At 60.4% G+C, this 55,358-nt stretch carries 58 protein-coding genes (2 of these 58 cut by a window edge); 25 read left to right on the top strand and 33 right to left on the bottom strand.

Going from position 1 to position 55,358, the window contains the following annotated elements:
• The 3 genes in view from GOX63_RS16635 to GOX63_RS16625 are tightly spaced (each overlapping or abutting the next) and all read left to right on the top strand, a layout consistent with a single transcriptional unit that may run on beyond the window.
• A protein-coding gene (locus tag GOX63_RS16635; protein ID WP_170327812.1) for a flagellar biosynthetic protein FliR crosses the window boundary here: on the top strand, positions 1 to 689 show its 3' portion. The gene continues 85 nt to the left of window position 1, outside the view; 689 of the gene's 774 nt are visible here — the last part of the coding sequence; the start codon falls outside the window, past its left edge; its stop codon occupies positions 687 to 689.
• Positions 686 to 1,774, top strand: a complete 1,089-nt coding sequence (gene flhB, locus GOX63_RS16630) for a flagellar type III secretion system protein FlhB (protein WP_170327813.1) — start codon at positions 686 to 688, stop codon at positions 1,772 to 1,774. The genes GOX63_RS16635 and flhB overlap by 4 nt, the downstream gene beginning before the upstream one ends.
• Complete coding sequence (locus GOX63_RS16625) at positions 1,771 to 2,154, top strand: hypothetical protein (protein WP_170327814.1); 384 nt, start codon at positions 1,771 to 1,773, stop codon at positions 2,152 to 2,154. Before flhB ends, GOX63_RS16625 begins: the two co-directional genes overlap by 4 nt.
• A gap of 24 nt (positions 2,155 to 2,178) precedes the next feature.
• On the opposite strand, the gene GOX63_RS16620 is transcribed toward GOX63_RS16625, so the two are convergent.
• The 9 genes from GOX63_RS16620 to GOX63_RS16580 are packed head-to-tail and all read right to left on the bottom strand — an operon-like array spanning position 2,179 to position 6,737.
• Positions 2,179 to 2,694, bottom strand: coding sequence for a flagellar basal body-associated protein FliL (locus tag GOX63_RS16620; RefSeq protein ID WP_170327815.1), 516 nt, complete (start codon positions 2,692 to 2,694; stop codon positions 2,179 to 2,181).
• A gap of 12 nt (positions 2,695 to 2,706) precedes the next feature.
• On the bottom strand, positions 2,707 to 3,438 hold the full coding sequence (gene flgH / locus GOX63_RS16615; protein WP_170327816.1) for a flagellar basal body L-ring protein FlgH: 732 nt from the start codon (positions 3,436 to 3,438) through the stop codon (positions 2,707 to 2,709).
• On the bottom strand, positions 3,438 to 3,854 hold the full coding sequence (gene flgA, locus GOX63_RS16610) for a flagellar basal body P-ring formation chaperone FlgA (RefSeq protein ID WP_170327817.1): 417 nt from the start codon (positions 3,852 to 3,854) through the stop codon (positions 3,438 to 3,440). Before flgA ends, flgH begins: the two co-directional genes overlap by 1 nt.
• Positions 3,854 to 4,639, bottom strand: coding sequence for a flagellar basal-body rod protein FlgG (flgG, locus tag GOX63_RS16605; protein WP_170327818.1), 786 nt, complete (start codon positions 4,637 to 4,639; stop codon positions 3,854 to 3,856). Before flgG ends, flgA begins: the two co-directional genes overlap by 1 nt.
• A gap of 22 nt (positions 4,640 to 4,661) precedes the next feature.
• Positions 4,662 to 5,372 carry a flagellar hook-basal body complex protein gene (locus GOX63_RS16600; RefSeq protein ID WP_170327819.1) on the bottom strand — a complete coding sequence of 237 codons (711 nt, stop codon included), beginning with the start codon at positions 5,370 to 5,372 and terminating at the stop codon, positions 4,662 to 4,664.
• Positions 5,372 to 5,644, bottom strand: a complete 273-nt coding sequence (locus GOX63_RS16595) for a flagellar biosynthetic protein FliQ (RefSeq protein ID WP_058282142.1) — start codon at positions 5,642 to 5,644, stop codon at positions 5,372 to 5,374. Before GOX63_RS16595 ends, GOX63_RS16600 begins: the two co-directional genes overlap by 1 nt.
• Positions 5,645 to 5,648: 4 nt before the next feature.
• On the bottom strand, positions 5,649 to 5,939 hold the full coding sequence (fliE, locus tag GOX63_RS16590) for a flagellar hook-basal body complex protein FliE (protein ID WP_170327820.1): 291 nt from the start codon (positions 5,937 to 5,939) through the stop codon (positions 5,649 to 5,651).
• 12 nt (positions 5,940 to 5,951) lie between these two features.
• A complete protein-coding gene (gene flgC, locus GOX63_RS16585; protein WP_170327821.1) occupies positions 5,952 to 6,338 on the bottom strand; it encodes a flagellar basal body rod protein FlgC in 387 nt (128 codons plus the stop codon).
• 12 nt (positions 6,339 to 6,350) lie between these two features.
• Positions 6,351 to 6,737: a FlgB family protein gene (locus GOX63_RS16580; protein ID WP_170327822.1), complete on the bottom strand. Its 387-nt coding sequence runs from the start codon at positions 6,735 to 6,737 to the stop codon at positions 6,351 to 6,353.
• A 105-nt stretch (positions 6,738 to 6,842) separates the two neighbouring features.
• On the opposite strand from GOX63_RS16580, the gene GOX63_RS16575 reads away from it, so the two are divergent.
• The 6 genes from GOX63_RS16575 (at position 6,843) to GOX63_RS16550 (ending at position 14,064) form a co-directional block, all read left to right on the top strand.
• A complete protein-coding gene (locus GOX63_RS16575; RefSeq protein WP_437436620.1) occupies positions 6,843 to 8,162 on the top strand; it encodes a FliI/YscN family ATPase in 1,320 nt (439 codons plus the stop codon).
• A gap of 85 nt (positions 8,163 to 8,247) precedes the next feature.
• Entirely contained in the window at positions 8,248 to 9,084 is an 837-nt protein-coding gene (locus GOX63_RS16570) for a flagellar motor protein MotB (protein ID WP_170327824.1), read from the top strand.
• A gap of 98 nt (positions 9,085 to 9,182) precedes the next feature.
• Complete coding sequence (locus tag GOX63_RS16565; RefSeq protein WP_170327825.1) at positions 9,183 to 10,478, top strand: flagellar hook protein FlgE; 1,296 nt, start codon at positions 9,183 to 9,185, stop codon at positions 10,476 to 10,478.
• 33 nt (positions 10,479 to 10,511) lie between these two features.
• Positions 10,512 to 11,963: a flagellar hook-associated protein FlgK gene (gene flgK, locus GOX63_RS16560; RefSeq protein ID WP_170327826.1), complete on the top strand. Its 1,452-nt coding sequence runs from the start codon at positions 10,512 to 10,514 to the stop codon at positions 11,961 to 11,963.
• 2 nt (positions 11,964 to 11,965) lie between these two features.
• On the top strand, positions 11,966 to 12,973 hold the full coding sequence (locus GOX63_RS16555) for a flagellin (protein WP_170327827.1): 1,008 nt from the start codon (positions 11,966 to 11,968) through the stop codon (positions 12,971 to 12,973).
• Complete coding sequence (locus GOX63_RS16550) at positions 12,970 to 14,064, top strand: flagellar basal body P-ring protein FlgI (RefSeq protein ID WP_170327828.1); 1,095 nt, start codon at positions 12,970 to 12,972, stop codon at positions 14,062 to 14,064. Before GOX63_RS16555 ends, GOX63_RS16550 begins: the two co-directional genes overlap by 4 nt.
• A gap of 38 nt (positions 14,065 to 14,102) precedes the next feature.
• On the opposite strand, the gene GOX63_RS16545 is transcribed toward GOX63_RS16550, so the two are convergent.
• From GOX63_RS16545 to GOX63_RS16515, 7 genes are all read right to left on the bottom strand, one after another.
• Complete coding sequence (locus GOX63_RS16545) at positions 14,103 to 14,750, bottom strand: DUF1523 family protein (protein WP_170327829.1); 648 nt, start codon at positions 14,748 to 14,750, stop codon at positions 14,103 to 14,105.
• Positions 14,751 to 14,761: 11 nt separating this feature from the next.
• Positions 14,762 to 15,028, bottom strand: a complete 267-nt coding sequence (locus tag GOX63_RS16540; RefSeq protein WP_170327830.1) for a hypothetical protein — start codon at positions 15,026 to 15,028, stop codon at positions 14,762 to 14,764.
• Complete coding sequence (locus GOX63_RS16535) at positions 15,029 to 16,366, bottom strand: DUF6638 family protein (RefSeq protein WP_170546469.1); 1,338 nt, start codon at positions 16,364 to 16,366, stop codon at positions 15,029 to 15,031.
• 30 nt (positions 16,367 to 16,396) lie between these two features.
• Positions 16,397 to 17,317 (bottom strand): restriction endonuclease, encoded by a 921-nt coding sequence (locus tag GOX63_RS16530; protein ID WP_217356207.1) that lies wholly within the window; start codon positions 17,315 to 17,317, stop codon positions 16,397 to 16,399.
• Entirely contained in the window at positions 17,310 to 19,247 is a 1,938-nt protein-coding gene (locus GOX63_RS16525) for an AAA family ATPase (RefSeq protein WP_170546466.1), read from the bottom strand. The genes GOX63_RS16530 and GOX63_RS16525 overlap by 8 nt, the downstream gene beginning before the upstream one ends.
• Positions 19,248 to 19,269: 22 nt before the next feature.
• The gene (locus tag GOX63_RS16520) at positions 19,270 to 20,388 is read right to left on the bottom strand and encodes a hypothetical protein (protein WP_170546463.1); all 1,119 of its coding nucleotides are present in this window, start codon (positions 20,386 to 20,388) and stop codon (positions 19,270 to 19,272) included.
• A 337-nt stretch (positions 20,389 to 20,725) separates the two neighbouring features.
• Complete coding sequence (locus tag GOX63_RS16515; protein ID WP_170327834.1) at positions 20,726 to 21,805, bottom strand: hypothetical protein; 1,080 nt, start codon at positions 21,803 to 21,805, stop codon at positions 20,726 to 20,728.
• 273 nt (positions 21,806 to 22,078) lie between these two features.
• Here GOX63_RS16515 and GOX63_RS16510 point away from each other — a divergent pair, with 273 nt between their 5' ends.
• The 4 genes from GOX63_RS16510 to GOX63_RS16495 all read left to right on the top strand — a co-directional run bounded on the left by GOX63_RS16510 (position 22,079) and on the right by GOX63_RS16495 (position 26,971).
• Entirely contained in the window at positions 22,079 to 23,554 is a 1,476-nt protein-coding gene (locus GOX63_RS16510; protein WP_170327835.1) for an NAD-dependent succinate-semialdehyde dehydrogenase, read from the top strand.
• Between the two features lie 133 nt (positions 23,555 to 23,687).
• Positions 23,688 to 25,871 carry an esterase-like activity of phytase family protein gene (locus GOX63_RS16505; protein ID WP_170327836.1) on the top strand — a complete coding sequence of 728 codons (2,184 nt, stop codon included), beginning with the start codon at positions 23,688 to 23,690 and terminating at the stop codon, positions 25,869 to 25,871.
• Between the two features lie 201 nt (positions 25,872 to 26,072).
• Positions 26,073 to 26,387 (top strand): hypothetical protein, encoded by a 315-nt coding sequence (locus GOX63_RS16500; RefSeq protein WP_170327837.1) that lies wholly within the window; start codon positions 26,073 to 26,075, stop codon positions 26,385 to 26,387.
• Positions 26,384 to 26,971, top strand: coding sequence for a hypothetical protein (locus GOX63_RS16495; RefSeq protein ID WP_170327838.1), 588 nt, complete (start codon positions 26,384 to 26,386; stop codon positions 26,969 to 26,971). Before GOX63_RS16500 ends, GOX63_RS16495 begins: the two co-directional genes overlap by 4 nt.
• A 120-nt stretch (positions 26,972 to 27,091) precedes the next feature.
• Here GOX63_RS16495 and GOX63_RS16490 read toward each other — a convergent pair whose 3' ends face one another.
• The 6 genes from GOX63_RS16490 to GOX63_RS16465 form a co-directional block, all read right to left on the bottom strand.
• Positions 27,092 to 27,559, bottom strand: coding sequence for an Hsp20 family protein (locus GOX63_RS16490; protein ID WP_170327839.1), 468 nt, complete (start codon positions 27,557 to 27,559; stop codon positions 27,092 to 27,094).
• Positions 27,560 to 27,681: 122 nt separating this feature from the next.
• Positions 27,682 to 28,497: a trypsin-like serine peptidase gene (locus GOX63_RS16485; protein WP_170546461.1), complete on the bottom strand. Its 816-nt coding sequence runs from the start codon at positions 28,495 to 28,497 to the stop codon at positions 27,682 to 27,684.
• The gene (locus tag GOX63_RS16480; RefSeq protein WP_254435987.1) at positions 28,494 to 29,285 is read right to left on the bottom strand and encodes a trypsin-like serine peptidase; all 792 of its coding nucleotides are present in this window, start codon (positions 29,283 to 29,285) and stop codon (positions 28,494 to 28,496) included. The genes GOX63_RS16485 and GOX63_RS16480 overlap by 4 nt, the downstream gene beginning before the upstream one ends.
• A gap of 118 nt (positions 29,286 to 29,403) precedes the next feature.
• Positions 29,404 to 30,720, bottom strand: coding sequence for a glycolate oxidase subunit GlcF (gene glcF, locus GOX63_RS16475; protein ID WP_170546458.1), 1,317 nt, complete (start codon positions 30,718 to 30,720; stop codon positions 29,404 to 29,406).
• A 4-nt stretch (positions 30,721 to 30,724) separates the two neighbouring features.
• Positions 30,725 to 31,825: an FAD-binding protein gene (locus GOX63_RS16470; RefSeq protein ID WP_170546455.1), complete on the bottom strand. Its 1,101-nt coding sequence runs from the start codon at positions 31,823 to 31,825 to the stop codon at positions 30,725 to 30,727.
• A gap of 25 nt (positions 31,826 to 31,850) precedes the next feature.
• Positions 31,851 to 33,299: an FAD-linked oxidase C-terminal domain-containing protein gene (locus GOX63_RS16465; RefSeq protein ID WP_170327843.1), complete on the bottom strand. Its 1,449-nt coding sequence runs from the start codon at positions 33,297 to 33,299 to the stop codon at positions 31,851 to 31,853.
• Positions 33,300 to 33,380: 81 nt separating this feature from the next.
• On the opposite strand from GOX63_RS16465, the gene GOX63_RS16460 reads away from it, so the two are divergent.
• Complete coding sequence (locus GOX63_RS16460) at positions 33,381 to 34,091, top strand: DUF599 domain-containing protein (protein WP_170327844.1); 711 nt, start codon at positions 33,381 to 33,383, stop codon at positions 34,089 to 34,091.
• Between the two features lie 35 nt (positions 34,092 to 34,126).
• Positions 34,127 to 34,474 carry a hypothetical protein gene (locus tag GOX63_RS16455; RefSeq protein WP_170327886.1) on the top strand — a complete coding sequence of 116 codons (348 nt, stop codon included), beginning with the start codon at positions 34,127 to 34,129 and terminating at the stop codon, positions 34,472 to 34,474.
• Positions 34,475 to 34,477: 3 nt separating this feature from the next.
• Here GOX63_RS16455 and GOX63_RS16450 read toward each other — a convergent pair whose 3' ends face one another.
• From GOX63_RS16450 to GOX63_RS16435, 4 genes are all read right to left on the bottom strand, one after another.
• Positions 34,478 to 34,963 carry a flavodoxin family protein gene (locus GOX63_RS16450; RefSeq protein WP_170327845.1) on the bottom strand — a complete coding sequence of 162 codons (486 nt, stop codon included), beginning with the start codon at positions 34,961 to 34,963 and terminating at the stop codon, positions 34,478 to 34,480.
• A 1-nt stretch (position 34,964) separates the two neighbouring features.
• The gene (rlmH, locus tag GOX63_RS16445; RefSeq protein WP_170327846.1) at positions 34,965 to 35,435 is read right to left on the bottom strand and encodes a 23S rRNA (pseudouridine(1915)-N(3))-methyltransferase RlmH; all 471 of its coding nucleotides are present in this window, start codon (positions 35,433 to 35,435) and stop codon (positions 34,965 to 34,967) included.
• A gap of 44 nt (positions 35,436 to 35,479) precedes the next feature.
• Positions 35,480 to 35,839, bottom strand: a complete 360-nt coding sequence (gene rsfS, locus GOX63_RS16440) for a ribosome silencing factor (protein ID WP_170327847.1) — start codon at positions 35,837 to 35,839, stop codon at positions 35,480 to 35,482.
• Positions 35,840 to 36,003: 164 nt separating this feature from the next.
• Positions 36,004 to 37,356, bottom strand: a complete 1,353-nt coding sequence (locus tag GOX63_RS16435; RefSeq protein ID WP_170327848.1) for a mechanosensitive ion channel family protein — start codon at positions 37,354 to 37,356, stop codon at positions 36,004 to 36,006.
• Positions 37,357 to 37,596: 240 nt separating this feature from the next.
• Here GOX63_RS16435 and leuC point away from each other — a divergent pair, with 240 nt between their 5' ends.
• The 5 genes from leuC to GOX63_RS16410 all read left to right on the top strand — a co-directional run bounded on the left by leuC (position 37,597) and on the right by GOX63_RS16410 (position 42,455).
• Positions 37,597 to 39,000, top strand: coding sequence for a 3-isopropylmalate dehydratase large subunit (gene leuC, locus GOX63_RS16430; protein ID WP_170546452.1), 1,404 nt, complete (start codon positions 37,597 to 37,599; stop codon positions 38,998 to 39,000).
• A gap of 37 nt (positions 39,001 to 39,037) precedes the next feature.
• Positions 39,038 to 39,592 carry an HdeD family acid-resistance protein gene (locus GOX63_RS16425; protein WP_170327850.1) on the top strand — a complete coding sequence of 185 codons (555 nt, stop codon included), beginning with the start codon at positions 39,038 to 39,040 and terminating at the stop codon, positions 39,590 to 39,592.
• Positions 39,593 to 39,634: 42 nt separating this feature from the next.
• On the top strand, positions 39,635 to 40,240 hold the full coding sequence (leuD, locus tag GOX63_RS16420; protein ID WP_170327851.1) for a 3-isopropylmalate dehydratase small subunit: 606 nt from the start codon (positions 39,635 to 39,637) through the stop codon (positions 40,238 to 40,240).
• Positions 40,241 to 40,599: 359 nt separating this feature from the next.
• On the top strand, positions 40,600 to 41,430 hold the full coding sequence (locus GOX63_RS16415; protein WP_170327852.1) for a hypothetical protein: 831 nt from the start codon (positions 40,600 to 40,602) through the stop codon (positions 41,428 to 41,430).
• Entirely contained in the window at positions 41,427 to 42,455 is a 1,029-nt protein-coding gene (locus GOX63_RS16410; RefSeq protein ID WP_170327853.1) for an endonuclease/exonuclease/phosphatase family protein, read from the top strand. Before GOX63_RS16415 ends, GOX63_RS16410 begins: the two co-directional genes overlap by 4 nt.
• A 6-nt stretch (positions 42,456 to 42,461) precedes the next feature.
• Here the strand turns inward: GOX63_RS16410 and GOX63_RS16405 are convergent, their stop codons facing one another.
• Entirely contained in the window at positions 42,462 to 43,352 is an 891-nt protein-coding gene (locus tag GOX63_RS16405) for a sugar nucleotide-binding protein (protein ID WP_170327854.1), read from the bottom strand.
• Positions 43,353 to 43,435: 83 nt separating this feature from the next.
• On the opposite strand from GOX63_RS16405, the gene GOX63_RS16400 reads away from it, so the two are divergent.
• Positions 43,436 to 44,329, top strand: a complete 894-nt coding sequence (locus GOX63_RS16400; RefSeq protein ID WP_170327855.1) for a LysR family transcriptional regulator — start codon at positions 43,436 to 43,438, stop codon at positions 44,327 to 44,329.
• Between the two features lie 132 nt (positions 44,330 to 44,461).
• Entirely contained in the window at positions 44,462 to 45,565 is a 1,104-nt protein-coding gene (leuB, locus tag GOX63_RS16395; RefSeq protein WP_170327856.1) for a 3-isopropylmalate dehydrogenase, read from the top strand.
• Positions 45,566 to 45,623: 58 nt separating this feature from the next.
• Here the strand turns inward: leuB and GOX63_RS16390 are convergent, their stop codons facing one another.
• Positions 45,624 to 47,813 (bottom strand): transglycosylase domain-containing protein, encoded by a 2,190-nt coding sequence (locus tag GOX63_RS16390; RefSeq protein ID WP_170327857.1) that lies wholly within the window; start codon positions 47,811 to 47,813, stop codon positions 45,624 to 45,626.
• A 258-nt stretch (positions 47,814 to 48,071) separates the two neighbouring features.
• Between GOX63_RS16390 and GOX63_RS16385 the strand changes: the two genes are divergently transcribed.
• Both GOX63_RS16385 and GOX63_RS16380 read left to right on the top strand, forming a co-directional pair.
• Positions 48,072 to 48,410 (top strand): P-II family nitrogen regulator, encoded by a 339-nt coding sequence (locus GOX63_RS16385; protein WP_170327858.1) that lies wholly within the window; start codon positions 48,072 to 48,074, stop codon positions 48,408 to 48,410.
• Positions 48,411 to 48,444: 34 nt separating this feature from the next.
• On the top strand, positions 48,445 to 49,770 hold the full coding sequence (locus GOX63_RS16380) for an ammonium transporter (RefSeq protein WP_170327859.1): 1,326 nt from the start codon (positions 48,445 to 48,447) through the stop codon (positions 49,768 to 49,770).
• A 135-nt stretch (positions 49,771 to 49,905) separates the two neighbouring features.
• Here GOX63_RS16380 and GOX63_RS16375 read toward each other — a convergent pair whose 3' ends face one another.
• The 4 genes from GOX63_RS16375 to GOX63_RS16360 all read right to left on the bottom strand — a co-directional run bounded on the left by GOX63_RS16375 (position 49,906) and on the right by GOX63_RS16360 (position 52,888).
• Positions 49,906 to 51,090 (bottom strand): aromatic amino acid transaminase, encoded by a 1,185-nt coding sequence (locus GOX63_RS16375; RefSeq protein WP_170327860.1) that lies wholly within the window; start codon positions 51,088 to 51,090, stop codon positions 49,906 to 49,908.
• The gene (gene sseA, locus GOX63_RS16370; protein ID WP_170327861.1) at positions 51,090 to 51,944 is read right to left on the bottom strand and encodes a 3-mercaptopyruvate sulfurtransferase; all 855 of its coding nucleotides are present in this window, start codon (positions 51,942 to 51,944) and stop codon (positions 51,090 to 51,092) included. The genes GOX63_RS16375 and sseA overlap by 1 nt, the downstream gene beginning before the upstream one ends.
• 81 nt (positions 51,945 to 52,025) lie before the next feature.
• Positions 52,026 to 52,295 (bottom strand): CBU_0592 family membrane protein, encoded by a 270-nt coding sequence (locus tag GOX63_RS16365; RefSeq protein WP_170327862.1) that lies wholly within the window; start codon positions 52,293 to 52,295, stop codon positions 52,026 to 52,028.
• 29 nt (positions 52,296 to 52,324) lie between these two features.
• Entirely contained in the window at positions 52,325 to 52,888 is a 564-nt protein-coding gene (locus tag GOX63_RS16360) for a helix-turn-helix domain-containing protein (protein WP_170327863.1), read from the bottom strand.
• A gap of 107 nt (positions 52,889 to 52,995) precedes the next feature.
• On the opposite strand from GOX63_RS16360, the gene ilvD reads away from it, so the two are divergent.
• A complete protein-coding gene (gene ilvD / locus GOX63_RS16355) occupies positions 52,996 to 54,828 on the top strand; it encodes a dihydroxy-acid dehydratase (protein ID WP_170327864.1) in 1,833 nt (610 codons plus the stop codon).
• Positions 54,829 to 55,026: 198 nt separating this feature from the next.
• Here the strand turns inward: ilvD and GOX63_RS16350 are convergent, their stop codons facing one another.
• A protein-coding gene (locus tag GOX63_RS16350) for a sulfotransferase family protein (protein ID WP_170327865.1) crosses the window boundary here: on the bottom strand, positions 55,027 to 55,358 show its end. It continues 487 nt past the right edge of the window; only the last 332 of its 819 coding nucleotides appear in the window; the start codon falls outside the window, past its right edge; it ends in the stop codon at positions 55,027 to 55,029.

Genomic DNA, 55,358 nt, shown 5'->3' with positions numbered 1-55,358 from the left:
TGGTCTCGTTGCTGCCCGCCTTCGGGGAACGCAGCATCCCGACCCGCGTCAAGCTCGGGATCGCGGTGGCGTTCACCTTGATTGTGGCGCCTGCGGTGCAGGCTGCGGGGACCGCACCCGACCTGTTTCCATTGGCACGGATGATTGTGGTCGAGACCCTGATCGGAGGGGTTCTGGGCCTGGGCCTGCGCCTGTTCGTTCTGGCCCTGCAAACGGCAGGATCGATTGCGGCGCAGGCGACCTCATTGTCTCAGATTCTGGGGGGCGCGGCGGCAGACCCGGTCCCTGCGATGGGATACCTGCTGACCTTGGCGGGATTGGCCCTGGCGGTGCTGCTGGGCCTGCACATCCGCGTCGCGCAGTTCCTGATCTACAGCTATACCCTGTTTCCGATGGGTATGGCTCCGATGGCGCCCGACCTGTCGCAATGGGGCGTGCAGCAGATCGCGCGCAGCTTTGGCATGGCTTTCGCGCTGGCCATGCCGTTTGTCATCGCCTCGCTGATCTATAACCTCGCGCTCGGGGTCATCAACCGCGCGATGCCGCAGTTGATGGTAGCCTTTGTCGGTGCCCCAGCCATCACCTTCGCGGGCCTGTTCCTGCTGTTTGCGGGCACTCCTCTGATCCTGTCAGTGTGGTCCGACGCCCTGTTCGCCTTCATGGTAAACCCGCTTGAGGGCACCCGATGAGCGGATCGGATGACGACAGTGACAAGTCCTATGAGCCGACGCCGCAAAAGCTCCAGAAAGCGCGGGAAAAGGGCGAGGTCGCCAAATCCAACGACCTGTCCGTTGTGGCGGCCTATACCGGATTTCTCATCGCGTTGTTTGCAGCCGGCCAGTCTGGTGTCCAGCACTTGGGAGCGCTGTTTGTTGTCCTGATTGATCAGGCTGATACGTTCGCCCCATTGATGACCGAAGGCCCGGCGGTCAGCCCGGTGGGCGGGATGCTGAAAACCGCCTTGCTGTCGGTCTCGATCCTGTTCGCCCTGCCCGCCACTGCCGTATTGCTCAGCCTGATCGCCCAGCGCGCGCTGATCTTTGCGCCCAGCAAGCTGAAACCGAAGCTGTCCCGCATCTCGATCCTGTCGAACGCCAAGAACAAGTTTGGGCGCGGCGGCCTGTTCGAGTTCACCAAGAGCTTTGTGAAACTAGTGATCTACGGCACCTGCCTGGCGCTGTTCCTGCGCGCGAACCTGAGCGAGATCCTGTCGGCCAGCGCCGCCCACGCGCGGTCCTCAGTGATGCTGATGATGAACCTGCTGTTTCGCTTCCTGTTCATTGTCATCGCCGTGGCCTTGGCGATCGGGGTAGTGGACTATCTGTGGCAATATGCCGAGCACATGCGCAAGAACCGGATGTCGCGCAAGGAAATCCAGGACGAAACCAAGGATGCCGAGGGCGATCCGCACGTGAAACAGCAACGCCGACAGCGCGCGCAGGACATCGCGACAAACCAGATGATGTCGGATGTACCCTCGGCGGATGTGGTAATCGTCAACCCGACCCACTATGCGGTGGCGCTGAAATGGGCCCGCACGGCGGGCTCAGCGCCGGTCTGCGTGGCCAAGGGCGTGGATGAAGTGGCCGCCGCGATCCGTGCACGCGCCGCCGAGTCCGGTGTTCCCATTCACTCCGATCCACCCACCGCACGTGCGCTTCATGCGGCCGTCGAGATCGGGCAGGAAATCGCCGAAGAACACTATCGCCCCGCTGCCGCCGCAATCCGGTTTGCTGAGGCGATGCGCAAACGGGCAAAAGGGCAGATCAGATGAGACAGGACGGGTTTTCAGACCTCGAAATAGTCACCGAGGCCGCGTTCCAGAAGGAATACAACGCCCTGCGCCCGCTGATCGAAGCCGAGGCGCGCGTGAAACAGCAACTGGCGCGGCTGGATGCTCAGGTTCAGCAAACCCGCAAGGACAGCGCATCGGCTGAAGGGTATCGGGTCACTGGCACGGACGTTCTGTGGAATGGATGGGAATCGGCCACGCGCCGCCAGCTGAACATGGAACTCGCTCGGCTGCGGGCGCAAAAACTGACAGCGATGGAGGCTTTGCGCACGGCATTTGGCCGCAAACAGGCTGTTCTAAACCTGTCAGCGGCCCAAAAAGACGCGCGCAAACACGCGCTGGCCAAAAAACTGTCCGTTTAACCGGCTGGGGCTGCGTCGCCCGGATCAGACATCCTGGCGGCTGACACTCATGATCAGGACCTGCGAGACATCATCGCCAAGATCTCTGCGCGCCGTCTCCAGCAGGGCTTTGCGCAACACTTTCAGGTTATCGGACTCGGTGAAGGCGCCGTCGAATCCACCCGTGTTGGCGTGGTCGAACATGACCTGCAAGAACCCGTCGCGCAGCTTTGGCTCGACCGCGTAAAAGGCCTCGGTCATGCCGGGGGTGATCTCAAGGCTCAGCGACATGGTGACCAGTGCCTCGATGCGCTCGGAATCTACGACCGGCACCACGAACTGCTTGGTCAGCTTGAGGTATTCGTAATCGCTTGGCTTGTCCTTTTTCCCCGCCTTACCATCCTTGGCTTTGGCGGATTTCTCCTTGGGCTTTTCCGCCTTTGGTTCCGATTTTTCCTGCTTTGCGGCCTCTTTCGATTCCGAAGGTGACAGCATGACGCCAGCGCCGATCCCAGCCCCCAGACCGACCAGCAGAAAGATGACGGGCAACAATTTCTTCATCTCATCTGCTCCTTAATACGGCAGCACGGCGTCAAGGATCTGCTGGCCGTATCTCGGTTGCTGCACATCGGTGATCTGCCCGCGACCACCATAAGACACACGGGCCGAGGCGATCTTGTCATAGGTGATCTCATTCTGGCGCGAGATGTCCTGCGGGCGCACATAGCCCGCGACCAGCAACTCACGCAGTTCGAAATTCACGCGCAATTCCTGCGAGCCCGAGATCGACAACACACCGTTCGGCAGCACATCAACCACGGTGGCGGCCACGCGCAGGGTCAGCTTTTCCTTGCGTTTAACCGACCCCTCGCCCGTACTTTCCGAGGACGAGTCGATCTCAACCGCGTCAGCAAGCGATGCGCCGTCCGGCAAGTGTTTGTCCGCGCGCTGCGGCAAGCCGAACAGGCCCACGATTCCCAGGCTTTCCGAGGCCGAGCGCGAGCGTTCCGTGTCATTCGAGAACTCGGCTTTCTCGTCCAGTTCGATCACGACCGTCAGGATATCACCCTTCTTGATCGCCCGCTGATCGCCCAGCAGCGATTGCTGGCCACCGCTCCACAACGAGGACCGGTCGACGTTGCGCTGCGGTTGCGTGTGCAACGGCAGGCCCGGCCACAACATGGCAACATGTTCGGGCGAGTCCTCATTGGAGGTAAAACTGGGCGGCTTTCCCAGATGATCCACCCGACCGCAGGCCGAGACGGCAAGAACCGCAAGCAACAGAGATTTCGAAAGAGCAGACATCATTTCACCTCGATTTGGCCGTCGGGCCGGACAAGACCGGTCACTGTCGTACGGGAGGACAGGTTCATGACCCGGATGCGTTCCCCGGCGGCCCCGCGCCCCAGCGCACGGCCTTCGGCGGTGATCGACAGCGGTTTGCGGTCAAAGATCAGCACAACCAGATCGTTTCGATCCACCAGCGCTGGCGCGCCAACATCCCCGGCGTGGATTGGGCGCCCGGGGTAGAGCGCGACGCGGGCCTCTTGCCCGATCAGAAATTCGGGGTCGGTCACCGCTCCGGGCACTTGCTGCGCCTTGATTTCAAGATCGGTGCCCGCGATGATTTCCTTGGCGCGGATGGTACGTGTCGGCACGACGATGTCAGCCTGCGCAAACACCGGCATCAACAACCCCACTATCAGGATCAGAACCCGCATCACCGCACCTGCGTCGTTGCGCCCATCATCTGATCGACGGCGGAAATGACCTTGGCGTTCATCTCATATCCGCGCTGTGCCTCGATCAGTTCGGTCACCTCGCGGATCGCATCGACCGAGCTGTCCTCAAGATAGCCCTGCAGCAAGGTTCCCAGCCCGTCTTCACCCGGGGTTCCGACCACCGGCGCGCCGGACGCTTCGGTCTCCTTGAACAGGTTGCTGCCGATCGCCTCGAGCCCCTTGGCGTTCGAGAAACTGGCCAGCGTTATTTCCCCCAACAACTGCCCCTCGGGCGCGTCGTCGAAATAGGCATAGACCTCGCCCGAGGCGTTGATGGAGATCGAGTGCGCATCGTCAGGGATGGTGATCTCGGGCGCTACCGCGTACCCGTCCGACGTCACAATCAACCCCTCGGCCGAGCGTTTCAAACTGCCATCTCGGGTAAAGCCGGACTGGCCGTTGGTCAGCGTCACCTCAAGATAGCCACGGCCTTCGATGGCAACGTCCAGATCGTTGCCGGTGGCCGACAACCCGCCCTGCGCCAGCTGCACCGTGACGGCCGCCGGACGCACGCCCAGACCAAGCTGAATACCGGTGGGCAGAACCGTGCCGTCATTGGCGTTCACCGTCCCGGCCCGTGCCATCTGCTGATAGTGCAAATCCGCAAACTCGGCCCGGCGGGCGTTGTAGCCGGTGGTGTTCGTGTTCGCCAGGTTGTTCGAGATCGTCTCGACCCGCATCTGCTGCGCGGTCATGCCCGTCGCTGCAATTTTCAAAGCCCGCATGTTGAAATCTCCTTTTCACAAATCAGCGCATCAGCGCTTTCAGCGCCCCGCGTACGCGTTCGTCTTCGGTTTCCAGAAAACTCTGCCCCAGTTCATAGGCGCGCTGGATTTCGACCAGCCGGGTCACCTGATGAACGGCGTTGACGTTGGACCCTTCGAGGAAACGATGCACAACAACCGGGTTTTCCACCGGTTCAATCTCGCCTTCGGCACGGAATTGCGTGCTGCCCTCGCGCACCAGCGTGCTGGGATCGGCCACACGATAGACGCCGATCTGCCCCAGCAGTTGCCCTTCGATACTGAGCGTACCGTCGCTGCCCACATCGATCGAAGCCGCATCAGGCGGGATGAAAACAGGTGCGCCGTTCACGTCCAGCACCCGGTGGCCGTCCATCGTGACCAGATCGCTCTCGGCGCTTGGGGAAAAGGCGCCTGCCCGCGTCAGACGATTGCCCGATGCGGTCTCGACCATGAAAAACCCGTCGCCTTCGATGGCGAAATCGAACTGACCTCCGGTCTCGGTCAGCAAGCCCTGTTGCTGCGAGGTGTTGCGCGCCTCGGCCCGGCTCATCGACAGGGACGGGTTGCCCGGTACGTCTTGGACGAACTCCGAGAACACCAGACCCTGCGCGCGGTATCCGGTGGTGTTGGCATTGGCGATGTTATTCGCCACCAGCCGCATTTCATTCATCAGCCCGGACTGGCGGGATAGGGTGACATAGGCGGTATCCATCAGCGGCCTCCTGCGATCAGTGGGATGAGGGTTGTGGTGAAAAACGTCACCAGTGTCTGGGTCATGAAGCCCATCGAAATCCAGAACACGATGACGATAGCGATCAACTTGGGCACGAAGGTCAGCGTCATCTCCTGCACCGAGGTCAGCGCCTGGAACAGGCCGACGATCAGGCCCGACACCAGCGCCACCGCCAGGATCGGGACCGAGGTGATCACCGCAACCCACAGCGCCTGACGCACGATGTCATAGAAGAGACCTTCGCTCAGCATCTCGTCAGACCGGCATCCGCAGGATTTCCTGATAGGCCTCGACCACCTTGTCGCGTACCACCACAGCCGTTTCCACGGCCAGTTCGGTCTGCGCCAGCGCCTGCACCAGCGCGTGCGGATCGGCCTGCCCGGTCATGGCGGCCTGAGAGACCTGCTCGCTTTGATGCAGCGTTGCGGCAAAGTCCTGAAACGTGTTGCGCAGCCCCTGCGCCAGTCCGGCGTGGTTGGGATCGGCCTGCGTGGCCGGGCGCGCAACAGCGTAGTTCTGGGCTGCTGTCAGGGATCGGATGTCCATTCTGGTGTCCTTTTATCTTCTGAGGAGTTCCATCAGGCTCGACGACATCTGGCGTGTCTGGTCGAACATCTTGAGATTGGCTTCGTAGCTGCGCTGCGCCTCTCGGGCGTCGGCGATCTCGATCATCAGATCGACATTCGAACCGCGATAATGACCGGTGTTATCGGCCATCGGGTGCCCGGGGTCATAGACGCGCGTTCCGTCCCGGCGGTCCAGCTTGACGCGCCCGGCCTGCACCACTTCGCGCCCGTCTTTCTGCACGGTCTCAAACGGCACCGTCTTGCGGCGATAGCCCGGCGTATCGGCGTTCGAGATGTTTTCGGACACATGCCGCAGCCGTGCCGATTGCGCACGCAGGGCGCTGGTTGAGGCGGCGAGGGAATGGGAAAAATCACTCATGTTTCTGCCCCCTTATGACCGGCCAATACTGCTGCGCAGTATGTTCATCGAGGATTTGTAGATGGTCAGCGCGCGGTCATGCTGGCGCTTGACCTCGACCGCTTTGAACATCTCTTCCTCGACGGACACGCCGTTGCCATTGGGATCGCCCGAGGGCGCGACCTCATATTCGACCCAGGGCTGAGGGCCAGAGGCACCATTCAGGTGACCGGCCCGCGTGGCGGTCATGGCGACCTCACGCCCTGAGTTTTCGAATGCTTTTTGAAAGGCCTCGATATCGCGCGGCTGGTAGCCCGGCGTATCCGCATTGGCCATGTTGCGCGCGATGACCGCCTGCCGTTGTCCAGCATGGGTTGCCATTGCGTGCGCGGTCTTAAAGACGTTCAGGTCATAGAACATCGGGGCTTCTCCCTCGATCAATTTCAATCAAGGCTTAACCCCGATTCCTTTAGAAAGCGTTTTCAGAAACCCGTTGGAGAACCCACGATGTCCGATCTCGACCCGATGCTTCTGAAATGCGAATTCGACCGTCTGTCGGCTGTGCGCCATATGGGCCGCGTGTCCGGTGTGGCGCGCGGGGTCATTGAAATACAGGGGCTTGAGGGGCAGGCGCGGATCGGCGACCACCTGACCTTGCGACGACGCAGCGGACCGGATCTGCCCGGCGAAGTGCTGCATGTCGAATCGGATGTGATTCACATGATGCCGACCGCCGCGCCCGATGGGGTCTGCCTGGGCGACCGGGTAATTCTGGATCTGACTCCCGCCTTTGCGCCGGGAATGCACTGGCTGGGGCGGGTGGTTGATCCGTTCGGCAAACCGTTAGACGGAAAACCTCTTCTATCAGGCGTGCTCGAGCAAGATATCATGCGCGCGCCGCCCCCGGCTGTGGCGCGCAAACCGCTGGGCGCGCGGATGGAGACCGGGCTGGCGGTGCTCAACACCATGCTGCCAGTGGTGCAAGGACAGCGCATTGGCCTGTTCGCCGGGTCGGGTGTAGGTAAATCCACCCTGCTGGCGACATTGGCGAAATCGATGCAGGCGGACGCTGTCGTGGTCGCGCTGGTGGGTGAACGTGGGCGCGAGGTGAACGAATTCGTCGAACACGCGCTGGGGGCCGAGGGGATGAAACGCTCGGTCGTGGTGGCGGCCACATCCGACCAGTCGGCGCTGGCGCGGCGGCGCTGTGCCTGGTCGGCGATGTCGGTGGCGGAATATTTGCGTGATCAGGGGCTGAACGTGCTGTTTCTGGCCGATTCGGTGACCCGCTTTGCCGAAGCGCATCGGGAGATTGCCGTCGCGATGGGCGAATCCCCCTCGCTGCGTGGCTTTCCTCCGTCGGTCACGCCGTTGATTGCCGGGCTGTGCGAACGCGCGGGTCCGGGCACCGCCGATCAGGGCGATATCACAGCCGTGTTCAGCGTCCTGATCGCCGGGTCGGATATGGATGAACCCGTCGCCGACATCCTGCGCGGCGTGTTGGACGGACATATCGTGCTGAACCGCGACATTGCCGAGCGTGGACGATTCCCCGCCATCGACCTCAGCCGCTCGGTCTCGCGCAGCCTGCCGGGGGCGGCGACACAGGAAGAAAACCAGATGATCTCGGAAACCCGGAAACTGGTCGGTAGCTATGAACAATCCGAGGTGATGATCAAGGCCGGGCTCTATACTGAGGGCGCAGACCCGTTACTGGATCAGGCCGTGCGGGTGCACGAGGAACTGGATGCGTTCTTCGGCAAGGCTGAACCTGACGGCATCCAGAACAGCTTCAACCGCCTGCAATTGATCCTGCGGCGGGCCAGCGCCACCCTGCCGCGCTAGAGAAGTCCGAACAGTTTTAAGTGTTAAGCCCACCTTAAGACCTGCCCGGCTACGCCTGTAGTCGGGTGATAAAAAGGTGGTGGAGATGGGTGCGCAATCGAATGCGGCGCCAATCATCATCAAGAAGAAACGTGTGTCAGGTGGCGATGGCCACCACGGTGGCGCGTGGAAGGTCGCATATGCCGACTTTGTCACGGCCATGATGGCGTTCTTCATGTTGATGTGGCTGCTGAACGCAACGACCGAAAAACAACGCAAAGGGCTGGCGGATTACTTCTCGCCGACGATTCCGGTGAATCCGGTCTCAGGCGGCGGTGACGGGGCCTTTGGCGGCAATAACATGTTTTCAGAAAAGACAATGGTGATGGACGGCTCGGGGGCTGCGAAACGGCACCCCACGGTCGCCCGGCAGGCGCGTGGGTCGATCGGGGTTCATCCGGATGGTGGCAAAGAAGCGTCCGACGATTTCTCGACGCTCGAGGCCCAGCTGCTGGGGCATACCGGGGAAAGCATGGTCTCGGACAAAGTGCTAAAACACATCGTCACGCGCGTCACCGACGAAGGTCTGGTGGTTGAGCTGTTCGACACCGAGGATCAGCCGTTGTTCGAATCGGGTACGGATGAGCCGACAACAATGATGCGTGCGCTGGCATTGCTGGTGGCGCGGTCTTCGGATCTGGTGACCAATGACGTGGCGGTCGAGGGCCATGTCAGGGCCTCGCCCGTGGTTCTGGCGCGCGATCCGTCCTGGGATATCTCGACCTCACGCGCGCAGGTGGTGCGGCAACTGCTTGAAGATAAGGGGTTTACGACGAAGCGGCTGGATCGCGTAACCGGTCATGCCGACCGGGAATTGTCAGATGAAAATCCAATGGCAGTGCGTAACAACCGGATCGAAATCATCTTCCTGCGCGAGACCTGACAGCCAGAGGATAGACGGCATTTTACCTGTTAGCGCGCTGTTAAGGGGCAGTGCGTTAGCTGTTGCATCAAGGATTGACGCAACAGAAGGGCGTGCAAATGACGATTTCCTCCTCGCTGAATGCCGGTGTGGCCTCATTGAAGGCCAACGCCAACCGGCTGGCCACCATTTCGGACAACATCGCGAACTCTTCGACATTCGGCTACAAGCGGGTCGAAACGGATTTTCATTCGATGGTCACGTCGGGCCAGGGCGGCAGCTATTCGGCAGGCGGGGTCAGAACCACCAGTCAGCGCCTGATCGACCAGCGCGGATCGCTGGTGACCACCAACAACTCGACCGATCTGGCGGTGCGGGGCCGGGGCATGTTGCCGGTGCGCCCCAGCTCGCAGATCGCGGGCGGATCGAATGAGATGCAACTGACCACCACCGGATCGTTCCGCACCAATGAAGAAGGGTATCTGGTCACCGAATCCGGCCTTGTCCTGCTAGGCTGGCGGGCGAATCCGGACGGGACGATTCCGGCGGTGCCGCGGGACACCCCGGCGGCACTGGAACCCATCCAGCTGAGCGTCAATCAGCTGTCCGGCTCTCCGACCACGGCGATGAACCTGCGCATGAATCTGCCGGCAACGGCAACCGACGCCGGGGCACCGGGCGATACGCAGCCCCTGTCGGTTGAGTATTTCGACAACCTGGGCAAGTCCGAAAGCGTCGATATCGAGCTTGTGCCAACCGTTCCTGCAGCCGGCAGCAGCAATGAATGGACCATGATCCTGCGGGATTCCGCGTCCGGCGGGGCGGTGATCGGCGAATACACTCTGACCTTCACTGACAGCCGGACCGCCGGTGGCACGCTGGCAAGCGTTACGACTGTATCTGGCGGGGCTTATGACCCGACCACGGGCAGCCTTGTGGTGAACGTGGCCGGTGGCCCGATGGAGGTCAATATCGGCCAGATCGGCGACGCGGATGGCATCACGCAACTGTCTGACACCTTTGCGCCGGTATCGATCACGCGTGACGGCTCTGCCGTGGGCACGATGACCAGCGTTCAGGTGGATGAGAACGGCTATGTCTATGCGTTTTATGACACCGGTGTCAGCCGCCGCATGTTCCAGATTCCGCTCGCAGATGTACCCAACCCCAACGGATTGACCGCACTGGACAGCCAGACCTACGCGCCGTCCCGTGAAAGCGGCACCTTCTTCCTGTGGAACGCAGGCGAAGGGCCGACCGGCGATCTGGTGTCCTTTGCACGCGAGGAATCGACCACCGACATCGCGACCGAGCTGACCTCGCTGATTCAGACGCAACGCGCCTATTCGTCGAGCGCGACGGTGATCAAAACGGTCGACGAGATGCTGCAGGAAACCACCAACATCAAACGCTGATTTGGGTTTTAATCCGGAAAGGGGGGCTGTCCGATGAATATGACGACGGCATTCAACAACGCAGTAAGCGGTTTGACGGCCGCGGGCCGAGGCACGTCGGTTGTGTCGGACAATATCGCCAACGCGCTGACCCCCGGCTTTGCCCGCCGGTCGCTGGAGCTGACGACAAACACAATCTCGGGACATGGGGTGCGAACGGTTGGCGTAGTGCGCAACCAGGACCCGGTGCTGACCGCCAACCGACACGCCACCGACGCGGATCTGGCGTTCCAAACCGCCGTGTCCGGCTTTCACACTAGCGTTGAGGGTTTCATCGGTGCGGCCGACGATCTTTCATCGCTTGCCGCCCGGTTGGCAGATTTCGACAGCAGCCTGATCACAGCGGCCAGCCTGCCGGACTCATCCGAGCGGCTGGATCAGGTCGCCCGCTCCGGTCGCGATCTGGCCAACAGAATCAACTCTGCCTCCGAGGGCGTGAGGCAATTGCGATCGGACGCGGACCGCACCATTGGCAAGCATGTGGACAGCCTAAACCAAACTCTCAAGGATATCGAGAAGCTGAATGCCAGAATTCCCTCGGTCAAACACTCGGGCGGTGACATCGGGGCCTTGCTGGACCAACGGCAGGTTCTGATCGATCAGGTCAACGAATTGGTGCCAGTCAACGCGGTGCCGCGGGCCAACGACCAGGTCTCGCTGTACTCCGATGGAGGCCTGATCCTGCTGGAAGGCACGGCGGCGCAGTTTTCCTTTACCACCACCGGCGATACCAAACCCCATATGACGGTGGGAAACGGCCTGCTGTCGGGGTTGGAGATGAACGGCAACCCGATACGCACCAGTGGCGACACCGCCCAGATACGCGGCGGCGCGCTGATGGCCCAGTTCCAGATCCGCGATGAGCTGGCGGTTGAGGCACAGGCCAATCTGGACTCGGTCGCCCGGGACCTGATCGAACGATTCGAAACCCCTGGTCTGGACCCCACCGCACTGCCCACCGACGCAGGCCTGTTCACCGATGCCGGTAACCGGTTCGATGTAACGGCCCCAGCGGGACTGGCCTCGCGCATCAGTCTGAACGCGATTGTCGATCCCGACAATGGCGGCGACAGCTGGCGGCTGCGCGACGGGCTGGGTGCGGCGGCCCCCGGCGATCCGGGTGATGCAACACAGCTGCAGGCCCTTGGTGCCATTCTCAGCGATGCGCGCCCTGTCGCCGGTTCGCCTTTTGGCACCGGTGCCATGCGCGCTTCTGATCTGACCGAGGCGCTTTCGTCCAAGGCTGGCGCAAATGCCCACACGGCCAGCCAACGCCTGACCTTCGCCAACAGCGCCCAGCTGGAAATGGCGCGGATCGAGGCTGAGGACGGCGTCGACACGGATCAGGAGCTGCAGCGCCTGATGGAGATCGAGCAGGCCTATGCCGCCAACGCCCGGGTCATCTCGGTGGTGGATGAATTGATGAATACTCTGTTGAGGTTGTGATGATGAATTTGACGTCTATCGGTGATCTGGCGCGGGGCATGACATTGAAGACCCGCTCGACCGAACTGAAAACCCGGATCGAAACCCTGTCCTATGAGATGTCCACCGGCAAGGTTCAGGATGTGTCCGGGCGGCTGGATGGCGATTACTCGCACCTTCTGGATCTGGATCGCAGCCTGTCGCGGCTTGACGCCTATCGGGTGTCCGCGGCCGAGGCCGGGCTGTTTACCGATGCAATGCAGCTGAGCCTGACGACGATTGAAGACTCTGTCAGCGAATTCACCGCGTCCCTGCTGTCTTTTGGCACTTCGAACCAGGCGGTCAGCCACGAAAACGCATCAGTGCAGGCGCTCAACGAGCTGGACACGATCATGTCTGCGCTGAACACGCGCGCTGGCGGGCGCAGCCTGTATTCCGGCGTGGCCACGGATGTTTCCCCCCTGCCTTCGACCGACACGCTGCTGACTGCATTGGAGGCTGAGCTGACCGGGCACGCCACGGTGTCGGATATCCGGCAGGCGGCAGAAGATTGGTTCAACGATCCGGCCGGGTTTGACGCGATGATCTATCAAGGGTCAGACACCACTTTGGCGGCGATGCAAATCTCGGAAAATGAAAGTGTCCGTATTCCAATTACGGCAACGGATCCCGCGATCAAGGACGCGTTGCGCGGTATCGCCGTTGCGGCGCTGGTGTCGGACGACGCGCTGAACCTGCCGCGTGATCAGCGCACGGCGTTGTTCACGCAATTGGGCGTCGATCTGGCCAATACCCAGAATGATATCGTCAACCTGCGCGCACAAGTGGGATCGGCCGAGGCACGGATCGAACAGGCCACAACGCGCAACGGTGCCGCACAAACCAGCCTGGAATACAGCCGCAACAAACTGATTGCAGCGGACCCGTATGAAACCGCCGCGCAGCTTCAAACCGTGCAGTTCCAGTTGGAAAGCCTCTATTCCGTCACCGTTCGCAACGCGAACCTGTCGCTGGTGAATTTCCTGAGATGAGACTCCTTGTTTTCCTATTGATGATGCTGCCCGGGATCGCTTCAGCCGGTGCGATCCGCCTGAAGGACCTTGTGGATTTCGACGGAGTACGGGGCAATGATCTGGTGGGCTATGGTCTGGTTGTCGGGCTGAACGGCACCGGGGACGGGCTGCGCAACTCGCCCTTCACCGAGGAGATCATGTCGAACATCCTCGAACGGCTGGGCGTCAATGTGAACGGAGAGGATTTTCGCCCCAAAAACGTCGCGGCCGTGTTGGTGACCGCCAGCCTACCACCTTTTGCCCGGGTCGGTGGGCAGATCGACGTGACAGTGTCAGCCATCGGCGATTCCAAAAGTCTGTTGGGTGGCACCCTGATCATGACACCACTGAACGCGGCCGACGGGCAAATCTACGCTGTAGCGCAGGGCACGGTTCTGGCCGGTGGCGCCGTGGCCGAGGGCGAGGCTGCCTCGGTCGTGCAGGGGGTTCCGACCTCTGGCGTGATCCCGTCGGGTGCGCGGGTGGAACGCGAGATCGACTTTGATCTCTCGACACTAACGCAAATGCGGCTGGCCCTGCGCGAGCCCGATTTTACCACCGCCAGCCGTATCGAGGTTGCGATCAACACTGAATTCAACCGGGCGGTGGCGATCATGCGCGATTCCGGCACGGTCGAACTCAATATCGCAGCGACGCAGGCGATATCGACAGCGCACGCATTGGGCCGGATCGAGAACATTCTGGTCGAGCCCGAAACCAAGGCCCGTGTAGTGGTCGATCAGCGTTCGGGTACCATCGTCATGGGGCAAGAGGTTCGGATATCGCGCGTAGCGGTATCACAGGGCAATCTGACTCTGACGGTCGAAGAGTCGCCGATCGCGGTCCAGCCCAACCCGTTTGCCCGTGGAGAAACGGTTGTCGTCCCCCGCACATTCGCCGGGATAGAAGAGGAAGAAGGCACCGGACTGGCCGAAATCCCTGAAGCCACTACCCTTTCCGAGGTCGTGGCGGGCCTTAACGCGCTGGGCGTTTCGCCCCGCGACATGATCGACATTCTGAAGACGATCAAGGCCGCCGGGGCGCTGCATGCTGAGTTCGTGGTCAGATAACGAAAGCCACGGGGACATGGGTCAAACGACCCGCGCCGTCACTTGGATTTCCAGCTGTCCAACCAACGGCGAAAACCGTTGCGTTTCTCTTCAATCGCGTCGCCTGCTGCATAAAAGCCGTCCTCGACATTTTCCAGCATCGGGTCGATGCGGCGTTGTCGGAACCTGCGCCAGCGCACCCAGATCGCCCAGACGATGGCGAAGAACACCGTCAGGAAGATGATGTTGAACCAGGGGATCAGCCGCACATCGGGGCTGTCCACTGGGCGCACCGAAACCACGTTGGGAAAGATCGACATGAGCTGATTGCGCCAGCCATAGTGGCGTATCACCACCCATTGCGGGTCTGCGGCCGTCGACACGAGATTGGTCAACTCGGCCTGCAGGTTCGAGCTGTCGAGCTTGAAATAGGGCGGCCAGCCCCAGCCGGTATCCTCGTTGCGATACACGCGCGGCTTGCCGTTGGGGCGGAAGGTTTCGACAAAACGCACATCGCGGTTGGTGGTTTGAGCCCCTTCCTGACCGGTGTCCTGCTGTGCCCAGAAGATCGAATTCTCACCGAAATCGACCCGCCTCACCTCGGTTTTGACGATCCGCACCACATCCTGCTGCGGCAGCGTGTATTCCAGCACTGCGGCAACCAAGCCCCAGAAAACTATGATGAATACCCATTTGACATAGACCATCTATCCGGCCCTCACATAAAATTCGTAATATAGATCAGCAGGGCAATTGCCCCAAGCGGGACGACATAAACGCCCAGTAGCAGTTTCCTGCGAAAGGAGTTGTCGTATTTCTTCAACCCCCGCGCGACAAAGGCATCGCGATCGCCGGACAGCCCTTTCTTTTCCCAATGCGCAATCAGCTTGCGCCGTCGCACCAAGCGGGAATAGATCGACAGCCCGACATAGATCACCGTCAGAATGATCAGCAGTGGAATCAGAAAACGGATTGCAACGATCATTCAATTCCTCCCAACAGCGCCCCAGGGACCGACGCGCGCGATGATGTCATCGCTGACCCGGTCATTGCCGCTCATGCCAGGTTCATGGCCGAACAACGCGGCGCGAGCGCCTGCCTTGTCCACCTGATACTCGCGCGCGAGGAAGTCGGCAACATAGGCTTTCTTGGCCTCGGGCCAGGTGGAATAGGTATTGTAGAACAATTCCTTATGGCAGATGAACATCTGGCGCGGGTCCAGCGGGGCCAGTTCGGCCAGCAGCATGTTCACCAGATCGCGGTTGGGCGTATCAGAGGCCCGCATCGTATAGAAATAGGCCGGATGGTCCGAGGTGATGCGCGGCCACGGCCCGCCATCGCTGGCCCAGCGCAGCAATTGGGCAAGGCCGTGGAAGGCCTCGGGCAGGCGGTCGGCGTGGTTTCGCGCCAGACGGCGCATGTCGCTGCGGTCCAGCCCGGTCAGGTCCACGCCCGCGTCGGCGGCGGCGTGGACGGTCAGAAAGTCCATCTTCTGTTGCAAAACAGCAGCCGAGTTCACGCCGCGCGCCTCGATGATCGTCTCGACCAGATTGTTGTCGTTCAGGAAGGCCGCAATCCGATGCCGTTGTGAGGCGTCGAACACGTGCTCGATCGGCATGTCCTCGGGCCGGTCACCCATACTAATCGCGGCCGGGTAATCGAGATCGGGGAACAGGTAGAGCCCCCCGAAATGCGCGGTCCAGAAGTTGCGCTGATCAAACGCCGTATGGCGCAGGTGGACCGGGTTGCGGGTGACGTCGCCAGTTTCTCTGGCGGTTTCGATCATCTTGGCGATCAGCACATCGTCGAACCAGGCGTCCTCTTCGGTCTTGAACCGCTCGACCATGCCCGCAAGCTGCTCGGCCTTGCGCAGGGTGCCGCCTACCGTGTCGGCCTCGATCTCGATCTTGCGAAGGTTCAGCAGGTCGCGCGGTGTGGTGAGTTTGAAGACCGAGTTCACCAGCTCTCCGGCCACGGCATCGGTGGCGGTCAGGGCGAAAAGCTGCGCCTCGTTCATCTCGATGAATTCGCGCAGGATATCGCGTGAGGTCGAGAATTTGACGTTCAGCAGAGGCGCGCGTTTCTGCTCGGTCGTCAGCAGGATAAACTGCCGGTTGACCCCGTTGGGGTTGAGATAGAGCGGGTCGTCCAGCTCAATCCCTACCTCCGGCGAATAGCCCGAGATATCGACATGGAAATCCGTCAGCTCCGTGGTCTTGCCCGCCAGATGCTGCAGCGCGCGGTTATACCGCTCGACCAGAGCCGGGCTGGAGATGTGTACGAGGTTGCCGAACATCAGGCCTTTTTCGATGAGACGGATCACTAAGCAGACCTTCCTTCCATTTGTTTAATACTAAACGCTGGCAAAGAACTTCTCATCTATTGTGACCGCCTCAATCATTTCTGTCGCAACCCCAAGGTCATTTTCTTTGAGCAGATCACACAGGCGATCTCCATCGATTAGGTCAATCGCTGTCGCACCATCCCTTGTAGCTTCGTCCGAAGCTTGTGCGGTAAAATTGCCAGTCGTTATGAACAGCCCTTTGTCAGCTCGGCCCATCATCGCGCCCCTGAAGTCGCGAATTTCCGAAGACCCAACGCTTCCTTTGTAGCGTTTACACTGAAAGAACACCTGAAAAGAAACGAGGTTCACGCGAAGTACGCCAACGCCATCGATTCCACCATCACCGGATTTTCCTCGAACCTCGACTTTGGTGAAACCTGCTTCTCGAAGCAAACGCTGTGCTAAGCGCTCAAAGGCGTAAGGATCCATTTGCTTCAAAGTAGAGAGCAACCTGGATTTCCAGGTCTCTGTGTCGGGCGTCTCTTCTATCTTGCCACTCTGATCAGTAGGTGAAAACAATTCGGGCTCATCCCCGTTTTGTTGCTTTTTCTTCCGCCGCTCGCGAGCTCTAGCTTTTTCTTCCTCGTTCACCTGGTCGATTATTTTCTGAGTATCGCCAATCGTCTCAATCGTGCTCCCGAACTCAGTTAACGCCCAAATACCACGAGCGGAATTCTCGAGGGCCCCACCCTTCTTCAAGAAGGTTCGAGCCCAAGCCAGATAATAGTTCAATCGTGGTTGTCCCTGATTGGTTCCCGTCATCATGAAGGATTGTTCTTCCTCAGAAACACCTTCGATTTCGGCGACCTTCTCATCCAGTTCATAAATACTTGCTGAGCCACCTATCTGTTTCATGGCTTCGACGGTTACCAACATCATCCCGGACATTTCCGGGTAACCTTCGGCCTCAATAACAAATTTTCTATCCAATGTTCTTTCCTTCAATATACCGCCGCTTGGCCTCTTCCATCCGGCCCATCTCACGCACGGCGTTTTCGATGGCGACCTCGTCGCTTTTGTCGGCATAGCGGAACTCGCTGTCGGCGTAGCGGTTGATCTCTTGCAACACCATCTCGACCGTGATCGGCTGGCGCAGGTCCTCAATCATCGCTTTCTTGGTGTCGTAGTCGCGGAACAGGAACAGGTCGGGGTTCTCCATCCACTCGTCGGGCAGCTCGAAATCCATCGCGCGGACCTTGACCGCGTCGGTGATGTTCTTGATCGCGCGGCCGGTGAACCGCTCATCCGCCTGCTGGATCGCCTTGAGATAGGTGCCCAGCTTGGCAATCGTGTCCATCTGACCGATATCGCCGGAGACCCGGTCATAGACCTGCAGCAAGGCGTCCTCATGCGGGCGGGAATGACTTTCGAAACTGGCGGCGACGGCCTTCTTGATCTCTTGCGCGGCATAGGCGTCGTGCTCGCCCAGAGGGATATCGTGGTTGCGGCCCATCAGCAGATGCAGGATGTCGATGTAATCCTCGCGCGTCTGCGGCCCGTCCACCAGGAACCGCGCACCCGCCCGCTGGCGCAGGGCGTCGTCCACATTCTCGGGGTAGTTCGAGAACATGCCAAAGGTGCAGTTGCCGCGCACGACGGTGTTGGCGCCCGCAAAGCTCTCCATCAGAACGGCGGTAATTTCCAACTGCCCGGCCGAGGACTGCCGGTCGCCGCGTTTGCCCGCCAGTTGATCGATATCGTCGATGGTGCCGAAGCCGATGACCGAGGGGTCGACGATCGTGTTGATAAAGGCCTTGGCGTTCTGACCAGACTTGCCCTGATAGCTGTCGATATTGTCGGTGCTCAGGTTCTGATAGCGGAACGGATAGCCCGCGTTCTGACAATAGTCGTTGATCAGCCCGGCCATCATCTGGATCAGGGTGGTCTTGCCGGTCCCCGGCTTGCCGTCGCCCATGAAGGTGAAGATGAACCCGCCGAGTTCGGCAAACGGATTCAGGCGACGGTCGAAGTCATAGGCCATCATCATCTTGGCCAGCTTCATGGCCTGATACTTGGCAATATGGTTGCCGACCACTTCGTTCGGTTTCTTGAACGTCATGGTCAGGGTGGTGGACTTGGCATTTGAGGCCGGCTCAAACCCACGGATCGTCAGGTCGTCGGCCTCGATATGCCAGGCGGCTTTCTGAAACGGGGCCAGATGGCCTGCGGACTGAGCACGCAGGGCGGCCTTCTCCATCAGTTGCTCGGCATAGGCGCTGGTGGCGGCGATCAGATGCGCGTCGTCGGGGGCGTGTTTGGCCAACGTCTGGTCCAGCTCCCACAGCGCGCCATGCAGGGCGAGTTGGCCGTTGTCGGTCAGAACTTCTTCGATCTCACCGATATCGACGGTGGTCTCGCCCAGATGCGAGGACATCAGGTAAGCCAGTGCGTTGCCGAACGTGTGTAGCGTGATCAGAGCCTCAGCCGTCAGCAGTTCCGAGAATTCGGTCTTGCGGGCGGCAGGTAAGTCCCCGGCCAGATTGGCACGTTTGAGATCGGCCAGCGGGGTCTGTTCCGCATAAGCATCAGCAACGGCCAGAGCGATGGCGATGGCACGCCGAAGGGCTTGCTGCGTGGTGGCCTGGGGCGGTGAAACCAACGTATCGCCATCATCCGAGGCCTCAATCCGTTCGACCAGGTGCACGCCATCTGCGCGCACGGTGCGCCGTGTCACCAGCCCCGGCGTCGTGGACCGGAAGCGCCGCCCAGTCGACACCCCCGGCGACCGTTCAACGGCGGCTTCAACAGGTTTGGCGATCCTTGGCGCGTGCTCGAACCCGTTCAGCAAGGCGGTCGCCGCCGGATAGTGCTTACGAATATCGTCTTCACGCAATTCCATCTGATCTGACGTCAAACTCATTTCAAAATCGCCTTTGCTGTCTTCAATATCTCAACACCTGCCCGGTCTTGCTGACGACGAACTTGCGCACATCGGCGAACCCCGGCGGGTTGCGTTCGGCCAGCACCTGAAACGGGCGCTGGGGCAGGATGATCGACCGTTGGGTGCGGGTGGCCCCGGTCTCGGCCCCCTGCCCGCCGAACGGGTCCAAAGCGAACACTTCGCGCTCGACGGTCGAAAACCACCCGGCGCGTTCCTCGATCACCTCTTCGCTTTCCAGCTCTTCGGTGGTCCAGGCCAGCGCCCAGTCCTGACCTTCGGGCGCCTGCGCGTCCTCCAACACTTGCCGCAAAGGACCGGATTGCTCGGTATAGGCCGAGGAATACATCGGGCCCACATGGATGCGGCGCAGGTGTTTGGGGTGCAGGTCGTCGAAATCCTGATCGAACCCCTTGGCGATGGTCACCAGTTTCAACCCGCCCAGAGACTGCGCCATCAGATGCGCCTGCACCTCGGGCCAGCGGCGCTGATCCTTGGGCAGGGCAGTTTTGCCGCTGTCTTCCAACTGCATCAGGTAGATGACCGGCAGGTTGATCTGGCTGTCATAGACTGCCCAGTGGATCATGAACCTGCGCCGATCCCCCTCATTCCCGATCCAGTGGCATTCGGGATCGTTGCGGACCCAAAACAGCTGACCTTTCAGCAATTCCTCGTAATAGAGCCTTTGAGACAGCGCAAATTGCAGCTTGGTGGGGATTGCCTGATCACCAATGATCGTCCGCACCATGTCTGTTTTCAGGTCGTCTTCCGAGGGCATATTCGCCAGATGCACCTGCGCCTGCTGCGCGTCATTGGCCATGGTCAGCAACTCGGCTGCCACCGGAAAGCCGCTGTCGCGTTTGTCCATGGCGAGGCTGCCAAAGAACCGCCCGGTATCGCGCCCGACCAGCAGATATTTCATGCTGAGCGCGCGGAAGGTGTAAAGCAGCCCCGAAAGGTAGCGCGATACGATCCGCACCTCTTGTTTCGAGATCGCGCCCTCGGCCTCCATCGTCGCGGCCACGCGCAGGAGGTGGACGGTGATCACCTCGAATTTGCGGAAATAACGGCGCGAGGCGAAGGTGTCGGTCAGGCCGACATGGTCTTGGGTGGGGTTGGTCACTAGTAGAACCTCCAATCCAAGTCATGTTCTAGCCAACAAATTATGTTGGAAGCTTTGAGCTCAAGCTGCGGCCACCAATATCCCAGAAATCTGACAACCTTTGGGAAAAATACGACTGCAATCATCACGCAGTACGTGACGAAACCTCCTAGCCCGGCAATCGAAGCCACCCATTTTGCGCCAGAAAGCACTCCAACAAGCGCCAATATTGCGAATACCGCCACTACCGCGAACAGCCCAATGCAAATTCGGAACCACTTAGGTTTAAATCCCGGCTGCAGTTCTTTGACACTCTTGATTTTGATGGGCCGGTGGTCCTTCACATATCCAAAGAGCATCACCCACCATACAAATTCTTATCATGCTTCTCGACAATCGACGCGAATCGGCGGGCAAAGCGTTCGTCGGCCTTGGCCTTTTTCTCCAGCACGTCGCGGGCAAAGACCATGTGGTCCTCATGCGCCTCAAGCATGTCGGCCATCTTCTGGTTGGTCGCGGTGCCGATGGCGGCCATTGCCGTCTGCGCCTCTTGGTCGGTCTGCACGCCGATCTCGTTGATGCGGTGGGCCACGTCCTGTTGCTGCGCGGTTTTCAGCGATTTGGTCAGGGCATCGTACAGCACAACGCGCTGTTGCGTGTCTGTCTGCAGCTTGTTGATCAGCACCATCTGCGTCGCGGCCTGGTTCTGTAGCGAATCGACCCAGGTCTTGCCCTTTTCGATATAGCGCTCAAGCGTTTGCGACTTGGCCAGCTTGACCTGCTCTTCCTGAACCTTGGCGTTGTATTGCTTGTTCAGCTCGGCCAGTTCGGTCTCAAGCTGGGTGCGCGCGGCGGCGTCCTGTTCAACGCCGATTTTGTTTTCCAGCGTGATGATGGCCGGGTCCATGCCCTGAATCTCGGTCCGCAGCGCTTCCAGCTCGGCCACGGTGGCCTCACGGTCGTCCAGAGTGCCGGTCAGGTTGTCCTCGACCTTCACCCGCTGCTCTTCCAGCACGGACAACTGGCCTTCCAGCAGCTTCACGATCACGTCGGATTTGGCGATCAGGTCCTGCAGCTTGTCATCGATATTGGCGGTGCGCATCCGCTCCTGCCGCATCGATTCCGATTTCCCGCGCGAGAAGATGCCAACAAAGCTCTCCCACCCGGTTTTCGAGCGCATCTCGTCGAAATCCTTGGAAAACGCGTTGGTGACATCGTCCAGCCCCATGATCAGCTCGGCGATATTGGCGTTCATCACCTCAGTATGGGCGTGCACGTCCTCAAGCGTGGCATTTTCGATGTCGATATCCGCCTCGGCGGTGCCAATCTTGGCCCGCGCGGCGTCAATCCGCGAGGTCAGGCTTTCAATCTGCGACTGGCTTTCGCGGACTTTTGTCTGAGTTTCTTCGATCAAGGCGTCAAATTGATGGTTCGACATCTGCACTATCCCTTTTTTTTGTTTATTTACCCAATAAGATAGGGAATGTTACGATGCTTTACATCCCCTCGGGCCCAAAAATCATCCAGACTTTGGCAAACTCATCACGAAAAAGATAGCGCCATGATGCCGCCGTTTGCGATCTGTTGGGCTTCCGCAAAAACCGAACTTTTGATCAAATCTGGATTGATCCGCAGGGCACAGTGGACATAGACAATTCGGACCCCACCTGATTGGGTGCGCGTGAACCAAATTCCTGCCGGAGGCCGACCCATGCTGGATGCAACAACCGACCTGAAATCGATCCTGAAAAACCCCGATCTGCTGGTGACCAAAGCCTATATCGGCGGCCAGTGGGTGGATGGCGACAACGGCACCTTTGCCGTGACCAACCCGGCCCGCGGTGATGTGGTGGCCGAGGTCGCCGATGTCAGCCGGGCGCAAGTGGCGGGGGCCATTGCTCAGGCCGAAGTGGCACAAAAGGAATGGGCCAAGCTGACCGGCAAGGAACGTGCCGTGATTCTGCGCCGCTGGTACGACCTGATGATGGAAAACGCCGAGGACTTGGGCAAGATCCTGACCGCCGAACAGGGCAAACCGCTGGCCGAAGCCGTTGGCGAGATCGGTTATGGCGCGTCCTTCATCGAGTTCTTCGGCGAAGAGGCCAAGCGGGTCTATGGCGAGACCATTCCCGGCCACCAACGCGACAAGCGGATCATGGTGTTGAAACAGCCCATCGGGGTGGCGGCATCGATTACGCCGTGGAACTTTCCCAACGCGATGATCACCCGCAAGGCTGGGCCCGCTCTGGCCGCAGGTTGTGCCTTTGTCGCGCGCCCGGCGGCTGAAACACCACTGTCGGCTCTGGTTCTGGCGGCACTGGCCGAGCAGGCCGGTGTACCTGCGGGTGTGTTCAATGTGGTGCCGTCCTCGCAGGCCAGCGAGATCGGCAAGGAGTTCTGCGAAAACCCCGGCGTGCGCAAGCTGACCTTTACCGGCTCGACCGAAGTGGGGCGCATTCTGCTGCGGCAAGCGGCAGAGCAGGTGATGAAATGCTCGATGGAGCTGGGCGGCAACGCGCCGTTCATTGTATTCGACGACGCCGATCTGGATGCCGCTGTCGAAGGTGCGATGCTGTGCAAGTTCCGCAACAACGGCCAAACCTGCGTCTGCGCCAACCGCATCTATGTTCAGGCCGGGGTGTATGACGCATTCGCCGCCAAGCTGAAAGCCGCGGTCGAAGCGTTGAAGGTCGGCGACGGCCTGACCTCGGGCACCACGACCGGTCCGCTGATCAACGCCGATGCGGTCGCCAAAGTTGAAGAGCATATCAAGGACGTCACCGACAAAGGAGGGGCGGTTCTGACCGGCGGTCTGCCCCATGATCTGGGCGGAACCTTCTTCCAGCCGACCATCGTGACAGGTGTGACTCAGGACATGATGGTCGCGCAGGACGAAACCTTTGGCCCGCTGGCCCCGCTGTTCAAGTTCGAGGACGAGGATGACGTGATCGCCATGGCCAACGACACGATCTTTGGCCTGGCCTCCTACTTCTATGCCAAGGATCTGAGCCGCGTCTACAAAGTGGCCGAGGCGCTGGAATATGGCATCGTTGGCGTGAACACCGGCATCATCTCGACCGAGCTTGGGCCGTTCGGCGGCGTCAAGCAATCCGGCCTGGGCCGCGAAGGCAGCCATCACGGCATGGAGGACTATCTTGAGATGAAATACGTCTGCCTGTCGGTCTGATCCGATCCGGCCATCGCCTTCGGGCGGTGGCCGTTCTTAATGCGCTTGTCACCAAACTGAATCCAATCCGTCACAAAAGCGCAATCAACGACGGTCATCCCTCTCGCATCCAAGTAAAGGGGGATACCTACCAATGTCATTGCGCTTTGCCTGCCTGACATCTGCCCTTGCCCTGACCGCCGGTCAGGCTGTGGCAGAGATGAATTTCAACCGAATTGCGTCTTTCCCGGTCGTTAAGAACATGGCCGACGGGGCGGATACCACCCGTGAGACCTCGCCCGAGATCATTGCGGCGACCGCGGATGGCATGACGCTGGTTTACACCGACAGCCCACAGGGCGTGATTGGTATGGTCGACATCACCGACCCCGCAAACCCGGCACCTTTAGGCGCAATGGACGTGGGCGGTGAGCCGACATCCGTGGGCATCGTCGGCGCGACGGCTTTTGTGGGTGTGAACACATCGGAAAGCTATACCGCGCCGTCCGGCAAGCTGATCTCGGTCGATATTTCGGGCAAGGCTGAAACCGGTGCTTGCGATCTGGGCGGCCAGCCTGACAGCGTCGCCATCGCCCCGGATGGCAGCTTTGTCGCCGTTGCGATCGAGAACGAGCGTGACGAAGACCTGAATGATGGCATCATCCCGCAACTGCCCGCCGGGTCACTGGCTCTGGTGCCGCTGAAAGATGGCGCGCTGGATTGCGCGGGCATGAAGATGGCTTCGCTGACCGGTCTGGCCGAAGTTGCGCCCACCGATCCCGAGCCGGAATTCGTCGACATCAACAGCCTGGGCGAGACCGTCGTCACCTTGCAGGAAAACAACCACATTGCGGTTGTCGACAAGGACGGCAGCGTAGTCAGCCATTTATCGGCGGGCGCGGTGGATCTGGAAGGCATCGACGCCACGGATGAGCGCGGCGCGCTGATCTTCACCGAAAGCCAACCGGGCCGCCTGCGCGAGCCGGACGCGGTGAAATGGATCGACGACAACCATTTCGCCACCGCCAACGAAGGCGACTATGAGGGCGGTTCGCGCGGCTGGACGATCTTCCACAAGGACGGGACGGTTGTTTACGAAAACGGCACCGAGTTCGAGAAAGCCATCATCCAGATCGGCCACTACCCCGACAAACGCTCGGACAGCAAAGGCGTTGAGCCCGAAAGCGTGACCGCAGCCACCTTTGGCGGCACGCCGATGATCTTTGTCGGGGCCGAGCGCGCCTCGGTCGTGGGTGTCTATGACGCCACCGATCCGGCCAACCCGGTTCTGAAACAGCTGTTGCCTTCGGGCGTTGGCCCGGAAGGCTATGTGGCGATCCCGGAACGGAACCTGCTGATCTCGGCCAATGAAAAAGACCTGATCGAAGATGGCGGCCCGCGTGCACACGTGTCGATCTTTGAATATCAGGACGCCCCCGCCACCTATCCGCATCTGACCTCGGCCGGTGCGGATGAACTGATCGGATGGGGTGCCCTGTCCGGTCTGGTCGCGGACGAAGACGGCATGATCTACGCGGTCAACGACAGCTTCTACGGCTTCCAGCCCTCGATCTTCAAGATCGACCCCAGCCAGCAGCCCGCCCGCATCGTGGACGTGATCCGCATTCACCGCCAGGACGGCAACCCGGCGCAGAAGTTGGACCTTGAGGGCATCACACTGGACGGTAAGGGCGGTTTCTATGTCGCCTCCGAAGGCCGCACCGACCGCGTCATCCCGCACGCGATCTACCACGTCTCGGCTGAAGGCAAGATCAAGGATCGCAAGGGCGAGATCGGTCTGCCGCCGGAACTGATGGCGGTTGAGAAACGCTTTGGGTTCGAAGGCATCACCAAGGTTGGCGACACCCTGTGGATGGCCGTTCAGCGCGAATGGAAAGACGACCCGAAGAACCACGTGAAACTGGTCGCCTACGACCTGGACACCAAGGAATGGGGCGCCGTGCACTATCCCAAGGCAGACCCGGAAAAAGGCTGGGTCGGCCTGTCGGAAATCGTGGCCTTTGGTGATTACGTCTACGTCATCGAACGCGACAACCAGCATGACCATCGCGCGGTGACCAAGAAGATCTACCGCATTCCGCTGTCCGAGATGACTCCGGCCCCACTGGGTGGTCCCCTGCCCGTGGTCAGCAAGCAAGAGGTCCGCGACCTGCTGCCCGACCTGACCTCGACCGGCGGTTACGTTCTGGACAAGATCGAAGGTCTGGCCATCCTGCCCTCGGGTGAGGCGTTCGTGATGACCGACAATGACGGCGTCGACGATGCCTCGGGCGAGACGATGTTCTGGTCGATTGGGTCGGTGACGGCTGGAAACTAACTCACGTTAAAGCTGCAAAGAGCGTCGAAGTCCTGCGTCGACGCTCTTTGTCTGCCTGCGGTGCGGCAAAATTAGCAGCACCGTGTTTTTGATCTCTTTAAGTATTGAAACAGAAAGTTTTTCACCGGATATGCTGCCGCACATTCGTTTTGGCGGTCGTTGCGTGTGACGACCATCCTTGAAAATCAGAAAGAATCCCACATGAAAAAAGCTTCCTTCCTTGCCTTGTCAGTTCTGGCCGTTTCAGCCGCAGGATGTGCCGATTTCGATCCCAAATACTCTGACCTCAAAGAAGGTGCCACTAACGGTTTCCCGGAACTGGCGTTTCAGCTGGGCCGCGTCCGCGAAGATTGCGTCCTGCAGGCGTCAGACTGGGAACCTGTGTTTATCGAAAACCACATCACCTCGTCGCGCCGTGTGACAAACGCCCTGAATGGTATGAATCAGAACGGGCAGATCATCTACTTTCAGGATAAGCGCGTGATCGCTGTTACGGCGGCTTATTGCCAGAAATGACACCGTCTGGAAAAGCCAGGGCGGCCTGTCTTCTTGCCGCTCTGATGCTGGTGCTGGTGTCATGCACCAATGGTAAACAGGTCGCCGCGTATTATGCGCAAAGGTTCCCTCAGGGGCAGCTTGATACCGGTTATCTGAACCAGATTTCCTCAAGTACAGCCCGCGCCCGATATTACCTTGCCGGCAACACCGCGCGGTCGTTCAGCCCCGGGCACGGCACGCAGATCGAGTACACGGACACCAACGGCAATGCGTTTCTGTGGTATCCCGGGAATTCCCGGATCGTGGTGGGCAAATGGCGCACTCAGAACCGACAGGGAAACGTTGAGGTCTGTTTCCTCTATCCGCAGGACACGCTGAACCCGGTCACGCAGGAAGTTGGTGGAAACTGGGAGTGTATGGCGGCAAAAGCCGCGTTTGCTTTCGACTATGAACGCGTGCGTGGAAACCCGTTTGGACTGAAAGCCGGATCTGTTCCGGTCCCGATTGCCCGGCAGCAAAATGTCAGCTTTCTGGAGCTTCGCAGAGATTTCGGGATTGTTACGCCGATTCTGGAACGCCTGCCGACTCCGCGCAGTTTTTAACACCAGTCACGCCGCTGCGTTTTCGATCGGGAAAAACAACGCCCCGCGCCTGGAGGTGCGCGGGGCGTGCAGTCTGCGACAGTCCAGAGAGGCGGGACTGTCGCTTTGGAGTCAACGGCCTCAGTTCACGGCTTTGGCGTCGACCACGTCCTTTTCGATGGCCTTGGCCGAAGAAATCTCGATCCGGCGCGGCTTCAGGGCCTCAGGCACTTCGCGCTTCAGGTCGATGTTCAGCATACCGTTTTCATGGCTCGCGCCGGTGACGCGCACGTGATCGGCCAGCGCAAAGCGGCGCTCGAACGCGCGGGTGGCGATGCCACGGTGCAGGTAGCTGCGCTCTTTATCCTCGGCGGCTTTCTTGCCGGCGACGATCAGCGCGTTTTCCTTCACTTCGACCGACAGGTCATCTTCCGAAAAACCGGCGACGGCGACCGAAATGCGATAGGTGTCGGCATCGGTTTTTTCGATGTTGTAAGGCGGATAGCTGGGCTGAGCCACGTCGTTGGTCAGGACGCGGTCCATCATGTCGGCGATCTGGTCGAAGCCAATGGTGGCGCGGTGCAGCGGTGCAAAATCAAACGTACGCATATGTCATATCCTCATGTCTGAGCGATCTGTGTTTTGCCCTCCGTTCGGACGGGCGGTTCAGTATGCCGGGCCCCGTTTGCGGCGACCCGGTACAGTTCACATGGGGAGCATTTTGACCGAGTTCAAGACCCGCCGGAGGAGATGAATTTCGCGCCGGTACCGGACTTGCCCGACCCCACCTGCAAGCGGCGAATCGCGGCCTTGGGTTTTGGCGCATCACGGCGCAGGTCGGCCTTGAGTTCCGAAATGATTCCAGCCAGTTCCATCCCGAAACCGACCTTTTGCCGCCCGTCGGTTCCGACCGCGGAAACGACCGACAGAATCTGCCAGCGCGGGCCGTTCTGGGCCAGCAGCGCCGATCCGGATGAACCAAAGGTAATGTCGCAGTTGAAGGTGATCAGCCCCTGCCGCCGTTGCAGAATGCGGCAGGACCGTTCACGGGTGATCGCTTCGGATCGGCCGCGCCCGTATGAGGCAAGGCTGACCTCTTTTCCCGCCACGCCGCCGTTGAACAGCACAAAGGGATCAGCGACGGAATAAGGGATGGGCTGTTCCAACCGCATCAGGGCGACATCCGCCCGAACGGACGCGGCCGAAAGCTCGGGGTGTTTGAGGTAATCAGGATGCACCGCGATCTGGACAACTTTGCGGTCGGCCAGCGATTTGCCATAGCTCAGCCCAGCCCGAAAGGTCACTTCGCCCGGGGCATAGGCTTGGCCCGTTTTCTTGTCGATCGCGCAATGGGCCGCGGTCAGAACCAGATCCTGCGCAATCAGCGTGCCCGTACAGAATCCGCTCTTGCCGATGTCCAGACGGCCGATGGCTTCCCAGCCGAACAGGTCCTCGCGGTCGGTCAGTTCGCGCTTGTTGCTTTGGGCATGGGACGTGGTGGCAAAAAGCGACAGGCCCAGAAGAGCGCACAGCAGAAATCGTGTCATGGCTTGATGAACCTCGCGCCAATGTTTCTTTTGCGGCCCCCATTGGGTGTGTCTGCAAGAAATCCGCGACCGGCCGACAATTCAGCTTGCAACAGGGGCAACGACCCCTCGACCGCTGTGCCGACCGCGACCCGTTGACCGTTGAACTCTGCCTTGGCGGCCACCACCGACACGATGCGCGGGCGGTCACCGTCAAAGGAAAAGACCGGCGCACCGGATGAGCCGAACTCGACATCGCAGGACATCACCAGAACTTCGGATTGGCGGGTCATGACCGAGCAGACCTCTTGCAGTGACGGGGCCTCGGCCCGGTCGCGCGCATAGGACACAACACCGACTTCGGCCCCCCGGCGCGGCCGGTCGCCAGTTTCAAAGGGAATCACGGTGGTATTGCGTATCGGTTGCCACAACTCGATCAGGGCAATGTCATTGCCCAACCGCGCCGTTGGGGTTTCGCGGCTATAGCGATAATCCGGATGAATCACCGCCTGCCGCGCCGCTCGGTAGGCCGAGGCCCGACCCAAGCGCCATGCGGCCAGAAACTCGACCTCGGACAGATCGACCCGCTGGCCCGTCGCCTTGTCAAACAGGCAATGGGCGGCGGTCAGAACCAGAGTTGGAGAAATCAGCGTGCCAGTGCAGAACCCCGCACCGTTGATGTCCAGACGACCCACAGCCATCCACGCCCGCCCTGCATCGGTGGTATCCAGGCTTTTCAGCCCGCTGTCCTGCGCCATGGCGGTCATCGGCATCAATGCCAGCGCGATTGCCCTGATCCAGTTTCGCAAGCGGTTCTCCGGCGTTGCTGTTGGCTTACGTTCCTACGGCCCCGGTGGGGCGAAAATAGGGCGGCAACGCCGGATGCGGTTTCACCCGGAAACTGATGCACCGCTGCATCATTGACGTCTACCTGAGGATCGGAACCTCTGGCGCACGGTCATCTTGCAGGGCCCGCGGTTTGGGGCCGCCGGTTGCCCAGTCCAACAGCTCGACCGTGTGAAGAACAGGAACATCCGTGCCCGATCCGATCTGCATCATGCAGCCGATATTGCCCGCAGCGATCACATCGGGGTTCTTCGCCTCAAGCGTTCTGACCTTGCGCTGCTTTAACTGGCCCGAGATTTCAGGCTGCATCAGGTTATACGTGCCCGCGCTGCCACAGCACAGGTGGCTGTCAACAGGCTCTAACACAGCGTAACCTGCCTTTTTCAACAGGTCTTTGGGATGGGATTTGATCTTTTGTCCGTGCTGCAGGGAACAGGCCGCGTGGTAGGCGACGGTCAAACCCGCGTCGGTGCCTTCCGGCAAGTCCAACTGCACCAGCAGTTCGCTGACATCCATCGCAATACCCGACACCCGCGCCGCGTCCTCGGCCAAAGAATCATTGCGGAACATATGCCCGTAATCCTTAACCGTGGTGCCGCAGCCCGAGGTGTTGATGACGATGGCATCCAAACCGTCGCCATTCATCTCCGCCATCCACGCTCTGATATTGGCCTCTGCCGCTTTGTGGCTGTCCTGCACCTTGCCCATGTGATGGGTCAGCGCGCCACAACAGCCTGCGCCTTCGGCCACCACGACCTCGCACCCCAACCGTGTCAGAAGGCGGATCGTTGCATCGTTGATATCGGTGTTCAGCGCCTTTTGCGCGCAGCCCGTCATCAGCGCGACTCGCTTTTTATGCGACCCCTTTGGTGCAAAACTTTGCGGGTCGTCGTTGCGACTGACAGGCGGGATGTGTTTCGGCGCCATGTCCAGCATCGCCCGCAGCCGGGCATCGGGCATCAGGAACCGGAACGGGCGACCCAGCTTGGCCCCGATCAGCGCCCAGCGGAACCGCATCGGATAGGGCAGAATCTGCGCCAGCACCCAGCGTAGCGCGCGATCGGTGAAGGGGCGCTTGTAATTGGCCTCGATATATTCCCGCGCGTGGTCGACCAGATGCATGTAATGCACGCCCGACGGGCAGGTCGTCATGCAGGCCAGACAGGACAGGCAGCGGTCGATGTGCTTGACGGTCTTTTCGTCCGGCACACGCTCATTTTCCAGCATGTCCTTGATCAGGTAGATACGCCCGCGCGGGCTGTCCAGTTCATCCCCCAACACCTGATAGGTCGGGCATGTGGCGGTGCAGAACCCGCAATGCACACAGCTGCGCAGGATCTCATTCGAGCGCTGGATTGCAGGGTCTTGAAGCTGTTTTTCCGTGAACGTCGTCTGCATCGGCTTACCCCATCAGCCCCGGATTAAGGATACCCCGAGGATCAAAACGCGCCCGTAATCCTTTTGTTAGAGCCTCAATGCCGGAGGATTCAGGTTGAAACCGACCCAAGGCCTCGACTGTTTTTGCCTCTGTGCGCACCAGCGTCGCGTGACCTTCGAATACTCCTATCCGGGAACGCAAATCGGAGCCTTCGGGAACGCGCGCCCAGATCAGGCCTCCGCCCCAATCCAGCAGAGTCTGATCTGCTTCAAGCCGGGTCAAGATTTCAGGCGCATCGGTTGGCTTGACCGAAATCCGCCAGACATCACCCTCCTGCCCGTGAAACGGCCTGACATCGCGCAGATTCCGCCACAATTCGACAGGGTCCGAGACCTCGGTGATCTCGCCAAACCCCGAAAGCGTGAATTTCAACTGTTCTGTCCGATACGCCACTGAGTCCGAAAACCCCTCAACCCGCAACAGCGCCCGCCCGTCTTGCGGGTCATAAGCGGCCCCGCTGACTTCGAACGGAGATTTCAGCGCAGCAGACAGGGCCTGAACCGCATCCCCGGCATCCGCGACGTGAACACCTAGGGTCGCAACGGCCTCTGGCTTGGGCAGCACCTTCAGCGACACTTCGGTCAGAACTCCAAGCGTACCCCACGACCCGGCCATCAGCTTGACCAGATCGTACCCGGTCACGTTTTTCATCACCCGACCGCCATTCTTGATCACCTGCCCCATGCCATCGACATAGCGCACACCCAGCAGGAAGTCGCGGCAAGCCCCGGCCTGAATACGGCGCGGACCCGAGATATTGGCGGCCACAACACCACCAATGGTGGGCGTCCCGCTGGTGCCCAGCAGCCCGCGATGGTCTATCGGCTCGAACGCCAGTTGCTGCCCTTCGGCCTCCAAAGCAGCCTCAATCTCGGCCACGGGCGTGCCTGCCTGCGCCACCAGGGTCAGCGCGCCAGGTTCATAGAGGGTAATTCCGCTCAGCCCCGATGTCTCAAGCACCGCCTCCAGCCCATCCACCCCGCGCGTACCGCCGCCGACAATCCGCATCGGTTCGCTCAGCCCGGCCACCATCTCGGCCAGTTCGGCCTCTGTCTCAGGTTTCATCGCAAATCTTCTTTTTTAGAGCCTGTTATTCCGCAGCAATCCGTACATCCCGACGGGATTCGGACGCATCCAGAGGAAACACCTTGGCGGGGTTCAGCAGCCATTTGGGATCGAACACATCCTTGACGGCCATCTGCGCCTCAAGGTCCGCAGGCGTGTATTGATGTGACATGAGATCGCGCTTTTCGATGCCCACGCCATGCTCACCGGTCAGACAACCGCCGACATCGACGCAGAGTTTCAGGATATCGGCCCCGAACGCCTCACATTTTTCCAGATCACCGGGCTTGTTGGCATCGAACAGGATCAACGGGTGCATATTGCCGTCACCTGCATGGAACACGTTGCCCACGGGCAGGCCGTATTCCGCGCTTAGCTCACCGATCCGCCGCAGGACTTCAGGCAGCGAAGACACCGGGATCGTCCCATCCAGACACATGTAGTCGTTCATCTGACCCATCGCACCAAAGGCCGATTTGCGGCCCAGCCAGATCTTGGCGCTTTCCTCGGCCGACTGGCTTTCGCGCAACTCCACCGGGTTGTGGCGCCTGGCGATCTCGATGATTTTCGACAGTTGATCGTCGATCTCGGCTTCCGACCCTTCGACTTCGACAATCAAGAGAGCGTGGCAATCCGGATAACCCGCATGGGCAAAATTCTCGCAGGCTTTGATGCAGAGCGTGTCCATGAACTCAATCGCCACTGGCAGGATGCCCGATTTGATGATGTCGGACACGCATTGCCCAGCGACCTCGTTGTCATCGAAGCCCATCAGCACCGGCCGCGCCCCCTCGGGCTTGCGTAGGATGCGCAGCGTGGCTTCGGTCACCACACCCAGCTGCCCTTCAGATCCGCAGATGACGCCCAATAGGTCCAGCCCGCCGGCATCCAGATGCGCGCCGCCGATCTCGACCACGCTGCCATCCATCATCACCATTTTCACGCCCAGCAGGTTGTTGGTGGTCACGCCGTATTTCAGGCAATGCGCCCCACCCGAGTTCATCGCGATGTTGCCCGCAATCGCGCAAGCCAGTTGCGAAGACGGATCGGGGGCATAGAAAAAATCCTCTTCCTCGACCGCACCGGTCACGCTCAGGTTGGTGCGGCCGGTCTGAACGCGGATGAAGCGGTTATCGTAGTCGGTCTCCAGCACCTCATTCATCCGGGCGACGCCCAGAATGACACAATCCGCAGTGGGCAGCGCCCCGCCCGCCAGTGACGTGCCCGAGCCGCGCGGCACCACCGGCACGCCCTCGTCATGGCAGATGCGCAGCACGTCCGAGACCTCTTGCGTGTTCGACGGCAGCACTGCCAGCATCGGCGGGCAGCGATAGGCGGTCAGCGCGTCACATTCATAGGCGCGGGTTTCAGCCGGGTCATGGATCACGGCATCCTCAGGCAACACCTGCAACAGGCGCGACAGAACGGCCTGCTTGCGCGCCAAGATTTCGGGGTTTGGCCGGGGCATTTCCATCGCTTATCCTCCGTTTGGTAAAATAATATTACCAATTTACCTGTCTGGCAAGTTCTGATCTCTGACCCTACTGTCACCGACATGACATGGATCGACCGAGCCCTTTTATTCTCAACACTGGATTATGCCGCCGTACTGCTGTTGCTGGGCGCTTGGCAATGGATCGGCTGGCGGATCGAGCATCCCGCGCCACACAGACAATCGGTCGCGATGATGATGGACGACTTCCGGCGCGGCTGGATGCACGAGATGGTTACAAGGCAGCCCCGGATGTTCGATGCCCAAGTCGTAGCAGCGATGCGGCAGGGCAGTACCTTCTTTGCTTCGACCACCATGATTGCCATCGGGGGCGGGCTGGCATTGCTGGGAAACACCGAACGGCTGGCGGGCGTCGCCAGCGATCTGGCCATCGGCAGCGCCCCGGCACTGGTGTGGGAGATCAAGATACTGGTGGTTATCCTGTTTCTGGCCAATGCGTTCCTGAAATACGTCTGGGCGCATCGGTTGTTTGGATATTGCGCGGTGCTGATGGCTGCGGTCCCAAACGACCCCGAAGACCCGCAAGCCTATCCGCGCGCCGCACAAGCGGCCGAGATTTGCGTCACCGCCGCGCGCAGTTTCAATCGCGGCCTGCGCGCCACCTATTTCGCGCTGGCCTCGCTGGCGTGGATATTGGGGCCGCTTGCCCTGATACTCGGGACGGTCATCACTCTGGGCGTTCTCTACCGGCGCGAATTCGCATCCCATTCCCGCTCGGTGCTTTTGACCCTGCCGCCCAACACAGAGTCGTGATGACGCCGCCACGCGTCACCCCGTATGGTCGCCATATGCGATACCTGATTCTCAGCGCGTTTTTGGCCGCACCCGCCTTTGCCGATCCTGCCGTGATCGAGAATGTCTCGGCCCGTCAGAGTGGCGATACATGGCGATTCGACGTGACGATCCGCCATCCGGACACCGGCTGGGATCATTACGCCGACGGGTGGCGCGTGCTGGATATGGACGGCAATGAACTGGGAATGCGCGTGCTGCACCATCCGCACGAGACCGAGCAACCTTTTACCCGCTCGCTGAGTGGTGTGGTGATCCCCGAGGGTGCTACGCAAGTGCAGGTTCAGGCACGGTGCAATGTGGATGGTTGGAACGAAGGCACCACGGTGGTCGATCTGAACTGAAGCTCAGAACACACCCAGACTCAGGCCCGCTGCCAGCGCGGCGCCGATTTCGCGACATTTTTCCAGCTGATCGTCGGGGATGGTCTTTTCCGCCAAGATCGTCTCGGGCGTCTGCGCGTGGGTGCAGAGGATCAGGGGCGGCTGCACTTCTTTCAGCCGCCAGCCGGTGGCAATCCGGGCCATCTGGCGGGCCGCGTTTTCCCCGTCGGACCCGGCACAGATCATTAGCGCATAGGGGCGCCCTTCGATCTGACCCAGGACCGGATAGTAGCTGCGGTCGAAAAACTCCTTCATCAGACCCGAAATTGCCGCCAGATTCTCGGGCGCGCAGAAGATATAGCCGTCAGCACGCAGCAGGTCGTCAGGTCCGGCCTGATCGGCGGGTTTCAGGATTGTTACGGCTTCATCGCGCGCGGCCTCAGCCGCTGCTTCGGCCATTTGCCGGGCACCGCCCGTGCGGGAATGGTAAACAATCAGAAGCTGCGCCATGTCAGACCCGGTGGTAGGGGCCGCCCGACAGGATGGTTGCGGCCCGGTAAAGTTGCTCGGCCAGCATCACACGGACCAGCATATGGGGCCAGACCATCGACCCGAATGAGATGGAAAAATCGGCTTCGGCGCGCAGATTAGGGTCTATTCCGTCCGCGCCGCCGATGATCAGCGCCAGATCCTGACGGCCCGCGTCGCGCCAACCGCCCAGTTTCTTGGCAAAGTCGGGCGAGGATATCACCCGCCCGCGTTCATCCAGCGTGCAGATCACCGCACCCTTGGGCAACGCCTTGCGCAACAGCGCGCCCTCGGCCCCCATGCCAGCGTTTTTCTTGTCTTCGACCTCAATCACCCGCGCGGGACCAAGGCCTAAACTGCGGCCGGTCCGGTCAAATCGGGTCAGGTAATCGTCAAGCAGGGTCTTTTCCGGTCCGGCACGCAATCGCCCGACCGCACAAATGCTTATACGCATATTTCTCTCGCCTCCGGCCTGTTATTGCAGACCGGGATGGCGCCTCAGTTGGCTGAGGCGCTGCCGCCCTGGGGCAGCCACATCTTTTCCAGCTGATAGAATTCACGCACTTCGGGGCGGAAGATATGGACGATCACGTCGCCCGTATCGATCAGCACCCAGTCACCGGCATCCTTGCCTTCGACCTTCGAAGTGAAACCGAATTCCTGCTTGATGCGATCCGTCAGCTTTTCCGCCATGGCAGCGACCTGACGGGTCGACCGACCCGAGGCAATCACCATGTGATCCGCAACCGAGGATTTGCCTTGCAGGTTGATCTGCACGACGTCTTCGGCCTTGTCATCGGAAAGTGAGGAAAGGATGCGTTCAAGCAGCTTGTCGCTGATTGACTGAGAGTGAGCCATTACACCGGCTCCGTCATCGGCGGGCAAACCCGCCTGGGTATGTAGAGACAGGACATAGTCCTCCTTTGCTGCGCGCCGCCAAACCCCGGCGCAGGGGTACTAATAAGGTAACAAGGGGAATGCAACATTTCAATGAAAGGCCGCCGCGCAGGGCGCACAGGCAGTCACTCTTTGGCGACCTGTTGCGCGTCTGCGCTGTCGGACAACAGCCGAACCTCGCGCTGTGGGAAGGGGATCGAGATGCTTTCTTCCTTAAAGGCGTCCCATAGCGCCAGATAGACATTGCCCCGAATATTGGTCAGCCCCTTGGTCGGATCGCTGATCCAGAACCGCAGCACATAGTCCACACTGCTGTCGCCGAAACCGGTGATGTGGCAGACCGGCTCATGGGACCCGCCGCTCAGAACACGAGTGACGGATTTGACTGCTTTGATCGCCGTGGCCCGGACCTTGTGCGGGTCGTCGTCATAGCTGGTGCCGAACTCCAGATCCAATCGCACGAACTTGTCGGAATGTGACCAGTTCACGACCTGATTGGTGATCAGATCCTCATTCGGGATCAGGTATTCCCGCCCGTCCCGCGTGACCACCGAGACATAGCGCGCGCCCAGCGCGTTTATCCAGCCAAACGTATCGCCCAACGAGATCACATCGCCCGGCTTGATCGACCGGTCCATCAGGATGATGATCCCCGAGATCAAGTTCGAAACCACCTTTTGCAGCCCGAAACCAATTCCCACACCGATCGCACCTGACAGCAGCGCGATGCCTGTCAGATCAAACCCAAGTGTACGGATGGCGGCCAGAAAGACCGCGCCATACAGCAGCACCTGAATGCCCTTGGCCAGCAGCACCTGCATCGACGGGGTGATGTCGTCATTGCTCATCAACCCCCGTTCGGCAGCACGGGTACCTACACGGGCCAGCGTCAGAAGAACACCAATCAGCAGCGTCGCCTTGAGAATCCCCAGCGCCGAGATGTGCAGATCACCAATGGAAATCGCCACGCCGTCCAGAAACTCGGCCACGTCATCGGTCAGATTCAGGGCCACAAGCGTTGCATAGACCCACATTGCCCATTTGAAGATGCGCCGCAGGGTCCGGTTGCGCACCAGCCGCGCCACCAGCGCAATCGCCAGCCACGCCAGGGCCAAGGTCGCCACAACACCGATGATATAACTGCGCGAGGGCCATGTGACCTGCTGCATCAACAGATACAGCACCCAGGACATCACCACGAAATAGACCAGCGTCAGGCGCTGCATCAACTGTACCAGAACCCGCAACCGCCATTTCGGCCACCCTTCGCGGGCGCGGGCCCAGGCCTCCCACCGGCCTTGCGTCGTCAATTTCAGGACGTAGGCCAACGCCCACAGGCCCAGAATGATGACCAGCTGGTGCTGGCGCCAGCCCGGCGTGACGACCAGCTCGACAAGGTTTTCGAATTGCACGGAAAAGCCCGCGACCATGTTGTCATAAAGGTCCGACAGCGAGCTGGGGATCAGATCCTGATTCATGGCCCCAGCTTGGACAGCGATTCCGCGCGATGCAAGCCCGTCGGGGATTGAACCTTGATTGACGGCCAGACGCGATATATCTGGTGCGCATGAGACTCACCTTGGCCCCAGCACCGACGTTGCAAGACCGCACGCGCCTGCGTGAACGGTTCTTTGGGGCCGCCCGCACGGTTCTGGCCCGCCTATAAGCGGCGTCCAGCCACTCGCCAGCTATTTCTCATTACATACGGGAGAGGACCAATGTCCCCCAAAACACTCTATGACAAGATCTGGGATGCCCATGTCGCGCATGAAGCCGATGATGGCACCTGCCTGCTGTATATCGACCGCCACCTGGTCCACGAAGTGACCAGCCCGCAGGCGTTCGAAGGCCTGCGCATGGCGGGCCGCAAGGTGCGCGCGCCGGAAAAAACAATCGCCGTGCCGGATCACAACGTGCCGACCACTGCGGACCGTGTGCATGGGATCGAAAACCCGGAATCGCGCATTCAGGTCGAAGCGCTGGACAGGAATGCCAAGGATTTCGGCATTCACTATTACCCGGTGCATGACGTCCGTCAGGGCATCGTGCACATCGTCGGCCCCGAGCAAGGCTGGACCCTGCCCGGCATGACGGTCGTTTGCGGCGACAGCCACACTGCCACCCACGGCGCGTTTGGCGCTTTGGCGCACGGCATCGGCACGTCCGAGGTTGAGCACGTTCTGGCCACCCAGACACTGATCCAGAAGAAATCCAAGAACATGAAGGTGGAGATCACCGGCAAACTGCAGCCGGGCGTGACCGCCAAGGATATCACTCTGGCCGTGATCGGCGAGACCGGCACCGCTGGCGGCACCGGCTATGTCATCGAGTATTGCGGCGAAGCGATCCGCGATCTGTCGATGGAAGGCCGCATGACCGTCTGCAACATGGCGATCGAAGGTGGCGCCCGCGCCGGTCTGATCGCGCCGGACGAGACCACCTATGAATATGTCCAGGGCCGCCCGCACGCCCCGAAAGGCGCTCAGTGGGAAGCGGCTCTGGCGTGGTGGAAAACGCTTTATACCGACGAAGACGCGCATTTCGACAAGGTCATCACCCTGCGCGGCGAAGACATCGCGCCGGTCGTCACATGGGGCACCAGCCCCGAGGACGTTCTGCCGATCACAGCAACCGTGCCTCATCCAGATGATTTCGAAGGCGGCAAGGTCGACGCGGCCCGCCGTTCGATCGAATACATGGGGCTGGAAGCCGGCCAAAAGCTGAGCGATGTGGAAATCGACACTGTCTTTATCGGGTCCTGCACCAACGGCCGTATCGAAGACCTGCGCGCCGCGGCTGAAATCCTGAAGGGCAAAAAGATCAAGGACGGTCTGCGCGCCATGGTCGTGCCCGGCTCGGGTCTTGTTCGCGCTCAGGCCGAAGAAGAAGGTCTGGCCGACATCTTCAAAGAGGCCGGTTTCGAATGGCGTCTGGCGGGATGCTCGATGTGTCTGGCGATGAACCCCGACCAGCTGCAACCGGGCGAACGCTGTGCCGCGACCTCGAACCGCAACTTCGAAGGCCGTCAGGGCCGCGGTGGACGCACCCACCTGCTGAGCCCCGCAATGGCTGCCGCAGCGGCAATCACAGGACGGCTGACAGACGTCCGTGAATTGATGTAAGGTCCCCTCATATCTAGATATTTGAGGGATTGAAAACATGAGTGACTGGGTCAAATGGCTCCTGCTGGGGCTTCTGTCTATCGCGTTCGGTATCTTTGTACTGGGCGCACCGGTTGTGGCGTCGATCGCCGTGACGGTGGTAACCGGTGTGTTGCTGCTGATCTCGGGCGCGCTGCAACTTGTGGGTGGCTTCACGGTTGAAGGCACCGGCAACAAGATTCTGTCACTCATCATGGGTGCGGTGATGCTGTTTCTGGGCTGGTCCTTTCTGGATCACCCGCTGCAGGGAACCCTGACCCTTGCGACGGTGATGCTGATCCTGTTCATGGCAGGCGGCATCGCGCGGGTCATTCTGTCGTTCCAGATGCGTGGAACGCAGTTTTTCTGGCCCACGATGATCTCGGGCATCTTGTCGATCATCCTCGCGGGGATCATCTGGACCTACGTCGGAAGCGATCCGCAGGTGCTGCTGAGCATTCTGGGGATCTTCCTGGGCATCGAGATGCTGTTCAACGGGTTCGGATTGGTCTTCATGGCGTTCTTCGTCAAGAACGCACCCAAAGACGAAACAACGGAAGCGAAACAGGCTTAAACGCGGGGCAAGGGGTCGGCCCTCTCCCGCAGGAGTGTGAACATGGAAAAGTTTGAAAAAGTCCACGGGGTGGCCGCCCCAATGCCGCTGATCAATATCGACACCGATATGATCATTCCGAAAGTGCACCTGAAAACCATCAAACGGTCTGGCCTGGGCGTCGTGCTGTTTGACGAGATGCGCTATCACGATGACGGGCAGGAGAACGAAGAGTTCGTTCTGAACAAACCCGCCTATCGCCAAACCGAGATTCTGGTTGCAGGCGACAATTTCGGCTGCGGCTCGTCGCGGGAACACGCGCCTTGGGCGATCAAGGATTTCGGCATCAAGGTCGTGATCTCGACCAGCTTTGCCGACATCTTCTTCAACAACTGCTTCAAGAACGGCATTCTGCCCATCGTGGTGGCAGAAGAGCATCACGTGGTCCTGATGGAAGATGCGCATAAGGGTGAAAACGCCCGCATGACCGTGCATCTGGAAGATCAGCAGATCACCACTTCGGATGGTGTCGTGATCGAGTTCGAGATCGACCCGCACCGCAAACACTGCCTGCTGAACGGTCTGGACGATATCGGCCTGACGATGGAAAAAGACCATCACATCGACAAGTTCGAGGACCACGCCAGCCAGGCCCGCCCCTGGGTGTGATTCTGGCGACGAATCCGGGAATGCACAACTTTATGGGGTCGCCAAGGCGGCCCCTTTCGCATTCTTGGGGTTGTATTTCAGGGGACTACAACATCTAGGTATCATATTGATACACACGTCGGATTTGCGTCAAAAATGATGCAATCCCGCACCAGTTGCGCCATCATTTTGCCCGAAATCACGTGTTTTCTGCGCCTTGGCTTGAGCGAAATGTCGCTTATCGCCAATGTGGCGGGTACAGGCACCCACCAGTTCAACATTGGTGAATCAAGACATCCGCCACAACGATTAGTGGCGGGCACAAGTTGGAAGCGAAGTCGGCGAAGAATCGACTAATCCAGTTTGAAAGGGTTCGGATAGTGATTGCGCGCACAACAGGGGCGGCGATTCGGGGAATATTGGTGGCACTGATGGTGCTGACCCCCGCGTTGTACCTGCCCGTATCGTCAACGAATGGGACCGAGATTGTCGTCTTTCTCGCCATTCTCGCATTCTTTCTGACCTTTGCCGAATACAACTCGGCCTTTCCCAGCTTTATCGAATTCCGCGACGCACCGCCGGTGAACCGCCTTCGGTTTGTCGGGCTGATGTCGATGATCATGTTCCTGACGCTGATCTGCAAGAACGCCTACGCGCCCAGCAGCCTGACCGCTGTTTTCTACTCGTTGGGTCTGGGCGTCGCCAATGTGGTCGACTTCCCGTATTCTCCGGTTCGTCTGGTGGTGCTGATGCTGCCCGCAGATGCCAGCGCGCCGCTGATCGAGCTGGTGCGTGTTGCCGCCAGCGTGGCTTATGTCGCGGCGTTGGTGACCATCGGCAGCTTTGCCTATGCGGTGAAGATGCGCGGCTGGCCGACGGGCAACGGCGCCTTCAACGTCTGGACCAACCTGCCGCTGTTCGATCCGACCAAGGGTGGCGACGTCGTCACGCGCCTGCAACGGGACGGACGGCTGAACATCTCGATCGGGGTGCTGCTGCCGTTTCTGATCCCTGCCTTGATCAAGATGCTGACCGACTATGCCAACCCGATCTCACTGAGCAACCCTCAGACCCTGATCTGGACCCTGAGCGCTTGGGCCTTCCTGCCCGCCAGCATGATCATGCGCGGTATGGCAACCCTGCGTATCGCCAATCTGATCGTCGAAAAGCGCCGCGCTTACTCCACTGCCGAGTCCACGCAGGCTGCATGATCCGCATCCTTCTGCTGCTGCTATTGCCGGTGATGGCGCAGGCGCAGACAGTACGCATTGCCACCTACAATACAGAGCTTAGCCGCGACGGGCCGGGCCTGCTGCTGCGGGACATCCGGCGCGGTGATCAGCAGGTGCAGGCAGTGGTCGAGGTGCTGGTGGCCACGCAGCCGGACATCCTCGCCCTGCAGGGCATCGACTGGGACCTGAACGCCGAGGCTCTGATCGCGTTGATCGAACAGCTGCGCGCCGCGGGGTTGGATTATTCCTATCACTTTGCTGCGCAGCCCAATGCCGGTCTTGAAACGTCCCTAGACCTGAACGGAGATGGCCGGGCACATGGCCCGGCAGACGCGCAGGGCTGGGGCCGGTTCACTGGTCAGGGCGGGCTTGCGGTGCTGTCGCGCTATCCGATTCACTCTGGCGACGTGCAGGCGTTCACCGACTTGCTGTGGCGTGACCTGCCCGGCGCGCAGATGCCGGTCTCGGATAACGGCCCTTTCCCCTCGGAAGAAGCGCAGAGCATTCAGCGCCTGTCCGCCGTGGCCCATTGGATCGTGCCGGTAGACACGCCTCTCGGTACGATGGACCTGATGACCTTCCACGCCGCCCCGCCGGTATTCGACGGACCCGAAGACCGCAACGGGCTGCGCAACCGCGACGAAATCCGCCTTTGGTCGGTTGTTTTGGACGGCCAGCTTGGTCACAAACCCGACGGCCCGTTCGTGATCGCCGGGGATGCCAATCAGGACCCCGAACGCGGCGAAGGACGCCGGGAAGCGATCCAAGCGCTGTTGGCTGACCCCCGCTTGCAAGACCCGCGCCCCGCTGACGTATCGGGCGCGCTGACCACCGTGGAATGGAAAGCGGTAGGAGAGATGCGGGTGGACTACCTACTACCGTCAACCGATCTGCAGGTGACAAGCTCGGGCGTGTTCTGGCCCGAACCGGGATCGCCCGAGCGCGCAGCGGCCGAACAAGCCAGCAGGCACCGTCTGGTCTGGGTTGACGTAACCGCACCCTAGTGGCGATCAGGCGGGGGCCAGAACCCCATCCGAACGCAGCGCATCAGGGATCGCCCGTTTCAGCGCGGCATCCAGATCCGTACGCTGAAAATCCCCGACCAGTTCTCGGAAAAACGCATCCTCCAGACTGTGCGGCGTATTCCACAGATACCGCATCTCAAGCAGATGAGGCGCCATCCGCCAGAAAGGGCGGGCAAGCTGAATCGGCAACCAGTTCATTCGCTGCACGGGCACGTGCCGACCTGTGACCCGAGACAGCACCTGCGCCATTTCAGAGCCTGTCACTGTGTACCCCTCGTAAGGCACGTCGCAAAAACGGGGCAGCCTCTCGCGCATCTCGGCAAGGGCAACCGCTGCACGGGCAAGGTCGGGCAGATAGGCCCAGGCATGGGCGATGTCGGGATTTCCGGGATAGATGAAACGCCCCCGCGCCAGAGGTTTGATCATCACCTGATCGAACCAGTTCCCAGACGCGCATGTATCAAGGTAATCCCCGGCCCGCAGAATGATCGTGCGAACGGATGAGGCGCGATAGGCTTCCTCCATCTCGATCCGAATCCGGCCCAGAGGGTTTTGGGCCAGATGTGGCGTGGCCGTTGACCACGGCCCCGGTGAATCTGCCCCGAACACATAGACATTACCCGGGATGATGACCGTCGCTCCTGTGTCCCGCGCAGCCGATATAACCTGCCGGGTCAGCTCTGGAACCTGCGCCTGCCAATCCGGATAGGGCGGGTTCCAGGCGTTGACGATCACATCCGCACCTTGCGCGGCCTGCGCCAGCCTTTCGGTGGTGCGGTTAAAGGTGCGAACGGCCCACCCCGCGTTTCGAAACGCAGCCAAAGCGTTTCGTCCAAATCGGCCGGTTGCACCCAGGATGAGAACGGATTGTGTCATGGGGAACTCCTTCCAAATGGAAACTATCAATTCAAATCAATCGAGCAATTGCCGGGAAATGCAGAGCGTGTATTCATATTTGAATGGACAAATCACTTACTCACGCCGACTGGTCCCTGATTCAAAGCTTTCTGGCGGTGGCCGAAACCGGCTCACTGTCGGCGGCGGCACGGCAGCTGGACCGCAGCCAGCCCACGCTGGGCCGCCAGATTCATGCGCTTGAGGATGAGCTGGGCGTGTCCCTGTTCGACCGTCACGCACGCGGCCTGAAACTCAGCGAGGTGGGCACACAGTTGTTGCCGATGGCGCAGCAGATGCATTCAGCCATGACATCGTTCAGCCTGGCAGCCGCGGGGCAGTCGCAGCAGTTAGAGGGGTCGGTACGCATCACCGCCTCGGTCTTTGCCTCGCACCACCTGCTGCCGCCTATATTGGCGCAGATCCGCGCTTTGGAACCGGCGATTCAGCTTGAACTGGTGGCCACTGACACCACCGAGAACCTGCTATATCGTGAGGCCGATATCGCCGTGCGCATGTACCGCCCCGCGCAGATGGACATCATCTCGCGCTATCTGGGGGATGTGAACCTGTGCTTTTGCGCCGCCCGGGCCTATCTGGATCGGGCCGGACGACCCCAAAATCCCGAGGACCTGTTCGAACATGATCTGGTCGGCTTTGACGCCAACGAGCAGATTATCAAAAAAATGCAGCAACGGGGCTGGCCTGCCAGTAAAAACAGTTTCGCCACCAGGTGCGATCTTCAAAGCGCCTATTGGCAGCTGGTCCGGGCCGGGTGCGGCATCGGCTTCTCACAGGTTCAGGTGGCTCAGGCCGACCCGGATGTCGAAGTGCTGGATCTGGATGTCGAGATTGAACCCCTTCCCGTCTGGCTGGCCGCCCCGCAGGCCATGCGCCAGACGCCCCGAATCCGGCGTGTCTGGGACCTGTTGGCCGAGGGGTTGAAGGCCAGTCTTTGACCAGAAAACGCTTGATGGACGGCAGTTTCGGCCCGGAAAGCGGATTTCCGGGCCATAAAGGCCGGTTCGTCTCATTGACCCGATGCGGCGCAGGCGCTAGGGCCATTGCGACGAAACGCAAGGAGATCCTTCATGTCCAACCCCTCGCTCCTCATCCTGCCCGGAGACGGAATTGGCCCCGAAGTCATGGCCGAAGTGCGCCGCGTAATCGACTGGTTCGGAGCGAACCGCGGCCTGGAATTCGACGTGAGCGAGGATCTGGTCGGCGGTGCCGCCTATGACGCGCATGGCAAGCCCCTGTCGGACGAGACCATGGCCAAGGCGCAAGAGGTCGACGCGGTTCTGCTGGGCGCCGTGGGTGGCCCGAAATACGACGACCTGGATTTCAGCGTAAAGCCCGAGCGCGGCCTGCTGCGCCTGCGCAAGGAAATGGACCTGTATTCGAACCTGCGCCCGGCGCAGTGCTTTGACGCGCTGGCGGATTTCTCGTCGCTGAAGAAAGACATTGTTGCCGGTCTGGACATCATGATCGTGCGCGAGCTGACCTCGGGCGTCTATTTCGGCGAACCGCGCGGCATCTTCGAGGAAGGCAACGAACGCGTCGGCATCAACACCCAGCGTTACACCGAATCCGAGATCGAACGCGCCGCACGTTCCGCCTTTGAACTGGCGATGCGTCGGAACAAGAAGCTGTGCTCGATGGAGAAGGCCAACGTGATGGAGGCCGGTATCCTGTGGCGCGAGGTCGTGGATCGTGTGGCCAAGGACTACCCCGAGGTCGAAGTGACTCACATGTATGCCGACAACGGCGCGATGCAGCTGGTGCGCGCACCCAAGCAGTTCGACGTCATCGTCACCGACAATCTGTTCGGCGATATCCTGTCGGACTGTGCCGCGATGCTGACCGGTTCGCTGGGCATGTTGCCCTCGGCATCCCTAGGTGCCCCGATGGCCAATGGCCGCCCCAAGGCGATGTACGAACCGGTCCACGGCTCGGCCCCGGATATCGCGGGTCAGGGCAAGGCTAACCCGATCGCCTGTATCCTCAGCTTCGCCATGGCGCTGCGCTACAGCTTTGATCAGGGCACCGAGGCCGACCGCCTGGAAGCTGCGATCGAGAAGGTTCTGGCCGATGGCGTCCGTACCGGCGATCTGCTGGCCGAAGAGGGCGTTCAGCCGGTTTCGACCACCGAAATGGGTGACGCGATTCTGGCTGCTCTGGACGAGAGCCTCTGATCAGGTCTGATATTCCAAAGTAAAAGGCGGTGCCCGGTGCACCGCCTTTTTTTATGCCTCAGTTGCCAAAAACGTTCTTGAAGAAGTTATTGATAGCGTCCTCAAAACCACGCCCTTGTCGACGGCGCTGTTGCTGAGGCTGCGCCGTCCGCACCGGCGGATCGGGGGCCAACATCGGCAGCGGCGTGGGCGTCATGCCTTCGGTCACGCGCAGCATGGTTTCTTTCCAAATCTCCGCAGGCAGGCCACCACCGGTCACACCCGACAGCGGCGTGTTGTCGTCATAGCCCATCCAGACGCCCGCCACGTAATCCGCAGTGAAGCCGATGAACCACGCATCCCGCGCCGCCTGCGTGGTGCCGGTCTTGCCTGCCACCTGCCAGCCCGGCAGCTTGGCGCGCCCGCCGGTGCCCTCGGACACCACGCGCTCCATCATCCAGGTCAGCTGCTTGGCTGCCTTGTCGTTGATCACTCGTTCACCAATGCCCGAGCTGGTCACCATCATGGGCGTGTCGTCACCCAGCAGTTTCAGTTCGGACAGACCATAAGGCTCCACGGCGGAGCCACCGTTCAGGATACCCGCGTACGCCCCGGTCATCTCGATCAGCGTGCTTTCCGATGCGCCCAGCGCCAGCGCCGGACCTTCGGCCAGATTACTTTCGATGCCGAACTCGCTGGCCACGGTGCGCACATTTTCAAGCCCGGCCACCTCGGCCACTTTCACGGCCGGAATGTTCAGCGAGTTCTTCAGCGCGTCCGCCAGCGTTACCCGGCCATAGAACTTGTTGGTATAGTTCTTGGGGCACCACTGACCCGATCCGGGAATGTTGACGCAATACGGCTCGTCCACAACCGTATCCAGCGGCGAATAGCCAAGCTCCAGAGCCGTGGCATAGACAAACGGCTTGAAGGAGGACCCGGTCTGGCGCAACGCCTGCGTGGCGCGGTTGAACGCGCCCGACACGCGCGTTTTGCGTCCGCCGACCATGGCGCGCACAGCACCATCGGCCGACATCACCACAATCGCGGCCTGCGCCTTAGACCCTTCGCGCACCTTTTCCTGGAAGATGTATTTCAACGCCTCTTCCGCCGATTTCTGCAGGCGCTGGTCCAGCGTGGTGCGGATCACTACGTCATCGGTGGTGTCAGTGCCAAAATAGCTGGGCAGTTCGGTGATCACCCAATCGGCGAAATAGCCGCCTGCCCGCGCCGCAGCGGCCTCGGACAGTTGCGCCGGGCTGCCGCGGGCACTGCTGGCCTGCGCGGTCGTCAGATAATCCTGCGCCTCCATCAACCCGATCACCAGCTTCGCCCGGTCTTGTGAGCGTTGCAGGTTGTTGGTGGGTGCATAGCGCGTCGGTGCCACCAGCAGACCGGCCAGCATCGCCGCCTGTGCCGGGTTCACCTCGGCCGCCGAAATTCCAAAGTAGCGCTGGCTTGCCGCCTCGAACCCGCGGGCACCGGCACCAAGGAATGCGCGGTTCAGATAGATGGTGAGGATTTCATCCTTGGAGTATTTCACCTCCATCGCCATCGCATAGACCGCTTCCTTGGCCTTGCGCCACAGCGAGCCCTGACGGCAATCAGCCTCATAGGCAGCCTCGGACTCCCACTCGCTGGGCACATAGGGCACACCCAGACACAACAGCTTGGCGGTTTGTTGCGTAATGGTCGAGCCTCCATGGCCAGAAAGTGGCCCGCGCCCCTCGCTGAGGTTAATGCGGACCGCACTGGCGACGCCCCTAGGGCTGACACCGAAATGGCGATAGAATCGCTTGTCCTCGGTCGCGACTACGGCATTCTTCAGATGCGGTGAGACGGTGTCGGCAGTGATCACCCCGCCGAACTGATCCCCGCGCCAGGCAAAGACTTTGCCATCGCGGTCCAGCAACGTGACCGAGCCCCGTGCCCGGCCATCCAGCAAAGCATCCACATCGGGCAGCGAGGTGTAGACAACCCCAACCGCCAGCGCCAGCAGCAACCCGGCCACAGCACCCACGCGCCACGTAACCCCCCAGATCAACCGCCAAATCCAGCGGAACAGCCGACGGAAGAACCCGCCGCCGCCGTTGCCGCCGGATTTCCGGCGTGTCTTTTTTCGGGCGGTCTTTCGGGTTGTCGTCTTGCGCGCGGTCGCCTTCTTTCCAGCGGGCTTCGCAGCCCGCTTGGTCGCCGTGGGCTTGCGCCCTTTCGACGGGTATCTCTTGTCCGCGACCAGCGGTGTCTTTCGGCGCCTGGACTCAGTCATGCTCAAACTCTGCCCGGTTATCATTTTGAGGCACCATACCCTGACACACCGGTGAAGTAGAGGGCGGAAATTCAGGAAGCCATCTTCCCCAGTTTGCCTATTTTTTAATCATTCACCGTATTATGTGCAAAAATTGTGCAACTTGCCGCTATTTTCCTCAGCGCTTCGTCACCCGGACCGTTCCTTACCACGCGAAGGTGCGCTTTTTTCTGCAGGTGCAAACAAGCCGGGCAGACCGGGGAAGCAGAGGGGAAGAACGTGAAACTGATCATTGCGACAATCAAGCCGTTCAAGCTCGAGGAGGTGCGCGAGGCACTGACCGAGGCAGGCGTGCGCGGCATGATGGTGACCGAAATCAAGGGCTTCGGCTCGCAATCCGGTCACACGGAGATTTATCGCGGCGCCGAATACGCTGTGAATTTCGTACCCAAGATCAAACTGGAAATCGTGGTCCCAGCCACGATGGCCGATCAGATCGTCGACACCATCACCAACACCGCCAAGACCGGCAAGATCGGTGACGGCAAGATTTTCGTCCTCGATGTCGAGCAGGCCCTGCGCGTGCGGACCGGGGAAACGAACGAAGAGGCGCTGTAAGGCGCCCCCACTCACAATCATTCGAGGACTGACAATGAACCTGATGAAATCTCTCATCCCTGCCGCCGCGATCGTCGCGTTGCCGCAGATGGGTCTTGCGCAAGAGGCCGCCGGTGGCGAGACCGCGCAGCACACGCAATTTATCCTGACCTCACTGCTGTTCCTGGTTGGCGGTTTCCTGGTGTTCTGGATGGCTGCGGGCTTTGCCATGCTCGAGGCCGGTCTGGTGCGTTCGAAGAACGTCGCCATGCAGCTGGTCAAGAACATGGGCCTGTTTTCGTTCGCCGCCATTATGTACTGGCTGGTCGGCTATGGCCTGATGTATCCCGGCGATGGCTGGATGATCCCCGGCGTTCTGGGCGCAATCGCCCCTGCATCGCTTGAGGCCGTGGGTCTGGACGGCGTGAATGCCGACCTGTCCTATGCAACTGTCGGCTCGGACTTCTTCTTCCAGCTGATGTTCTGCGCCACCACCGCCTCGATCGTGTCGGGCACCGTGGCCGAGCGGATCAAGCTGTGGCCCTTCTTCGCCTTCGTGATCGTGCTGACCGGTATCATCTACCCGATCGAAGCGTCCTGGCAGTGGGGCGGCGGCTGGCTGTCCGAGATGGGCTTCAGCGACTTCGCAGGCTCGACCCTGGTGCACGCCGCAGGTGGTTTCGCAGCGCTGGCCGGTGCCATCGTGCTGGGCCCGCGGATCGGCAAGTACAACAAAGACGGCAAAGTGGTTCCGATCCCCGGTTCGAATCTGGCGCTGGCTACTCTGGGTACCTTCATCCTGTGGCTGGGTTGGTTCGGCTTCAACGGCGGTTCGCAGCTGGCAATGGGCACCATCGGTGACATCGCAGACATCAGCCGCATCTTCGCCAACACCAACATGGCCGCTGCTGCCGGTGCCGTCGCCGCGCTGATCCTGACACAGGTGATGTATGGCAAGGTCGACCTGACCATGGTGCTGAACGGCGCACTGGCCGGTCTGGTCTCGATCACCGCCGAACCGCTGGCCCCGTCGCTGTTCCAGGCGCTGATCATCGGTGCAGTTGGTGGCGTGATCGTTGTTCTCACTGTCCCGATGCTGGACCGCATGAAGATCGACGACGTTGTCGGCGCGATCCCGGTTCACCTGATTGCCGGTTTCTGGGGTACTTTCATCGTGGCCTGGACCAACGGTGACGCGAACTTCGTGACCCAGATCATCGGCTTCGCTGCGATCGGCATCTTTGTCTTCGTGGTCAGCTTCATCCTGTTCTCGATCCTCAAGGCAACTGTTGGCCTGCGCGTTGGCGAGGAAGAAGAGATCAACGGCCTGGATATGGGCGAGCTGGGTATGGAAGCCTACCCCGAGTTCTCCAAGGGCTAAGAACCTGAGGACAACAACCCAAGGCCGGGCGTTCGCGCCCGGCTTTTCGTTTGGGCAGGGTCTTTTATAGATAGAGCCAGAAAACAAAAAAGCCGCGCTGGTTAGCGCGGCTTCTGTCAATTTCGAGTGGTTGGCTCAGACGCCGACGTTGACAATCGCCTTGGCCAGAATCGGCACGGTCGTTGCGTTCAGACCAGCGATGTTCAGTCGGCTGTCACCGACCATGTAGATACCGTGATCGGCGCGCAGTTTTTCGACCAGTTCCGGTGCCGCACCCAAACGCGAGAACATGCCGCGGTGCTGCGCGACAAAACTAAAGCGGTCCGAGCCGGTCAGGCGCTGCAGTTCATCTGCCAGTTGTTGACGCAGACCCAGCATGGACAGACGAATCTCTTCCAACTCAGCTTTCCAGTCGGCGCGCAGGGCGTCGTCGGTCAGGATCGTGGTCACCACACGCGCGCCGTGATCGGGCGGGAACGAATAGTTCTGGCGGTTCAGAAACGCCAAAGTCGCCTGATTCAGGGCCGTCTGCGCCGCATCATCGCTGATCGCCATCAGCAGGCCGGTGCGTTCACGGTAGACGCCGAAATTCTTCGAGCACGACGCCGCGATCAGACAGCGTTTGACCGACGACGCCACCAGACGGGTCGCTTGTGCGTCCTCTTCCAGACCATCGCCAAAGCCTTGATAGGCGATGTCGATCATCGCCACGAGGCCAAGCTCGTTGATGATGTTCACGACCTCTTGCCACTGCACCATGTTCAGGTTGGCGCCGGTGGGGTTGTGGCAGCAACCGTGCAGCAGAACCACGTCGCCCGCCTTGGCGGTTTTCAGGTCCTCGACCATGCCGTCGAAATCGACACCACGGGTCTCACCGTCGAAATAACGGTACGGAACGGCCTCCATGCCCAGATAGTTCAGGATCGACAAGTGGTTCGGCCAAGTCGGGTTCGACACGAACACACGCGCCGACGGGTTGGCCATGCGGATCATCTCAAACGCCTGACGGCATGCTCCGGTACCACCCGGCGTCGCCACCGCGGCAATGTTGCCACGCGGAACCGAAGTGCCAAGGATCAGGCCGATCATCGCATCGGCATAGGCCGGATCACCGGCCAGACCGGTATAGGCTTTGGTTTCCTGCTCTTCGAGAATGCGCTTTTCGGCGGCTTTGACTGCGCGCATTACGGGCGTCACGCCCTCGGCATTCTTGTAGACACCCACACCCAGATCGATCTTCTGATCGCGCGGGTCTTCGCGGTACATCTGCATCAGCGCCAGAATCTTGTCGGCGGGCTGCGGTTTGAGGTTCTCGAACATCAGTTCTCTCCGGTTGCGACGGGCAGGGTCGGGAAGGCACCCCATTCAGCCCAGGAGCCGTCATAAAGCGAATGATCTTTCTTTCCCAAGCGCTCGAGCGCCAGGCTAAGGATCGCAGCAGTCACGCCCGACCCACAAGAGGTGATGGCCGGTTTCGACAGGTCCACGCCTGCGGCCTCGAACACGGCGCGGCATTCGTCGGGCGACTTCATGGTGCCGTTCTTGTTCAGAAGGTTGCCAAAAGGTACGTTGCGCGACCCCGGAATATGGCCCGAACGCAATCCTTCGCGCGGTTCTGCTTCGGCTCCGGCGAAGCGAGCGGCCGAGCGGGCATCGATGATCTCGTGATCGGCCAGTTTGGTTGCCGCCGACACCTGTGTCACGTCGCGCACCAGATGGTTCTGCACGCGTACCGTCATATGGCGGTCACGGATGACGGGGGGCAAATCCTCGATCTCGCGACCCTCGGCCTGCCATTTGGGAAAGCCCCCGTCCAGAACGGCGACGTTTTCCTGCCCCATCAGGCGGAACAGCCACCAGACCCGCGCGGCTGACATCAGCCCGGCACCGTCATAGACCACAACCTGATGGCCATCGCCCACACCCATCGCCCGCAGGCGCGACATGAACTTTTCGACCGGAGGTGCCATGTGCGGCAGGTCCGACCGCCGGTCGGAAATCTCATCTATGTCGAAAAACCGTGCGCCGGGAATATGCGCCTCGTCATATTCCGCCTTGGCATCCCGCCCCTGCTGCGGCAAATACCACGACCCGTCCAGAATCCGCAGATCCGGGTCCTTGATGTGGGCTGCAAGCCATTCGGTTGAAACGAGGGTTTTCGGATCGTCCTGCATCAAAGCCTCCCCAAAAGCGAGCTTGTTTTGTCCCTATACGCGCAGGCATTGGGGTTCAAGGCTGGATGGCGCCCAGCCTGCCTAACGCGCGCGTCTGAGGCGGAAAAACTGTACGATCCCGATCATGCTGATCAGAATCCAGAAGGATTCGATCAACATCGAGGCCAGATTGAAGTTCTGAAGCAGCGAATAGACGATCAGGATCGATCCGGCCAAGTTCAGCACCGGAAACGCCAGATCGTCAGAATTCATCATCCGCATCTGAGTGGCAAAATACGCAGCCACAACAACCAGCGCACCGAACGAGCCAACAGCATCCGCCAGCGTCAGAGTTTCAAGAAAAGCGGCCATGTCGTTCCTCGGGCGTATTGGTTTCGCGTTCAGCCGATCGCGGCCAGCGCATCCAGTTGTGCATAATGGTGCATGTTCAAAAAAGCAGCCCCTTGATCACCGGCGCGATAGCCATGCGGCAGGTCCGCCGCAAATCGCAGACCCTGTCCGGCCTGAAGCGCCACCCATTCACCATCCCGCAATATCTCAAGCGCGCCGTTCAGGACAAAAACCTCTTCCGTCACACCGGTCGCGTGGGCGGCGGATTCGTGGCTTTGGTTCGGCGAAAGTTCCACATGAAATGTCTCGGCCCGCAGGGCGGGATCAAAGGGAAAGACGATCTTGACCTCGATACTGCCGGGGAACGTCACGGTGCGGAACACGTCCGGCGTAGCCGTGTCGCGCAGCGCCGCCGGTCCGATCAATGCACTGAGGGGCAGCTGAAACCCTTTGGCGATCTTCCACAGCGTCGCGATGGTCGGGCTGGACTCACCACGCTCGATCTGGCCTAGCATGGCTTTGCTGACGCCGGTCATTTCAGCCACCTTGGACAGGCTCAGCCCCGAGGCCGCCCGCACATCCCTTAGTTTCAGCGTTATGTCTTCCGGTGCCATAGTAATCGTCTTTCGAATCCCCTTGTGCGTTATAGCGCACATGTGGTACGTGCGCTATAACGCACATATCCCGCATATCGCAACCGGGGCAAAAGGGAAACAGCATCATGCCAATGTACCGATCCAGAACCTCCACCCATGGCCGCAACATGGCCGGTGCTCGTGGCCTGTGGCGCGCCACCGGCATGACCGAGAGCGATTTCGGCAAGCCGATCATCGCCATCGTCAACTCGTTCACCCAGTTCGTCCCCGGTCACGTGCACCTGAAGGATCTGGGCCAGATGGTCGCCCGCGAGGTCGAGGCCGCCGGTGGTGTGGCGAAAGAATTCAACACCATCGCGGTGGATGATGGCATCGCCATGGGTCATGACGGGATGCTGTACTCGCTGCCCTCGCGCGAGGTGATCGCGGATTCTGTAGAATACATGGTCAACGCGCACTGCGCGGACGCGATGGTCTGCATCTCGAACTGCGACAAGATCACGCCCGGTATGCTGATGGCCGCCATGCGCCTGAACATCCCGGCGATTTTTGTCTCGGGTGGTCCGATGGAAGCTGGCAAGATCGACATCGAGGATCTGGACGTCAAGAAAATCGACCTCGTCGACGCGATGGTTGCCGCCGCCGATGATCACTACACCGATGAGCAGGTAAAGCACATCGAGGAAAACGCCTGCCCCACCTGCGGGTCGTGCTCGGGCATGTTCACCGCAAACTCGATGAACTGTCTGGCCGAGGCGCTGGGTCTGGCGCTGCCGGGCAACGGTTCGACCCTGGCAACCCACGCGGACCGCAAAGAGCTGTTCCTTGAAGCCGGTCGCCGTATCGTCGAGATCACCAAGCGCCACTATGACCTGAACGAAAAAGGCTTTCTGCCGCGCGAAATCGCAACGTTCGAGGCGTTCGAGAACGCCATGAGCCTGGATATCGCCATGGGTGGCTCGACCAACACCGTTCTGCACCTGCTCGCCATCGCGCATGAAGGCGAGGTGCATTTCACCATGTCCGACATGGATCGCCTCAGCCGCAAGGTGCCCTGCCTGTGCAAGGTCGCGCCCAACACCGAGAACGTCCACATGGAAGACGTCCACCGCGCCGGCGGCATCTTCTCGATCCTTGGCGAGCTTGGTCGTGCAGGCCTGCTGCACGAAGATTGCAGCACGGTTCATTCCGGCACCATGGGCGAGGCGATTGCCAATTGGGACATTAAGGTCGCCAACAACCCAAAGGCGCAGGAGTTGTTCAAGGCCGCCCCCGGCGGCGTGCGCACCACGCAGGCGTTCAGCCAGTCGAACCGCTACAAGGAACTGGACACCGACCGCGAGGGCGGCGTGATCCGCAGCAAAGAGCACGCCTTCAGTCAGGACGGCGGTCTGGCGGTTCTGTTCGGCAATATCGCCCGCGACGGCTGCATCGTGAAAACCGCAGGTGTCGATCCGGCCAGCCTGACCTTCACTGGCACGGCCTATGTCTGCGAAAGCCAGGATCAGGCAGTCAACGACATCCTGACCGGCAAGGTCGAAGCAGGCGACGTGGTGGTCATCCGCTATGAAGGGCCGCGCGGCGGTCCGGGGATGCAAGAGATGCTGTACCCGACCTCATACCTGAAATCCAAAGGGCTGGGAAAAGCCTGCGCCTTGCTGACCGACGGTCGTTTCTCGGGCGGCACCTCGGGTCTGTCGATCGGCCACGTCTCGCCAGAAGCCGCCGAGGGCGGAGAGATCGGGCTGGTGCGCCAGGGTGACAAGATCGAGATCGACATCCCCAACCGTTCGATCCATCTGGCCGTGTCCGACGAAGAACTGGCCGCGCGCCGGGAAGAACAGGACGAAAAAGGCTGGCACCCAGCCGAGCCGCGCAAGCGCAAGGTGTCCACGGCACTCAAGGCCTATGCCAAACTGACCACCAGCGCCGCCAAAGGCGCTGTACGTCAGGTCTGAGCGATAAGAACCGGTTCCTGATTGGGGCCGGTTCCTTCCAACGTCAGAGGGCTCCCGCGCCCGAAACGCACCATCGGCTGCGCCAATGCCACGTTCGGTCTTGGGCCCGGCGCCGCGCGAAGCGCGGCGCCGGGCCCAACCAGAGGAGATGTCTCGTCAGAGACATTGACGATGGGCGGGAGCTTCCCCGGAATTTCGTCAGTCTCCGAGCTTGGCGTGGACCTCATCCAGATCAATTTTGCCGGTTGGCATCTTGTTTCCCGGATTCTCGAAATCGTATTTGAACAGCTCGAAATCCTGTTTGTAGATCTCATAAACCAGATGCATCGACAGATCGTCGAAATAATCCTCGACCGGATGGGCACGCTTGGGGCCGTGGCCCTCGGATTCGTTGAACCTTGGGATGTCTGACAGGTTCACCGCGTGCGGCGTGTCGAGGTTGTCCAGAACACCCTGCATCCCGTCGTTGAACTTCTCAGTCCAGAAAATCCGGTCATACCGCCCACCATTTACGATGAAGGTCGAGACAT

The organism is Ruegeria arenilitoris (assembly GCF_013031355.1).
Taxonomy (GTDB): domain Bacteria; phylum Pseudomonadota; class Alphaproteobacteria; order Rhodobacterales; family Rhodobacteraceae; genus Ruegeria; species Ruegeria arenilitoris_C.
This window is presented reverse-complemented; position numbering and strand designations above follow the sequence as displayed.

What these genes read in the sequence shown, in the direction of transcription:
- flhB (WP_170327813.1), top strand. Translation starts at nt 686, where the DNA reads ATGAGCGGATCGGATGACGACAGTGACAAGTCCTATGAGCCGACGCCG.
- GOX63_RS16625 (WP_170327814.1), top strand. Translation starts at nt 1,771, where the DNA reads ATGAGACAGGACGGGTTTTCAGACCTCGAAATAGTCACCGAGGCCGCG.
- GOX63_RS16620 (WP_170327815.1), bottom strand. Translation starts at nt 2,694, where the DNA reads ATGAAGAAATTGTTGCCCGTCATCTTTCTGCTGGTCGGTCTGGGGGCT.
- flgH (WP_170327816.1), bottom strand. Translation starts at nt 3,438, where the DNA reads ATGTCTGCTCTTTCGAAATCTCTGTTGCTTGCGGTTCTTGCCGTCTCG.
- flgA (WP_170327817.1), bottom strand. Translation starts at nt 3,854, where the DNA reads ATGCGGGTTCTGATCCTGATAGTGGGGTTGTTGATGCCGGTGTTTGCG.
- flgG (WP_170327818.1), bottom strand. Translation starts at nt 4,639, where the DNA reads ATGCGGGCTTTGAAAATTGCAGCGACGGGCATGACCGCGCAGCAGATG.
- GOX63_RS16600 (WP_170327819.1), bottom strand. Translation starts at nt 5,372, where the DNA reads ATGGATACCGCCTATGTCACCCTATCCCGCCAGTCCGGGCTGATGAAT.
- GOX63_RS16595 (WP_058282142.1), bottom strand. Translation starts at nt 5,644, where the DNA reads ATGCTGAGCGAAGGTCTCTTCTATGACATCGTGCGTCAGGCGCTGTGG.
- fliE (WP_170327820.1), bottom strand. Translation starts at nt 5,939, where the DNA reads ATGGACATCCGATCCCTGACAGCAGCCCAGAACTACGCTGTTGCGCGC.
- flgC (WP_170327821.1), bottom strand. Translation starts at nt 6,338, where the DNA reads ATGAGTGATTTTTCCCATTCCCTCGCCGCCTCAACCAGCGCCCTGCGT.
- GOX63_RS16580 (WP_170327822.1), bottom strand. Translation starts at nt 6,737, where the DNA reads ATGTTCTATGACCTGAACGTCTTTAAGACCGCGCACGCAATGGCAACC.
- GOX63_RS16575 (WP_437436620.1), top strand. Translation starts at nt 6,843, where the DNA reads ATGCTTCTGAAATGCGAATTCGACCGTCTGTCGGCTGTGCGCCATATG.
- GOX63_RS16570 (WP_170327824.1), top strand. Translation starts at nt 8,248, where the DNA reads ATGGGTGCGCAATCGAATGCGGCGCCAATCATCATCAAGAAGAAACGT.
- GOX63_RS16565 (WP_170327825.1), top strand. Translation starts at nt 9,183, where the DNA reads ATGACGATTTCCTCCTCGCTGAATGCCGGTGTGGCCTCATTGAAGGCC.
- flgK (WP_170327826.1), top strand. Translation starts at nt 10,512, where the DNA reads ATGAATATGACGACGGCATTCAACAACGCAGTAAGCGGTTTGACGGCC.
- GOX63_RS16555 (WP_170327827.1), top strand. Translation starts at nt 11,966, where the DNA reads ATGAATTTGACGTCTATCGGTGATCTGGCGCGGGGCATGACATTGAAG.
- GOX63_RS16550 (WP_170327828.1), top strand. Translation starts at nt 12,970, where the DNA reads ATGAGACTCCTTGTTTTCCTATTGATGATGCTGCCCGGGATCGCTTCA.
- GOX63_RS16545 (WP_170327829.1), bottom strand. Translation starts at nt 14,750, where the DNA reads ATGGTCTATGTCAAATGGGTATTCATCATAGTTTTCTGGGGCTTGGTT.
- GOX63_RS16540 (WP_170327830.1), bottom strand. Translation starts at nt 15,028, where the DNA reads ATGATCGTTGCAATCCGTTTTCTGATTCCACTGCTGATCATTCTGACG.
- GOX63_RS16525 (WP_170546466.1), bottom strand. Translation starts at nt 19,247, where the DNA reads ATGAGTTTGACGTCAGATCAGATGGAATTGCGTGAAGACGATATTCGT.
- GOX63_RS16515 (WP_170327834.1), bottom strand. Translation starts at nt 21,805, where the DNA reads ATGTCGAACCATCAATTTGACGCCTTGATCGAAGAAACTCAGACAAAA.
- GOX63_RS16510 (WP_170327835.1), top strand. Translation starts at nt 22,079, where the DNA reads ATGCTGGATGCAACAACCGACCTGAAATCGATCCTGAAAAACCCCGAT.
- GOX63_RS16505 (WP_170327836.1), top strand. Translation starts at nt 23,688, where the DNA reads ATGTCATTGCGCTTTGCCTGCCTGACATCTGCCCTTGCCCTGACCGCC.
- GOX63_RS16500 (WP_170327837.1), top strand. Translation starts at nt 26,073, where the DNA reads ATGAAAAAAGCTTCCTTCCTTGCCTTGTCAGTTCTGGCCGTTTCAGCC.
- GOX63_RS16495 (WP_170327838.1), top strand. Translation starts at nt 26,384, where the DNA reads ATGACACCGTCTGGAAAAGCCAGGGCGGCCTGTCTTCTTGCCGCTCTG.
- GOX63_RS16490 (WP_170327839.1), bottom strand. Translation starts at nt 27,559, where the DNA reads ATGCGTACGTTTGATTTTGCACCGCTGCACCGCGCCACCATTGGCTTC.
- GOX63_RS16485 (WP_170546461.1), bottom strand. Translation starts at nt 28,497, where the DNA reads ATGACACGATTTCTGCTGTGCGCTCTTCTGGGCCTGTCGCTTTTTGCC.
- glcF (WP_170546458.1), bottom strand. Translation starts at nt 30,720, where the DNA reads ATGCAGACGACGTTCACGGAAAAACAGCTTCAAGACCCTGCAATCCAG.
- GOX63_RS16470 (WP_170546455.1), bottom strand. Translation starts at nt 31,825, where the DNA reads ATGAAACCTGAGACAGAGGCCGAACTGGCCGAGATGGTGGCCGGGCTG.
- GOX63_RS16465 (WP_170327843.1), bottom strand. Translation starts at nt 33,299, where the DNA reads ATGGAAATGCCCCGGCCAAACCCCGAAATCTTGGCGCGCAAGCAGGCC.
- GOX63_RS16460 (WP_170327844.1), top strand. Translation starts at nt 33,381, where the DNA reads ATGACATGGATCGACCGAGCCCTTTTATTCTCAACACTGGATTATGCC.
- GOX63_RS16455 (WP_170327886.1), top strand. Translation starts at nt 34,127, where the DNA reads ATGCGATACCTGATTCTCAGCGCGTTTTTGGCCGCACCCGCCTTTGCC.
- GOX63_RS16450 (WP_170327845.1), bottom strand. Translation starts at nt 34,963, where the DNA reads ATGGCGCAGCTTCTGATTGTTTACCATTCCCGCACGGGCGGTGCCCGG.
- rlmH (WP_170327846.1), bottom strand. Translation starts at nt 35,435, where the DNA reads ATGCGTATAAGCATTTGTGCGGTCGGGCGATTGCGTGCCGGACCGGAA.
- rsfS (WP_170327847.1), bottom strand. Translation starts at nt 35,839, where the DNA reads ATGGCTCACTCTCAGTCAATCAGCGACAAGCTGCTTGAACGCATCCTT.
- GOX63_RS16435 (WP_170327848.1), bottom strand. Translation starts at nt 37,356, where the DNA reads ATGAATCAGGATCTGATCCCCAGCTCGCTGTCGGACCTTTATGACAAC.
- leuC (WP_170546452.1), top strand. Translation starts at nt 37,597, where the DNA reads ATGTCCCCCAAAACACTCTATGACAAGATCTGGGATGCCCATGTCGCG.
- GOX63_RS16425 (WP_170327850.1), top strand. Translation starts at nt 39,038, where the DNA reads ATGAGTGACTGGGTCAAATGGCTCCTGCTGGGGCTTCTGTCTATCGCG.
- leuD (WP_170327851.1), top strand. Translation starts at nt 39,635, where the DNA reads ATGGAAAAGTTTGAAAAAGTCCACGGGGTGGCCGCCCCAATGCCGCTG.
- GOX63_RS16410 (WP_170327853.1), top strand. Translation starts at nt 41,427, where the DNA reads ATGATCCGCATCCTTCTGCTGCTGCTATTGCCGGTGATGGCGCAGGCG.
- GOX63_RS16405 (WP_170327854.1), bottom strand. Translation starts at nt 43,352, where the DNA reads ATGACACAATCCGTTCTCATCCTGGGTGCAACCGGCCGATTTGGACGA.
- GOX63_RS16400 (WP_170327855.1), top strand. Translation starts at nt 43,436, where the DNA reads ATGGACAAATCACTTACTCACGCCGACTGGTCCCTGATTCAAAGCTTT.
- leuB (WP_170327856.1), top strand. Translation starts at nt 44,462, where the DNA reads ATGTCCAACCCCTCGCTCCTCATCCTGCCCGGAGACGGAATTGGCCCC.
- GOX63_RS16390 (WP_170327857.1), bottom strand. Translation starts at nt 47,813, where the DNA reads ATGACTGAGTCCAGGCGCCGAAAGACACCGCTGGTCGCGGACAAGAGA.
- GOX63_RS16380 (WP_170327859.1), top strand. Translation starts at nt 48,445, where the DNA reads ATGAACCTGATGAAATCTCTCATCCCTGCCGCCGCGATCGTCGCGTTG.
- GOX63_RS16375 (WP_170327860.1), bottom strand. Translation starts at nt 51,090, where the DNA reads ATGTTCGAGAACCTCAAACCGCAGCCCGCCGACAAGATTCTGGCGCTG.
- sseA (WP_170327861.1), bottom strand. Translation starts at nt 51,944, where the DNA reads ATGCAGGACGATCCGAAAACCCTCGTTTCAACCGAATGGCTTGCAGCC.
- GOX63_RS16365 (WP_170327862.1), bottom strand. Translation starts at nt 52,295, where the DNA reads ATGGCCGCTTTTCTTGAAACTCTGACGCTGGCGGATGCTGTTGGCTCG.
- GOX63_RS16360 (WP_170327863.1), bottom strand. Translation starts at nt 52,888, where the DNA reads ATGGCACCGGAAGACATAACGCTGAAACTAAGGGATGTGCGGGCGGCC.
- ilvD (WP_170327864.1), top strand. Translation starts at nt 52,996, where the DNA reads ATGCCAATGTACCGATCCAGAACCTCCACCCATGGCCGCAACATGGCC.